Consider the following 56,057-nt stretch of genomic DNA (forward strand, 5'->3'; position numbering starts at 1 on the left):
CACGGGTGGACGTTGGGAATTCCGCTGACGAAGGTGGAACTCGCCTCGATCGCCGGCATGAAGCCCAGAACGGCCGAGAAGGCGTTCTCCGATCTGCGAAAAGCGGGGGTGGTGGTGAGTCACCTGAGGCGTGACGTGCTGGTGCCGGATCTGGCGGGGCTGCGTAAATTCGCGGGCTTCTGACGCGAGACCGCATTTCTGCGGTATTCCCGCCGATGCAGTAGTCCACAGTGACTCTGCGCAGTCGTGCGTCAGCACCTCCGTCGAAAGGCCTGGCCGATGAGCTTCCAGCGCAGCCTGCTGGTGTGTTGTGACCTGAAGAGCTACGGGTCGGCAGACGACCTGCTCCAGCGCGAGCTCCAAGAGCTGCTGGTGCGCACCCTGGACCGGGCGGGCGAGGCCGCCGGCCTGGACCGCTCGGCGTGGCGCCGGCAGGCCAAGGGCGACGAGGAGTGGGCCGTGCTGCCGGCCGCGACGCCGGAGGGCGACGTCGTGGACCGGTACGTGCGGGCGCTCGACGTCGAACTGGGCAAGACCAACCGCTACCGGGTGCCGGAGGCCAGGCTGAGGCTGCGGATGGCGATCCACTTCGGCACCACGGTCGAGGGCGCCAACGGCTACCCCGGCCAGGACGCCGTGCTGGTCAGCAGGCTGCTCAACAGCGAGCCGCCGCACGCCGCGCTGGAGCAGTCACCCGGCTCCGACCTCGTCGTCGTGCTGTCCGACACGCTGTTCACCTCGCTGGTCGCGGCCCGGTACACCACGCTGCGACCGGAGGACTTCCGGCCGGTGGACGTGCGGGTGAAGGACTTCCGCGGCCGGGCGTGGATGTGGCTGCCCAGCGGTGACGTGCACTCGCTCGACCTGGACGCCGCACCGGCGGCCGGACCGGCGGGCGCGGGCGAGGCCCCGGTGTCCCCGGTCGTCACCGCGCCCTCGGTGAACCAGTACGCGGTGGCGAGCGGCGCGTCGACGGTGATCCAGGCGGGTGGCGACGCGCACGTGCCGACCCAGAAGGCCGACGTGATCCAGAACTTCGACCGCAACGACCAGCGGGGCTCGCACTTCGGCCCGGTCTACCGCAAGGACACCGACGAGAGGGCGTGAGGTGCGCGAGGAACCGCTGAGACTCCTCGCCGGCGCGGCGGCCGGCGCGCTGGCCACGGTGGCGGACACCGAGCAGTGGCCCGCCCTGCGGACCAGGGTGGCCGCGGTCCTCGCGCCCGACCTGGCCGACCTGGTCAGCGCCCGGATGGACGACGCGCGCCGCAGGCTCGTCGCCGCGCCGCGGGTGCGGCTGGAACTGGCGCGGGCCGAGTTCACCACCGAATGGCGCGGCTCGATCCACACCATGCTGTGGGAACGCCCGGAGGCCGCCGGCCCGCTGCGCGCCGTGCTGCACGACGTGAGCCCCGCCCTGCCGCGGGTGGTCGGCGACTTCGCCGCCGGGGCCACCGCCCGGCGATGACGGACCGAGGCGCGGGACGTGTTCCGCGGGTTCGGTGATCGGGAGTCCGCGAGCCACGTCGAGCGGTGGCTCGCGGAACTCGACCGTCACAGGTAGCGGAGTTGCTTCGCCTTCCCGGCGGCCACTTCGTCGTGCGCGGCGGTGATCTCCGGGCGGTGCGCCACGTCCGGCACGCCGACCTCCCACCACGCGCCCGCGTCGGTCCAGGCGGACGGGTGCGTGCGGATCACGACCACGGCCGGGCGGTGCTCGGTCTTCGCCACCTCGCGGGCTTGGCGGTAGGCGTCACGCAGGCCGTCCAGGTCGTCCACCGGGAACGTCGCACAGCCCATCGCGGCGGCGTGCGCGGCGAAATCGGTGCGCGGCGGTCGGGCGTGTGCCGAGCGGACGTCGTCGTAGAGGTTGTTGAAGCCCGCGCCACCCTGGCCGGTCTGCAGCCGGTGGATCACGGCGTAGCCGTCGTTGTCGCACACCACGGCGACGAAACCGTGCCCGGCGAACGCCGCCGAGAACAGCTCCGAGTTGAGCATCAGGTACGAGCCGTCACCCAGGAGCGTGGTCACCACGCCGTCAGGCCGCGCGATCGCCGCGCCCCACGCGCCGGCCAGCTCGTAGCCCATGCAGGAGAAGCCGTACTCGACGTCCATGGTCGCCTCGCCGACCGCGCGCCAGCCGCCGATCAGCTCGCCGGGCAGGCCACCGGACGCCGTCATCACGTAGTCCTCCGGGGTGGACTCCTCGTTGACCACGCCCACGACCTGCGCGTACGTCGGTGTGCCGCCCGGGGTGCGCAGGCCGTCGACGTGCGCGTCCCACTTGCCGCGCTCCTCGGCCGCGCGTGCCGCCCAGGTCTCGTCGGCCCGCCAGTCGCCGAGGGCGTCGGTCAGCTCGCGCAGGCCCTCGTCGGCGTCGGCGACCACGGCCAGCGCGCCGTGCTTCACCGCGTCGAACCGGGCGGTGTTGACCGAGACGATCCGGACGTCCGGCGCGAAGACCGTCCACGACGCGGTGGTGAAGTCCTGCAGGCGGGTGCCCACGGCGAGGACGACGTCGGCCTGGGCGGCGAGCGCGTTGGCGGAGGTTGAGCCCGTGATGCCGAGCGGTCCGGCGTGCAGGGGGTGGTCGTGCGGCACCTCGGTACGGCCGGCGGTCGTCTCGGCGATGGGGATGGCGTGCTGCTCGGCGAAGCGGATCGCACGGCCCGCGGCACGGGAGTAGCGGACGCCGCCGCCGACGACCAGCAACGGCCGGCGTGCGGCGCGGAGCGTGGTGACGGCGTCGGCGAGTGCCCTGGTGTCGGGGCGCGGGCGTTGCGGGCGGTGCACGACCGGGGTGAACAGGGCGTCCGGGAAGTCGAACGACTCGGCCTGCACGTCCTGCGGCAGGGCGAGCACGACCGGGCCGCAGTCGGCCGGGTCGGTGAGCACGCGGGCGGCCTGCGGGAGCGTGTTGAGCAGCTGCTCCGGGCGGGTGATGCGGTCGAAGTAGCGGCTGACCGCGCGGAACGCGTCGTTGACCGTGGTCGTCGGGTCGCCGAAGTGCTCCACCTGCTGCAGCACCGGGTCGGGCGCGCGGCTGGTGAACGTGTCGCCGGGCAGGAGGAGGAGCGGCAGGCGGTTGGCGTGGGCGACGCCGGCGGCGGTGACCATGTTCAGCGCGCCCGGGCCGATGGAAGAGGTGGCGACGCCGACCTGGCGGCGGTGGGTGGCCTTGGCGATGCCGACCGCGGCCAGCGCCATGCCCTGCTCGTTGTGGCCGCGCCAGACCGGCAGTGCTTCCTTCACCTCTTCGAGGGCGTTGCCGAGGGCGAGGACGTTGCCGTGGCCGAAGATCGCGAAGACGCCGGGGAACAGCGGGGCTTGCGTGCCGGTGGGCAGTTCGGTGCGTTGCGCTCGGAGCCAGCGGACCAGTGCTTGTGCGGTGGTGAGCCTCATTCGACCCGTCCTTCGGCGGTCGTGACGGGGCAGCGGGGGTCGAGGTCCTGGCTCGCCCAGGTGTCCCGGATCCAGGTGTGCGCGGGGTCGTCGCAGAACGCCATCGAGCGTTCGTCGTTCGGGCCGGCCAGGACGTTCAGGTAGTACATGGGGTAGCCGGGCGCGGCGACGCAGGGGCCGTGGTAGCCGCGGGGGATGAGGAAGACGTCGCCGTCGCGGACGGTCACGTCCTCGTCGATGTCGCCGTCGTCGGTGTAGGTGCGGTGGAAGCCGAACCCTTCACGCGATGGGGTGATCTGGTCGCGGCCGGCGATGCGGAAGTAGTAGATCTCCTCGTTGACGACGTCGCAGGTGTGGTCGTGCTTGTGCGGCGGGTAGGACGACCAGTTGCCGTCCGGGGTGATCAGCTCGCAGGCGATCAGCTTGTCGGCGTGGTCCCAGACGCCCGGGACGCCGAAGTTCGTGACCTGGCGGGTGGCGTTGCCCGCGCCCCTGACCTCGACCGGGACCTCTTCGGCCGGGCCGTACTTCGGTGCCAGCCTGCGGTCGCAGCGGGCCATCGGCAGCGCTACTTCTACTCCGTCCTTCGTGGAGAGTCGGACTTCCGCGTCCCTCGGCACGTAGGCGAAGTCCGTGACGCGGGTGAAGACCGAATCGCGGCCCCGCACCTCGAACCGCTCACCGTCGACCTCGACCACGCACCCGCCGGACAGCGGGAGCACGAACGCCTCGTAGTCGCCGGTCTCGAACGTGACCACCCCACCGGGGTGCAACAACAACACCCGCAACCCCGCGTGATCCCAGCCGGCGACCTCGGGGGTGAGCTCGACGGCGTTCTCCCCGTCCGACAACGTGCCCAACGGCCGGTGCAGGCTCATCCCGGGCTCCCCTTCCCCACGTCCACCCCGGCCCGCGCTCCGCCGTCACCGGATCGGGTGACCTCCCGCGCCAGGCGCAACACCGTCGCCGCCGCCTCGACCGCCGCGGCCACGTCACCGTCCGGCGGGTAGAGCAGGGCACGCCCGATGACCAGTCCCCGCACGTTCGGGTGACGCAACGAGTGGCCCCACGACGCCAGGTCGTCACTCAACCGGGCGGACGGCACACCACCGAGCACGAGCGCGGGCAACGTCGTCGCACCAAGCACCTCATCGGGTGACGGCGGCAGCTTCAACCAGGTGAACGCCGACGTCGCCCCCAACCCGGCCGCGACGCTCCCGGCCCGCGCCAACGCCGCGGCGTCCTTCTGCAACACCAACGCACCGTCCGCGTCCCGCGCGTAGGGCAGCGGCTCGACCATCGCCATCAGGCTGCGGTCGGCCAACGCCGACACCGCCGCGGCGCAGCTCTCCAGCGTCGGCACGGTGCCGGGATCGGAGTCGACCAGGCGCAGCAACATCTTCCCGCCGTCCAACCCGTTGCCCGCGATCGACGTGGGGTCGTACGCGGTGAACCGGTCGTCGATCTCCCAGTCCGCGCCGGCCAGACCGCCGCGGTTCATCGAGCCGATGACGACCTTGTCGTGCAGCCCGTCGAGCAGCAGCAGCTCCTCGATCACGTCCGGCGTGCCGAGCACCCCGTCCACCGCCGGGTTCGCCAGCGCCGTGAGCAGCCGGTCCAGCAGCGAGCGGCGGTCGGCCATGGCGAGCGGATCGCCGCCGACCCCCAGCGCACCGCGCGCCGGGTGGTCCGCCGCGACCAGGAACAGCGTGCCCTGGTCGGACAGCAACTGCGTCCGCCGCCGACGTGCCTGGTAGGCGCGGCGGATGGCGGCCGGATCGGTCGCCCTGGTGTCCAGCAACCCCTTCCACCGCTCGTCGCTGATCACCTCGCACCTCCGACTGCCCGGGTTGCCAGGGCCTCCAGGGGCACCGGGATCGCCGGGGGTGCCAGGGGCGCCGGCGAGGGTGACGGGTCGGCGGGAGGTGGCGGGTCGGTGGAGTCGGGCAGGTTGGGCGAGCGCGGGCGGGTGGTCGAGGGCGGCGAGTGGGGCGGAGTGGTCGGGGGCGGTGAGTGGGGCGGAGTGGTCGGGGGCGGTGAGGTGGGCTCGGTGGGCCTGGTCGTTGCGGACCGGGGCGGGGGTGGGATCGGGGTTGGGGTGGGTGGTGGGTAGGCGGGGTGGTTGTCGGGCGCTCGGTCCTCGTTTAACCGAGGGTCGGTAACGGTGTTTCCGTACATTTTCGGGTCATGTTCATCCGATCGTGTTGGCCGGTGGGTGGGGTTGGGGTGATCTTGGCACGGGTTGGGCACGGGTGCCTGCCGAGGTGTTTTCACAGGTGGGCCTCGATTTCCGGCTCGGTCGGCATGGCGTCGGCGCAGGCCAGGCGGGCGGCGACGAGGGCGCCGGCGACGTTGGCGTAACGCGCGATCCGGTCCGGTGGCCAGCCTGCGAGGAGGCCGTGGGCGAGGGCGCCGCCGAAAGCGTCGCCCGCGCCCAAGCCGCAGACGACGTCCACCGGATGCGGGGGGACGGTCCAGGTGCCGGCCGGCGTGGCGAACAGGACGCCCTCCGCGCCCTTCTTCACGACCGCCAGCTCGACGCCGCGCGCCAGGAGTCGGGCGGCGGCTTCATCGGGGTCGGACGTGCCGACTGCCACCTCCACCTCGGTCCGGTTGCCCACGGCGACCGTCACGTGGTCCAGCATCCAGTCGATCTCGCGGCGGGCGGTGGCCTCGTCGGGCCAGAACATCGGCCGGTAGTCGAGGTCCAGGACGGTGTGGGGGCGGCGGGCTCGATGCTCCAAAACCTGGCGTTGGGTTTCCCGGGCGGGTGAGGCGGAGACACCCGTTCCGGTCACCCAGAGCAGGGGGACCTCCGCCACCAGGTCCCACGGCACGTCGTCCGGGGTGAGGGCGAGGTCGGGGGCGAGAGGTGCGCGGTAGAACAGCAGTGGTGGGTCTTCGGGTGGGTCCAGGGCGCAGAAGACGACCGGGGTCTGCAGGTCGGGGGCGGTTCCGACGTAGGACGACGACACGCCGAAGGACTCCAGCGCCGAACGAACGTAAGGGCCGAAGCCGTCCGGGCCGACCTTGGTCACCACCGCGGCGGAACGGCCGAGCCGCGCCGCCGCCACCGCCACGTTCGTCGCCGTGCCACCGAGCGACTTGGCGAACGTCCGCACCTGCGCCAGCGGCACGCCGCTCTGCTCCGGGTACAGGTCGACGCCGACCCGGCCGATGGTCAGCACCTCGACCGTCATCCGGAGACCCCGCGCAGTTCGTGCGCCAACGCCTCCAGCTCCGCGCCACCGGCCATCTGCCTGGTCAGCTCCTCCAGGCTGATCTGCGACTTCTCGTACGTCCCCAGCGCACGCCCGCGCTTGAGCAGCAGGAACCGGTCACCCACGGGGTAGGCGTGGTGCGGGTTGTGGGTGATCAGCACGACCCCGAGGCCGCGGTCGCGCGCCTGGGCCACGTACTTGAGCACCAGGCCCGCCTGCTTGACGCCGAGCGCGGCGGTGGGCTCGTCCAGGATCAGCACCTTCGCCCCGAAGTGCACGGCACGGGCGATCGCCACGCACTGCCGCTCACCGCCGGACAGCGTGCCCACCGGCTGCTCCACGTCACGCAGGTCGATGCCCAGCTCGGCCAACGCCGTCCGCGTCACCCGCCGTCCTCGCCGCCGGTCCAGGAACCGGAACGGCCCGAAGCCGACCGTGGGCTCGGACCCGAGGAAGAAGTTGCGCCACACGCTCATCAGCGGCACCACGGCCAGGTCCTGGTAGACGGTGGCGATGCCCCGGTCGAGGGCTTCGCGCGGCGAGGAGAACCGGACAGGGGAGCCGTCGACCAGGAACTCGCCGGTGTCGTGCCGGTGCACGCCCGCCAAGACCTTGATCAGCGTGGACTTGCCCGCGCCGTTGTCGCCGAGCACGCACGTCACCTCGCCGGCGTTGACCGCGGTGGAGACGTCGCGCAGCGCGATCACGCTGCCGTAGGTCTTGCCGATACCGCGCACTTCCAGCAGTGGGCTCATCGCCGCACCCTCTCCGCTCGCCGCCGCAGGGCGTTGTTGACCAGCACGGCGGCCAGCAGCATCACGCCGAGGAACAGCTGGAACCAGTCCGAGTTCCAGTTCGCGTAGACGATGCCCTGCCGGGCCATGCCGAAGATCAGCGCGCCGATCGCCGCGCCGATCGCCGAGCCGAACCCGCCGGTCAGCAGGCACCCGCCGATGACCGCGGCGATGATGAACTGGAACTCCAGCCCGATGCCCTGGTTGGCCTGCACGCTGGTGAACCGCAGGATGTTGATCGACCCGACCAGCCACGCCGCGCCGGCCGTGGTCATGAACAGCAGGATCTTGGTCCGCGTCACGGGCACGCCGACCGCCCGCGACGACACGGGCGACCCGCCGACCGCGAAGATCCAGTTGCCGAACCGGGTGCGCAGCAGCACGACCGCGGCGAGGGCTGTGACCAGCACCCACCACACGATCGACACGTAGAACGCCGTGCCGCCGAACGTGAACGTCGAGGCGAACAGGAACCCGGCCGACGAGTAGCCGTCCGCGGACCGCATGCCGGACACCTGCACGGTGCCGGTCACGAGTCGGGTGATGCCGAGGTTGAGGCCTTGCAGCGCCAGGAACGTGCCCAGCGTGACGATGAAGCTGGGCAGGCCGGTGCGCAGCACCAGCCACCCGTTCAGCGCGCCGACCGCCAGCGCGAACACCAGTGACGCGAGCAGGGCGAGCCACACGTTCCAGCCGAGCCGGGTGGCGAGGATCGCGGTGACCAGCGCGGTGGACGCGGTCATCACGCCGGCGGACAGGTCGAACTCGCCGCCGATCATGAGCAGCGCCACCGCGACCGCCATGATGCCGAGCGTGGACGCGTCGTCCAGCCAGGTGGCGACGCCGCCGGTGCTGAGGAACCGCTCGGTCACCACCGAGAAGAACGCGAAGACGGCCAGCGCGCCGAGCAGTGCGCCGATCTCGGGTCGGAGCACGAGCCGGTCGAGCAGCCGGGCCGAGCGGAGCCGCTCGTCCGCCGCGGGAGCCGTGGTCACGGGGGTCATGGTCAGCGGGTGCCGCGCTCGGCGTACTCGGCGACCTTGTCCACGTTGGACTTGTCGACGAAGCCGGGTCCGGTGAGGACCGGTTTGCCGCCGCCCACGGTGTTGGCGTTGTCGCGGTAGAGCTTGAGCATCACGATCGGCAGGTAGCCCTGCTCGTACTGCTGCTGGTCGACGGCGAACAGCACGTCACCGGCTTTGATGGCGGCGGTGACGTCGGCGTTGAGGTCGAACGTGGCGACCGCGGCCTTCGAGGACGCGCCCTTGACCGCGCTCACGGACGACACGGCGACCTGCGGGTTCAGCGCGAGGACGGCGTCGACCGACGGGTCGGTCTGCAGGGCGCCCTTGATCCGGGACTCGACGTCGGTGGGGTTGTTGATGTCGACCTGGAGGTTGGTGACGGTGCCGCCGAACCCGGTGCGGGCGCCGTCGCAGCGCTGGTTGAGGCCGACGTTGCCGGCTTCGTGGATGACGCAGAGCAGCTTGGTCTTGCCGGCATCCTTGAGCTTCTGCCCGGCTTGTTCGCCGGCGACGTTCTCCTCTTGGCCGACGTGCGCCAGCGCGCCGAACGAGGCGCTCTTGTCCGAGCCGGAGTTGATGGTGATGACCGGGATGCCCGCCTTCACGGCGTTCTCGATCGAGGTTTTCAGGGCGTCCGGGTTGGCCATCGAGACGACGATGCCGCCGACCTCCTGCGACACCGCGTTGTCGATCAGGGTGGACTGCCTGCCGGGGTCGCCGTCCGAGTGGTAGTCGACCGTGACGCCGAGCTGCTTGCCCGCGTCGGTGGCGCCGTTCTTGACCACGTTCCAGAACGCGTCACCGGCCGTGCCGTGGGTGACGACGGCGACGCGCAGGTCACCGGTCGGTGCTTGGGCGGAGCCGGTGTTCGTCGTGGTGCTGTCGGTGTCGGCGACGGGGCCGCTGCACGCGGCCAGCAGCGCGAGCCCGGTCAGGGCGAGACCCGCACGCAGGACTTTTCGAGTGGACGTCATCGTCTCTCCTCGCTGAGGGGGAAATCAGGCGGTGATCCGGGTGAGGTGCGCGAGGCTGCCCGCGGTGTCGCGCACGGGGGTGTCGAGCGGGCTGTCGTCACCGAGCGCGGTGTCCTGCTCCAGGACGTACCAGCCGGCGTATCCGGCGTCGCGCAGGGACGCCACCAGGGCTGCCACATCCACGTCGCCTTCGCCCAGCGGCACGTACATCCGCTGCTGGACGGCGGCCGTGTAGCCGATGTCGCCGGCGCGGACGGTGGCGGCGATGTCGGCGCGCACGTCCTTGAGGTGCACGTGCCCGATCCGCTCGGGGTGGCGGCGGGCGAGGTCGACCGGGTCCGTGCCGCCGATGAGGAGGTGGCCGGTGTCCAGGCAGAGGTCGAGGTCGGAGTCGGCGAGGAACCGCTCGACCTCGGTGGCGCGTTCGACGTGCGTGCCGACGTGCGGGTGCAGGGCGGTGCGCAGGCCGTGGCGGGCGGCGTGGTCGCGGACGAGCGCGGCGGTGTCGACCAGGGTGCGCCACTCGTGGTCGGTGAGGGCGGGGCGTTCGTCGTAGCCGTCGAGGCCGGTCGCGGCGGCCAGCACGAGGACTTCGGCACCTGCGGCGGCGAGCAGGGCCGCCACCCGGTCGACTTCGTCCACTGTGGACTGTTCGCCGGTGTGCAGTGGCACGGCCAGGAAACCGCCGACCAACGTGAGTCCGTGTTCGTCCAACAACGCCTTGAGCGCACGGGGTTCGGCGGGCAGGTAGTCCGGCGGACCGAGTTCGGTGGCCCGCAAGCCCAACGACGCCATCTGGCCGAGCACGGTGTCGGCGTCGAGGACCTTGCCCCACCCGGGAACCTCGCACACGCCCCACGAGATGGGCGCACCGGCGATCTTCACGCCCGAACCTCCGTCTCGACGCGGACCGGGGCGCCCGTTCGCCGCGACCGCTCGCACGCCTCGGCGAGTCGGAGGCTGATCAGACTCTCCCGCGCGGGTGAGGGGTTCGCCACCGTGCCCGCCACGACCTGCGTGAACACCGCCACCTCGGCCAGGTAGGCACGGTGGAAGCGGGCCGCGAAGCCGGGGTAGGCGTCGGCGGCGGCCTTCGGGCCTTCCGGTTCCAACGACGTCAGCGGCGTGCGCGGGTCGAGGCCGACTACCAGCGAGTCCCGGCTGCCCAGCACCTCGATGCGGTGGTCGTAGCCGAGCGGGTCGTGCCTGCCGCCGGCCAGCACGGCGTGCGCGCCGCCCGCGAACTTCAGCATCACCACGGCGTTGTCGACGTCGTCGGCGTCCGCGAACGCCTGGTCCACCAGCACCGATCCCGACGCGTACACCTCCACCACCGGCTCGCCGACCAGCCACGGCACCGCGTCGAGGTCGTGGATCAGCAGGTCGCGGAAGATGCCGCCGGACTGGGGCAGGTAGCCGAAATCGGGCGGCTGGGCGTCGTTGCCCAGGGCCCGGACCAGGTAGATGTCGCCGACCTCGCCCGCGCGGACGCGGCGGTGCAGTTCGGACACCGCCGGGTCGAACCGGCGCTGGAACCCGACCAGCACCTCCACCCCGGACGCCTCCACGTCGTCCACCAACGCGCGCATCTCGTCCAGGTGGCTCGCGATCGGCTTCTCGCACAGCGTCGGCACGCCCGCCGCGAGGGCCGCGCGCAGCAGCGCGGGGTGCGTGGTCGTGGGCGTGGCGAGCAGGACGCCGTCACTGGCGGTGAGCAGCGCGTCGAGGTCGTCCACGCTCCGGGTGCCGGGCAGCAGGGCCGACGCGTGCGCCGCGCGGCCGGGCACGGGGTCGAACAGCAGCACCTCGTCGACCTCGTCGAGGGTGGCCAGGTTGGTGGCGTGCATGGTGCCGATCCGGCCCACTCCGGCAACTCCGATGCGCATCCCGCTCGTCTCCGTCCTGGTAGAGGCGGTCTGAAGTTAGAGCGCTCTATTGTTGGAGCGCTCTAAGGCTGTAGCGTCCGTCACACGGGTGTCAAGGGCGCGTTGCCCGGCCGTGACCGCGCGGGAGGGGGACACCGGTGGCCAGACCGACCATGGAGGACGTCGCGGCCCGCGCCGGGGTGTCCCGCGCCCTGGTGTCGCTGGTCATGCGGGGGTCACCGAAAGTGAGCGACCAGCGGCGGGCGGCCGTGCTGAAGGCGGCCGAGGAGCTGGGGTACTCGCCGCACGCGATGGCGCGCTCGCTGGCCAGCCGCACGTCGCACGTGCTCGGCGTGATGGTGTCGGACCTGCACAACGCGTTCTTCGCGGAGGTCGTGGACGGGCTCGACGCGGTGGCGGCCGAGCACGGTTTCGAGCTGATCCTCAACACCGGCGGGCGCAGTCCGGCGCGGGAGCGGCGGGCGCTGCGCAGCCTGCTGTCGTTCCGGCCGGCGGGGCTGGCGCTGCTGTCGCCGGTGGTGCCGACTGCGGACATCGGCCGTGCGGCGGAGCAGACGCCGGTGGTGCTGGTGGCGCGGTCGTCCCGACTGGCCACTGTGGACACCGTGAACGACGACGGCGAGCGCGGCATCGCGTTGGCCGTGGACCACCTGGTGTCGTTGGGGCACAGGCGGATCGCGCACCTGGACGGCGGTGCGGGCTCGCAGGCCGCGCCGCGGCGCCGGGGTTACCTGGCCGCGATGGCGTCCCACGGGCTCACGCCCAGGGTGGTGGCCAGCGAGTACACCGACGCGGGCGGCGCGCGTGCCGTGCGGGGGTTGTCGGGCGACCTGCCCACCGCGATCGTCTCGTGCAACGACTTCAACGCGGTCGGCGCGATCTCGGCGCTGGAGGAGGCCGGGTTCCGCGTGCCGCGGGACGTGTCGGTGGTCGGGTACGACAACACCTCGCTGGCCGCCCTGCGGCACGTCTCGCTGACCACGGTCGACCAGCCGCGCAACGAGCTCGGCCGGCTCGCCGCCACCGCGCTGCTGCAACGGGTGCGCGGTGACCGGGTCGAGCCCGTGCGCCACCTGCTGCACCCGTCGCTGGTCGTCCGCTCGACCACGGCACCGCCGGTCAGGCCAGCTTGAGCCCCACCACGCCGAGCACGATCAACGCCAGGCACGCGAGCCGCAGCGGTGACGCGCTCTCACCCGCGGTGATGCCCACCAGCACCACGCCGACCGCGCCGAGGCCGACCCACACCGCGTAGGCCGTGCCCACCGGCAGGTCGCGCATGGCGATCGCGAGCATCACGAAGCTCGTCACCGCCGCCGCGATCCCGATCGCGGTCGGCCACGGACGGGTGAAACCGTCCGACCGGCCCAACGCCGTGGCCCACACGACCTCCAGCGCCGCCGCGCCGAGCAGCAGCAACCAGGCCACGGCTACGCCACCGCCCCGGCGTCCACGACGAACGCCGCACCGGTGGTGTTGCGCCCGCCGTCACCGACGAGGTGCGCGACCGTCGCGGCCACGTCCTCCGGGTCGCAGTACCGGCCGAGGGCGGTGAAGCCGCGTTCCTCGTCGGCGCCGGGGCCGTCCGCCGGGTTCATCTCGGTGTCGGTCGAGCCGGGGTGCACCAGGTTGACCGTGATGCCGCGCGGGCCGAGGTCGCGGGCCAGGCCCTTGGTCAGCCCGACCAGCGCCGACTTGCTCATCGCGTAGAGCGCCCAGCCCGGGTACGGCACCCGTTCGACCAGGCTGCTGCCGATGCCGACGATCCGGCCACCCGCCGTCATGTGCGGCACGGCGGCCTGGACCAGCACGAACGCCGCCCGGGCGTGGATCGCGAGGGTGCGGTCGACGTCGTCCACCGTGACGTCCTCGAACGGCCCGTACGGTGCGATGCCCGCGTTGTTGACCAGGATGTCCAACCCGCCGAACGCGGACGCGACCCGTGCGGTGGCGGCACGCAGGGCGTCGACGTCGGTCGCCTCGGCCCGCAGCGCGAGCGCCCGCACGCCGAGCGCCGTCATCTCCTCCACCACGGCTTCGGCGCGGTCGGCCGAGCGCGCGTACGTGATCGCCACGTTCGCGCCCTCGCCCGCGAGCCGCTTGGCGATGGCCGCCCCGATCCCGCGGCTGCCGCCGGTGACGAGGGCTGATCTACCGGTGAGCATGTGGTCCCCCAATAACCGGAACTGGTTCCGCTTGAGCATAAGCGGAATCAGTTCCGGTTGTCGAGGTGCGGGTTAAGCTGCGGTGGTGACGCGGGAGCGGGCCGACGCCGCCAAGAACAGGGCGAAGATCCTGGCCGCCGCCGCCGACATCGTCGCCGAACGCGGTATCGAAGGCCTCGCCATGGCCGAGGTCGCCGCCGCGTCCGGTGTCGGCGTGGGCACCCTCTACCGCCGCTTCGGCGACCGCTCCGGCCTGGCCCACGCGTTGATCGACGCCTCGGAACGCGAGTTCCAGGCCGCGTTCCTCACCGGACCGCCCCCCGTCGGCCCCGGCGCACCACCCGCCGACCGCCTCCGGGCGTTCCTGCACGCCCTGGTCGACCGCACGCTCGCCCAGCTGGACCTGCTGCTGATGGCCGAGACCACCGGCCCGTTCGCCCGCTTCGGCGGCGCCTACGACGCCCACCACCGCCACCTGACCGTGCTGATCGCCCAGGCCAGACCCGACCTGGACGCCGCGTTCACCGCCGACGCCCTCCTGGCACCGCTGTCCGCGAACCTGATCACCCACCGCGGCGCCGAGGCGGCCAGGATCAAGGCCGGCCTCGACGCCCTGCTGGACGGCCTGCTCCCCCGCTAGGCGTCCACCTTCGGCCGTTCCGGTTGCGGGGAGGGCTTGCGGAACAGGCGGCGGATCAGCGGCCAGAGCAGCAGGACCACCACGATGCCGTAGACGACCAGCGAGAACGGGGTGTTGACCAGGCCCGTCAGCGAGCCGTCCGACAGCTGCAGGGCACGGCGCATCTGCTGTTCCGCGGCCGGGCCGAGGATCACGCCGATGATCGCCGGCAGCACGGGCAGGCCGTACCGCCGCATCACGAAGCCCAGCACGCCGATCACGAACATCACCAGCAGGTCGAACACGTCGGCGTTCACCGCGTAAGCACCCACGCTGGCGAAGAACAGGATTCCCGCGTACAGGTACGGCCGGGGGATGCGCAGCAGCTTCGCCCACACCGGCGCCAACGGCAGGTTCAGCACCAGCAGCAGGCACAAGCCGATGAACAGCGACGCGATCAGCCCCCAGACCAGCGCCGACTCCCGCTCGAACAGCAGCGGCCCCGGTTGGATGCCGTACTGCTGGAACGCCGCCAGCATCACCGCGGCCACCGCCGTGGTCGGCAGGCCCAGCGTCAGCATCGACACCAGCGTGCCCGCGGCCGACGCGCTGGCCGTCGCCTCCGGACCGGCCACGCCCTCGATCGCGCCCTTGCCGAACTCGTCGCGGTGCTGGGACAGCCGCTTCTCGGTCACGTACGACAGGAACGTCGGGATCTCCGCGCCACCGGCCGGGATCGCGCCGAACGGGAACCCGATCACCGGGCCGCGCAGCCACGGCTTCCACGACCGCCGGAAGTCCTCGCGGCCCAGGAACGCCCGACCGACCGGGATCGCCGAAGCGGGCTTGCGCCGCAGGTGCGCGGCCACCCACAGCGACTCGCCGACCGCGAACAGGGCCACCGCCACCACGACCACGTCGATTCCGTCGGCCAGGTGCAGCGAGCCGAACGTCAACCTCTGCTGGCCGGTCATCTCGTCCAACCCGACCAGGCCGATGGTGAGGCCGATGAGCAGGGACGCGAACCCGCGCACCCGGGACGCGCCGAGCACGGACGTCACCGCGATGAACGCCAGCACCATGATCGCGAAGAAGTCCGGCGCGCCGATGTCCACGGCGAACTCCGCCACCGTGGGCGCGAGCAGGACCAGCAGCACCGTGCCGATGACACCGCCGACGAAGTGCCCGATGGCGGCCGCGGCAAGCGCTTGCGACCCCCGCCCCTTGCGCGCCATCGGGTTGCCGTCGATCGCCGCCACCACCGCCGCGCTCTCACCGGGCGTGTTGAGCAGGATCGACGTGGTCGAGCCGCCGAACATGCCGCCGTAGTAGATGCCAGCGAACATGATGAACGCCCCGGTCGGCTCCAGGCCGTAGGTGACGGGCAGCAGCAGCGCCACCGCCATCGCGGGTCCGATGCCCGGCAGCACGCCGATCGCCGTGCCCAGCAGCACGCCCAACGCAGCCAACGCCAGGTGCGTCGGCGTCAACGCGGTCGCGAATCCCTCGAGCAGGTTGGTGAACGAGTCCACGTCAGAACATCCCCACCAGCGGCCCACCGGGCAGCGGCACGCCCAGCAGGTTGTCGAACAGCACGAACGTCAGCACCGACAGCCCGGCGGCGAGCAGCGGGTCGCGCACGAAGTCCCGGCTGCCCAGCGCGTACGCCGCGCCCCAGAACAGGATCGCGCCGGAGATCGGGAAGCCGACCACCCCGATCAGCGCCGCGTTGGCCAGGAACGCACCGCACAGCAGCAGCACGGTCCGCCAGTCGGCCGGCGCGGACAGGTCGACGTCCTCGCCGCCTTCCGCCTCACCACGCCCACCGCGCAGCACGTCCCGCGCGAGCAGCGCGGCGACCACGAGCAACCCGACGCCGACCACCACCGGCACCGCCTTCGGCCCCACCGGGCCGCGCTGCGCGAAGTCGGTGTGGATCCGGATCGCGTCGACCAGGACCAGCACGCCCAACCCGACCAGCACCGCCGACACGCCCAGCTCGGAGCGCTCCCGCAGCCACGCCCGGCTCCAGGGCTTGTTCACCGCGTTCACCGCTTTCACGGTGTTCACCGCCTCGTGCACGCCCAACCCTCCACTCATGCCAGCCCCAGGTCCTTGAGCACGGTCGCCACCCGGTCGTTCTCCGCGCGCAGGAACGCGCCGAACTCGTCGCCGGGCGCGAACGCGTCCGTCCAGCCGTTGCGCGCCAACGCCTCCCGCCACTGCGGCGTGCCGTGCAGGTCGGTGAACAGGTCCACCAGCCGGGCCCGGTCGGCGTCGGAGATCCCCGGCGGCGCGACCACGCCGCGCCAGTTGTTGAACTCGACGTCCACCCCGGACTCGCGCAGCGTCGGCGCGTCCACACCGGACAGCCGCGATCCGCTGGTCACCGCCAGCACCCGGATCTGCCCGGCCTCGATCTGGTCGCGGTACTCGCCGACGCCGGACACGCCGAACGCGACCTTGCCGCCCAGCACCGACGCCAGCAGCTCGCCGCCGCCGTCGAACGGGATGTAGTTGACCGCCCGCGGGTCGAGGCCGACCGCCTTGGCGATCAGCATCGGCGCCAGGTGGTCCGGCCCGCCGGGCGACGAACCGCCGCCGACCGTGACCGCGCCCGGGTCCGCCTTCCAGGCCCGGACCAGCTCGTCCAGCGTCCGGTACGGCGAGTCCTCGCCGACCACGACGATGTCCGGCTCCTCGATGAGCTTCGCGATCGGGGTGGTGTCCAGCAGCGACGACGGCGCCTTGTTCGTGTAGACGCTGCCGACCACGCCCAGGCCCATCGACATCACGAGCTTGCCGTTGCCGCGTTCGCTGACCGTCCGGCCGAGCCCGACCGTGCCGCCCGCGCCGGGCAGGTTGAACACCTCGGTGTTGCGGATCAGCTCCGCGTCCTCCATCGCCTTCGCGGCGGTGCGCGCCGTGACGTCGTAGCCGCCGCCCGGCGCGTTCGGCACCAGCACGCGCAGGCTGCGCAACGACGCCGTGGTGTCCGCGCCGGACGTCAGCAGCGGAGGCACGAGGACGACGACCGCCAACGCGCCGACGACCGCGAGCCAGTTCCTGATCCGCACTGTGATCCCCGCCTCTCTTCCGCGTGGTTGGACATGTTGCACTCGTGTAAACAGGGAAGTCCCGCTTGCGCGCCTAAGGGTTCTTTTGTTCTTTGTGGTCACCGGGAGGTGCTGATGGGTACGCGCGGATCGCTGGCCCGTCAGCTGCTCGTGTGGCAACTGGTAGTGGTCGTGGCGCTGCTGTGCGCGGTGGGCGTGCTGTCGGTCGTCCAAGCGGGGAACAACTTCCGCACGACCGAGGGACGCCGGATGCTGTCCGTGGCCGAGGACGTGGCCGCGACGGCGGGCGTGCGGGCGTCGCTGGCCGACCCGCTGAGGCACTACGCGCTGGCCCCGTTCGCGGAGAGCGCCCGCAGCCTGTCCGGCGCCAGCTACGTGATCATCACCGACCCCGACCGCGAGGTCCTGACCTCGCCGGACCCGAGCCAGGTCGGTGAGCCGCTCGACCTCGGCGCCAGTACCGCGTTGCGGGGCCGGTCGTGGGTGGGCGAGCTGGGCGGCGCGACCGTGGCGCACGTGCCGGTGATCGGCGACGGCGGCGCGGTCATCGGGCTGGTCGCGGCCGGGCGGCAGGCGCCGGGGTTCTGGGACGGTGTGCTGGACTCGCCGGACAACGCGCTGCGGTTGCTCGGCGTGGCGCTGGTCATCGGCGTCACCGGGTCGCTGCTGCTCGCCCGGCGGGTGAAGAACCAGACGCTGGGCCTGGAACCGCACGAGATCACCGCGCTGGTCGAGTACCGGGAGGCACTGCTGCACGGCATCAAGGAGGGCGTCGTCGCCCTCGACCCGCGGCACCGCATCACACTGGTCAACGACCACGCCCGCGACCTGCTGGCCCTGCCGCGGGACGCCGTGGGCCGCTCGGTGGCCGAGCTGGACCTGGACGAGCGGCTGCGCGACGTGCTGACCGGCCGGGCCACCGGCGTGGACCAGCTGGCGCTGACCGGCGGCCGGGTGCTCACCCTCAACCACATGCCGCTCGACGTGCACGGCGCCGTCGTCACCCTGCGCGACCGCACCGAGCTGACCACGCTGCGCGACGAGCTGGACGCGAACCGGCACGCCACCGACACACTGCGGGCGCAGGCGCACGAGTTCAGCAACCGCCTGCACACCATCGCGGGCCTGGTCGAGCTGGGCGAGTACGACGAGGTGCGCGGGTTCATCAGCCGCATCAACACCGCGCAGGGCGCGTGGCGGGCGGAGGTCGGCTCGAAGGTCGCCGACCCGGCGGTGGCCGCGCTGCTGATCGCCAAGTCCAGCCTCGCCGCCGAACGCGGCATCGCGCTGCGGATGGCGCCGGACAGCTCGCTCGGCCTGGTGGACGAGGCCCTGTCGACCGACCTGGTCACGGTGATCGGGAACCTGGTGGACAACGCGCTGGACGCGCTGGCCGAACACGGGTGGATCGAGGTGTCGGTGCGGTCGGAGCCCGGCGAGGTGGTCGTGGTGGTGCGGGACTCCGGGCCCGGGGTGGCGGCGGAGCTGGCCGAGGAGGTGTTCCGGCACGGGTTCACCACCAAGGCCGCGGAACAGGGCCGGCGCGGGCTCGGGCTGGCGTTGACCCGGCAGGCGTGCCTGCGGCGCGGCGGGTCCGTGCGGGTCCGCAACGAGGACGGCGCGGTGTTCACCGCCCGGCTGCCCGTGGAGGTGCCGGTGTGATCAGGGTCCTGGTGGTGGACGACGACTTCATGGTCGCGAAGGTCCACAGCGGATACGTGGCGCGGACGCCAGGGTTCGAGGTCGTCGGCGTCGCCCACAACGGCGCGGACGCGGTGCGGCTGGTGCGGGAGCTGCGGCCGGACCTGGTGCTGCTGGACGTGTACCTGCCGGACGTGGACGGGCTGGCCGTGCTGCGGGAGCTGCGCGGCCCGGCCGACGACGTGGACGTCATCGTGATCACGGCGGCGACCGACGTGGAGACGGTGCGCAGCGCCATGCGCGGCGGGGTGCTGCACTACCTGATCAAGCCGTTCGAGTACGCGGCGCTGCGCGACCAGCTCGCCCACTTCGCCGCGCTGGACCGGCGGCTCGACCAGCTCGCGTCGGCCGGTCAGGCGGACGTGGACCAGGTGTTCGGCGCCCGGCCGCGCAGCTCTCCCGTGCTGCCGAAGGGGTTGACCGCGCAGACCGCCGCGCTGGTCGAGCGCGTGCTGCGGGAACGCCCGGTGACGGCCAGCGAGTGCGCGGACGCCACCGAGCTGGCCCGGGTGTCCGCCCGCCGGTACCTGGAGCACTTCGTCAGCACCGGCAAGGCCGAGGTTCGGCTGAAGTACGGCGGCACCGGGCGGCCGGAACGCCTCTACGTCTGGCTGGGCTGACCCGGTTCGCCGCTCTTGCGCACGATCAGGTAGGCCTGCGGGGTCTTCTCCCACTTCGGGTCGGCAGGCTGCCGTTCCAGCCGGGTGTGCGGCTCGAACCCGGCCTCGGCGAGCTGCCCGAGCACCCGGTCGGGGTTCAGCCGGTAGACGTCCAGCAGGATGTCGTGCCCGTAGCCCTGCTCGTACCGGCGGACCTCGTCGCCCACCTGGAACGCCATCAGCAGCAGGCCGCCGGGCGCGAGGACGCGGTGGAACTCGGCGAACACCGCCGGGTGCTCCTCCCACGGCACGTGGATCACCGAGTACCAGGCCAGCGCGCCGCCCAGCGCACCGTCCGGCAGGTCGAGGTCGAGCATCGAGCCCACCTCGAACCGCACGTCCGGGTGCTCGCGGCGGGCCACGGCGACCATCTCCGGCGACAGGTCGACGCCGGACACGTCGACACCCAGCCGCTTGAGGTAGCCGGAGATCCGACCGGGACCGCACCCGATGTCCACGACCGGTCCGCTCACCAGCTCGGCGAACAGGCCGAGCACCGCCCGGTCCGCCGGGATCTCCGCGAGGAGGTCACGCGCCAGGTCGGCGTAGCTGTGGGCGACGGTGTCGTAGGCGGTGCGCGCCATGGTGAGGAAGTCAGGCTCGGTCACGCCACGGGACCCTAGTCCCAGCCACTACCGCGGCGGCCCTGCTTGGTCTGGGCGCGGCGCTTCTTCTCCGAGATGCGGCGTTCCTTCGAGCCCTTGGTCGGCTTGGTCGGACGGCGCACCGGCGGCGGCGCGGCGGCGGCGTCACGCAGGAGCCGGGCCAGCCGTTCACGCGCCGCCAGGCGGTTCTGCAACTGGGCCCGGTGCTCGCTCGCGGCGACCGTGAGCACACCGTCCACCAGGCGCTTCTCCAGCCGGCCGAGCATCCGCGCGCGCAACCACCCCGGCACGGACGGCGAAGCAGCCAGGTCGAAGCTCAGCTCGACCCGGCTGTCCGCCGTGTTCACGCCCTGGCCGCCGGGACCGGACGACCGGGAGAACCGCTCGCTCAACTCGGCCGCCGGCACCACCAGCGTCCGCGTCACGGTCAAGTCCTCAGGCACCCCTACAGGTTAGAACGTCAGCCAGGGCTGGGTCGCGATGTTTGCCACCTGCTTGTGGGTGAGCGGCGGGAGACCGACCGGCTCTCCGTCCCGGTACATCGTCTGCGCCGACACGCTCGCCACGGTCCCGTCTGGTGACACGGCGCTCACGTGGATCAAGCCGGCCGAGCGGTGGGCGACGAAGTGCTGAGGTCAGTTCGGGAGTAGCCGACGCCGCCGGGGCCGATCCCTCGCGGTACGACATCGGCGCCCCCACGGATCGGCGACCGCCGGAGGTTGCTGCCCGAGCTGGAACCGCGGCTAGAACCGCGGGTGGTCCCCCACCAGGGCGACACCCGGCTCGTCGGAGCGGACCACGTCGCCCAGCACCCACGCGGGCACGTGGCGGGCCGTGAGCACGGCCAGGGCGCGGTCGACGTCCTCGGGCGCGACCACGGCCACCATGCCGACGCCCATGTTGAACGTCTTCTCCATCTCCTCGCGCTCCACCCGGCCGCGCTGCGCGATCAGGGCGAACACGGGCGCGGGCGTCCAGGTGCCGCGGTTGAGGTCGGCGCGCAGACCCTCGGGCAGCACGCGGGCCAGGTTCGCGGCCAGGCCACCGCCGGTGACGTGCGCGAACGTGCGCACCTCCGCCTCGGCGGCCAGCGCCAGGCAGTCCTTGGCGTAGATGCGGGTCGGCTCCAGCATCTCCTCGCCGAGGGTGCGGCCGAACTCCTCGACGTGACCCTCCAGCGGCATCCGGGCGATGTCCAGCAGCACGTGCCGCGCCAGGGAGTACCCGTTCGAGTGCAGGCCGGACGAGCCCATGGCGATCACCACGTCACCCTCGCGCACCCGGTCCGGGCCGAGCATGGCGGACGCCTCGACCACGCCGACGCCCGTGCCGGAGATGTCGTAGTCGTTCTCGCCCATCAGGCCGGGGTGCTCGGCGGTCTCACCGCCCAGCAGCGCGCAGCCCGCCAGCACGCAGCCCTCGGAGATGCCCTTGACCAGCGCCGCGACCTTGTCCGGCACGACCCGGCCGATCGCGATGTAGTCCTGCATGAACAGCGGCTCGGCACCGCAGACGACCAGGTCGTCCACGACCATCGCGACCAGGTCGATGCCGACCGTGTCGTGCTTGTCCAACGCCTGCGCGACCGCGATCTTGGTGCCGACGCCGTCCGTCGACGACGCGAGCACCGGCTCCTTCCAGCGGTCCAGCTTCAGCTGGAACAGCCCCGCGAACCCGCCGATGCCGCCGAGCACCTCGGGACGCTGCGCCTTCGCCGCCCACGGCTTGAGCTTCTCCACCGCCTCGTCGCCGGCTTCGATGCTTACTCCAGCTGCGGCGTAGGTCGCCTTGGCGCTGTCCGTCACGTCTCTGTGCTCCACATTTCAGGGCATCTCTGTCATCCGGGCACGCGCCCGGTTCGGCCGGCAACTCAGGGGCGTCGCAGGGCGTCTTCGGCACCGTACCCGTTCGTCAGGACGGGGGTCGCCGAGCCCGAGACGCCCCGGATGCCTTCGAGCAGGTGCTTGCCGATCAACGCGTCGTCGGGCAGCGGGATCGGGTAGTCGCCGTCGAAGCACGCGCAGCACAGCCGCGTCTTCGGCTGCTCGCTGGCCGCGATCAGCTCCTCCAACGACACGTAGCCCAGCGAGTCCGCGCCCACCGACCGGCGGATGCCGTCGGTGTCCAGGCCGTTGGCGATCAGCTCCGCCCGGGACGCGAAGTCGATGCCGTAGAAGCACGGCCACTTGACCGGCGGCGACGCGATCCGCACGTGCACCTCGACCGCGCCCGCCTCGCGCAGCATCCGGACCAGGGCGCGCTGCGTGTTGCCGCGCACGATCGAGTCGTCCACCACGACCAGGCGCTTGCCCCGGATCACGTCGCGCAGCGGGTTCAGCTTCAGCCGGATGCCCAACTGGCGGATCGTCTGCGACGGCTGGATGAACGTGCGGCCCACGTAGGCGTTCTTGACCAGGCCCGAGCCGTACGGGATGCCGCTGGCCTGCGCGTACCCGATGGCGGCGGGCGTGCCGGACTCGGGCACCGGGATGACCAGGTCGGCCTCCACCGGGTGCTCCACGGCCAGCCGGCGGCCGATCTCGACGCGGGTGGCGTGCACCGAGCGGCCGGCGATCGTGGTGTCCGGACGGGCCAGGTAGACGTACTCGAAGATGCAGCCCTTGGGCTCCGGGTTGGCGAACCGGCTCGACCGCAGGCCGTTCTCGTCGATCGCGATCAGCTCACCCGGCTCGACCTCGCGGACGAACGACGCGCCGACGATGTCCAGCGCCGCCGTCTCGCTCGCCACGACCCAGCCGCGCTCCAACCGGCCCAGCACCAGCGGCCGCACGCCCTGCGGGTCGCGTGCCGCGTACAGGGTGGACTCGTCGGAGAACGTGAGGCAGAACGCGCCGCGCAGGGTCGGCAGCAGCTGCATGGCCGCCTGCTCGATGCCGATGTCGGCGGCCTGGGCGGCGAGCAGGCCGCACACCAGGTCGGAGTCGGTGGTGGCGCCGTGGCTGGTGTCCACGCCCACCTCGCGGGCCTTGGCCAGCAGCTCGGCGGTGTTGACCAGGTTGCCGTTGTGGCCGAGCGACAGGCCCGAGCCGGTGGCCGTGGTGCGGAACGTCGGCTGCGCGTTCTCCCACGTGGTGGAACCCGTGGTGGAGTAGCGGCAGTGGCCGACCGCGACGTGGCCGCGCAGCGACTGCAGCACCTGCTCGTCGAACACCTGGCTGACCAGGCCGAGGTCCTTGAAGACCACCACCTGGCTGCCGTCGCCGACCGAGATGCCGGCGGCTTCCTGGCCGCGGTGCTGCAGGGCGTACAGGCCGTAGTAGGTGAGCTTGGCGACTTCTTCGCCGGGCGCCCACACGCCGAACACGCCGCATTCCTCGCGGGGTTCGCGTTCTTCCTGGGTCTCGGGGTCAGTGCGGCCGGTTGCTGAATGGTCGGTGACCACCGGGTTGCTCCCTAGCGACGAGGGTCGGGCTGCACCACCGAGTGTAAGGCTGATGGGGGCGGTAGGACCCCCATCAGACCCCCTCCTACGTGACCAAACGCACCCTCGCCCGGCGGTCAGTCCAGCTTGAGCGCGTACCAGACCTGCTCGTCACCGGTGTGCTTGAGCGGCAGGCGGCCCCACAGCCCGTAGTGCACGAGCTGGGCCTCACCGGTGACCTGGAGGTCCGTCTCCTCACCCGGCCAGGCCGCCCGCACCTCCGGCACGACGCCCGGTGCGAACGTCACCACCCACGCCTCGGGCACGTCCGTGAGCTGCACCAACGCCGTGCCCTTGGTGGTCGGCGGCACGTCGGTGGCGTACTTGGCGGCGAGCAGGGTGGTCAGCGCCTCGTCGATGCCGTCGACGGCGAAGTCCGCGTCGCCCACCACCAGCTCGCGCAGTGCCGCCTGGGCGTCCCAGCGGCGCAGGTCCAGCTCGTGCGCGATGCGCCGGTGCCAGACCCACGCCAGGTCGGGCGCCGAGGGCGAGAACGTCCAGGCCGCCCGGTTGCCCGGGGTGGACGGCAGCAGCTCGGCGGCCTTGGCGAGCTGCGCGTCCAGGTACTCCAGCGGCACCACGTCGGCCGGTGGGCTGGGCAGGCGGAGCTGGACCCGGCTGCCGGTGCGGAGGTACTCCAGCGACGTCTCCAGGAACCTGCCGACGTGCAGCGTCAGGTCGGTGAACGTCCAGCCGGGGCAGCTGGGCACCTTGGCGGCGGGGTCGGCCTTCCCGACCGCCGCCCGGAACATCCCCGCCTGCGCGGTGAAGACCTCGGTCCACCGCTGGGTGGTCCAACCTCCAGGCACGTCCAGCCTCCCGCTTGAAGTCGATCGGTGCGCGGCCATCGTGCCGCACCGGCGCTCGTCCCGGTGGCCGAAGGCCGACCTTCCTCCCAACCGACGCAGGCGCGCGGCCGGCGGTGCCCTCGGATGGCCGGCGAGTGCGGGCTGTCCGGTCACCACGGCCTGTCGCGCCCCTCGTCCCGGGCCGCCGCGTCGAGCCGTTCGGCGGCCTCGTCCCACCAGCGGGTCAGGTCGCCGGGCTCGAACTCCCAGAGCTGGGCGGTGTCCTCGTCGTCGGCGGTGACGGCGGCGTGCCGGGCGCCGCCACTCGGCGCGTCGGTCGTGGAGTGCGCGAACACGGCCTCGCCCACGCCGGGCCGGTCGTCGACGTAGCGGGCGAGCGCGGGCTCGCGCAACGCGTGCCTGCCTCCGCCCGAGCAGGCGGCGGCGAGCGGGGTGGCGGGGAGTTCCTCGAGGTGGCCGGTGAAGCTGTCGGCCGGCTCGGCCCACGGCTCGACCCACTCCTCGGCCCAGGGCTCGTGTGACGCCACGGGCCACGCGTCGGTCCACACCTCGGGTTCCGCCGCGATCCCGTGCGCCACGGCGTTCGGCAAGGCGTACGCGATTTCCCGGGTCGGCCGGTCGGCCCGCTCGCGGTCGGCGGGCCGCACCAGAGCCTTGGATTGGGCCATTCGTGGTGGTGGGTGCAGCGCGCTCCACTCACGCGCGCTGCGCGCTTCGCGGCGGGGCAACGCGGTTGGTCGCGGATAGCCCGTGAAGTCGCCGAGCAGGCCGCTCGCGAGGTAGTAGTAGAGACCGGTTTTCCAACGGTGCCAACGGATCTGCCGCGCGGTGATCGCCCGGTGGCGCGGGCCGGACAGCGGCCGTGCGAGCAGGCGCATGAGGAAGCCGCGCAGCAGATCCGTCATCACGCGGAAGTCGTGGTAGCTCAGGATTCTGGGCGCCGGCAGGAAAAATGTCATGTGTCAATGGTCGAACTGGCGTTCGACGCCGGCAAGATCACCTTCGAGTGATCACCAACGGGCGGCTTTTTCGACCTTCTGGACCCGTGGGGCGAGGGAACCGGGAAGGATGAACGCGCGTCGCATTGCCAGCGGCTAGCGGCACGAAGGGCGGGCAATCGTGTTCGGTGTGCAACCAGAGACGTTGCGCGCGGCGTCCAAGCAGTTCCACGAGGGCGCCGACGCGACCGGCGACGGCGCTGAGATGATCTCCATGCTCCGGCTGGACGCGGACGCACTGGGGCAGGTGCCCGCGGCGGCGGAGTTCGTCGACGCGCTGGCCAGGTGGTCCGGCGAGCAGTCCGACGACCTGCGCCGGGGCAGCGCCTGGTACCGCGACGCCGGTGACGGCCTCAACGAGAACGCCGACTCCTACCAGCACGCGGACGACGACTCGCACTCCTCGTTCCGCAGCATCGAAGGGGGCATGGCGTGAGCTACACCGACCCCGAGGTCCTGTACGGGCAGCTGGCCGCCGGTGACGCGGGCCGCGTCGCCGCCGCCACCGACCCGATCACCGGTGCGATGAGCGCCGTCAGCCGCGCGGGCCAGGCCGTCTCCGCGGGCGGCAGCACGGCGACCTCGACCTGGAAGGGCGACGCCGCGACCGGTTTCGGCGCCCGCGCCGAGCTGTCCACCAAGTCCGCGACCGTGGCCGGTGAGCGGCTGGGCGCCGGCGCCGACATCGTCCAGGCCGCCTCCCGCGCCTACACGCAGATGCGCGGCAGCGCCGACCAGCTGATCGACTTCTGGCGCGGTCGCTCGCCCGCCCTGGACGAGACCCAGACCCGCGAGCTGGCCAACCGCGTCAACGAGCAGCTCAACAACGTCAAGTCCGGCTACGAACGCGTCCTGCGCTCGTACGCCGCCGCCCTCGCCAAGGTCCGCCCCGGCTTCGAGGAGACGGCGGCCAAGGACCCGGGCTGGAACACCGCCGTCACGGCCATGCGCACCACCGCCACCGTGCCCGGTCCGGGCACCGACCCCAAGCAGGTCGCCGCCTGGTGGAAGTCGCTGACCAAGGAGCAGCAGGACGAGCTGCTGCGCACCAAGTTCCAGGAACTGGGCCAACTGCGCGGCCTCCCGTCCGGCGTCCTGGACCAGGCCAACCGGATGCGCATCGAGGATGACGCTCAGCGCTTCGGCGCCCAGCGCGATCAGTTGGACGCGCAGATGGCCGCACGGGCGCAGGAGTTGGGTCTCGACCCGAACAACTCCGAAGACATGACCAAGCTCATGAACGACGAGCAGTACGCGTCGCTCAGCGAGCAGCGCCAGGAAGCCGCCACCAAGGCCGAGAACGCCGAGAAGGTCCAGAAGAGCATCGAGCAGGCGGAAAAGCTCGCCAGGGACAACGGTTGGCTCAACGCCCAGGGTGAGCCGGACGTCCGGATCCTGGCCTGGGACCCCTACGGCCCGCGGGGCGACGGCGGGACCGCGATCGCCTACGGGAACCCCGACACCGCCAAGAACCTCGCGATCAGCGTGCCGGGCACCGGTTCCACGCTGGACGGCTTCTCCGTGAGCCAGGCGGGCAACCTGCGCGAGGCCATGGGCGCGGAAGGCAACGCCACCATCCAGTGGCTCGGCTACGACGCTCCGGGCTGGGCGATCGGCGAGGTCGACAACCCCGCGCAAGCCCGCGAGGGCGGCGCGAACCTCGTCGCCGACGTCAACGGCTACCGCGCCGCCGCCGAGGCCGCCGGCCACAACCCGCACGTGACCGTGATCGGCCACTCCTACGGCTCCACCACGGTCGGCTACGCGGGCATGAACGGCCTGGCCGCGGACGACATCGCGTTCGTCGGCTCGCCCGGTGTGGGCGCGTCGAACGTCAACCAGCTCTCGGCCGGTCCCGGACACGTCTACGTCGGCGCGACCGAGCACGACCCGGTCGTGCAGGGCACGAGTTCGAACTGGTTCACCGAGGACGGCTCCTCCATCGGCCCGTACGACGACCGGTTCGGCGCGAAGACCTTCGGCACCACAGACGGCTCGTCCGCGCTCGACGCGCACTCGCAGTACTACGCCCGCGGCTCGGAGTCGGTCCAGAACCTGGCCCGGATCGCGACCGGCGACGGCGGTTCGGTGACCTCGCAGGACTGGGACGAGAACCCGCTCGGCCCGTCGTTGCCCGGCTCGCACATCCCGGGCGTCGGCCCGGTGGTGGACTTCGTCGGCGGCACGGCAGTCGGTGCGGCGGACCTGGCCGTCGACGCGGGGACCGGGCTGTGGAACGCCGGCCGTGACGCGGTGAACGGCAACTGGTCCGACGCGGGCACCGGCTTGCTCAACACGGGCAAGGAGGTCGTCAACGACGCCGTGGACGTCGTGGCCGGCGGTGTCGGTGACGTGGTCGAACTGGGCCGCGACGCGGTCGAGGGTGTCGGCAAGGCTTGGGACAGGACCGTCGGGTCCTGGTTCTAGTCAGCGCAGGCGGCAAGGCCCGACGACGGTCTGGACGCCTTCCTGGTCGAAGCCGCTCTGGTCGGACTGCCGCACCGAGCACACCACGAGGTCGCCGACCTTGATCCCCTCCGGGAACTGGTCGAGGTCGGCGGAGTTCTTGCTGAGCTGCTCGATCCCGCCAGGCTGCTCCTGGTCGATCTCCAGGTTCACGTACGACGGCTTGGTCTCACCCATCGACTCGTACGCCGGATTGATCTTCAGGACTTTGAAGTCCACCTCGCCCGACCACTCGCTGCTGCAACCGACGAGGAGGGTTCCGACCGCGAGGGTGGCGAGACACGCCTTGAGCGCCTTCACGCGATCGAGCTTAGCTAGAAGCGGAGCACCGGGAGGAGGGTTGAGAGATCGGCCCGGCTGCCGGAGGCGGTGACCTTGGCGGCTTCGAGCGCGTCCGCCCACCCGAGCCTCCCCACGGCCAGTTCCAGCCACGTGCGCGGGTCGGTCTCGATCACGTTCGGCGGAGTGCCGCGGGTGTGCCGGGGGCCCGCCACGCACTGCACGGCGGCGAACGGTGGGACGCGCACCTCGACGCTGCGGCCCGGTGCGACCTGTTCCAGGGTCCGCAGGCTCAGCCGCACGGCCGCCGCCAGCACGGGGCGTGCCGGCTGCTCCGCCTCCCCGGCGAGCCAGGGCAGCACGGCCTCGACCGCGGCACGAACCTCGTGGGGGTCAACGGGCTTGGACGGCATCGGACCAGGTTATCGCCGCCGGCGACGGCGACGGTCCGGTGATCGGCGCACCGGCGTCAGATCCTGGCGGCGCGCACCGCTTCGGCGAGCAGTTCCTCGACCTGGTGGGCGAGCCGGCGCGAGTCGGTCGGGCTGAACGTGCTCCACGGCACCGACCCGCTCGACGCCCGCCGCTGCTGCAGGTAGCGGCCGTCCTCGGTGTCGAAGAACGCGACCACCCGGTCCGGTCGGCACCGCTTGCCGTACTTGTCGCGGGCCGCCGCGCCGAAGTTGCCGGTGTGCACGAGCCCGGTGAACATCTTCACGAGCGCGGTGGCGTCCTCCTGGCGCACGCCGTGCGAGCGCAGCGAGTTCTCCAGGCTCTTGGGCGAACCATCGGACTTCTTGACCGCGGCCTCCAGGTCGGCGCTGGGCATGGTGACCGAGTGACCGGTGCCCGCCGGGTGGGCGGGCAGCGCGGCCAGCACCGCCGAAGGCAGGCCGCTGCCCGCCGCGCGCCGGAACGTGAGCCGGTTGTCGGTCAGCGTGGCGACCGCGCCCTCGTCGCCGTTGGCCACGGCCAGCACCCGCACGCTCTTGCCGATCCACACCCGGCCGTCGACCTCGCGCTCGGGCCTGTTGAACAGCCGCAGCAGGTAGTCCAGCTCCGGGTGCAGCCCGGTCGGACCGCCGAGACCGCGTGCGCCGATGCCGTGCCAGACGCGTCGTTCCAGGTCGGCGCGCTCGGCGTGGGTCTTGCCCGGCGACGGCACCTTGATCACCAACGGCATCTGGCCGAGGTCGAGGCGCTCCCAGAGCACGTCGAACTCCTCGGCGGAAAGCTCGATCGGCTCCCGCTCCGCGGGCCCCCCGAAATACGTCACCGACATCCCCGTCCCCTGAACACCGGACACGGGCCCGCGCCGTGTCGACGCGAGCCCGTGCACCGGTGGATCCCTTACTGCGGCATTTCCCCGATCACGGGCGGCGCGACGAGCCGGTCGTCGCCGAACACGTCGTTCGTCTCGACCAGGTAGTCGGCTGCCTTGTGCTCGATGTCGTCTTCGCCGTTGCCGCCCTGCGCGCCGGCCATCCCACCGGCCATGCCCGGACCGCCCGCACCGGGACGACCCGCGGCGCCGGGGCCACCCGCGCCGGGACCGAAGCCGCCGGCACCGGGCACGCCACCACGACCGGGCACGCCGGCCGGGTTGCTACCGCCGGGCACACCCGCGCCGGGCACGCCGGCACCGGGCCCACCGCCCATGCCGGGCACACCCGGCACACCGGGACGCATGCCGTTGGGGCCGTGCGGGCCGTTGGGTCCGCCGGGCACACCCGGCATGCCGGGCAGCCGGTTGTTCGGCAGACCCGGGCGCGGCGGCCCACCGGGGCCGGTCGGACCGGTCGGCACCCGCGGCGGAACCTGGTTGGTCGGCGGCTTCGGCGGCGTCCACGTGGGAGGCGGCACCGGGCCGACGGGCGGCTTGACCGGGGTGTTCACCGGCGGCGTGTACGGAGGCGTCGGCGGCGGCGTGCTGGTCGGCGGCGGGGCCCAGGACGGGTTCGTGGTGCCACCGGTGCCGCCGGGAGGCGGGAGGACGCCGGGGACCGGCGTGCCGGTCGGCGGCGGCGCCCACGACGTCTTCGTGGTGCCGCTGTCGCTCGGCGCCGTCCACGTCGGGGTCGAGTTGTAGTTCGCGCTCGAGTTGTTGAACTCGCCGGCACCCGCCGGGGGCGGGGTGTCGATCACGACCTTCGGCGGCGGGACGAACTTGCCCAGCGTGTCGGCGTTCCACTCGCTGCTGGACTGGTAGTTGTTCATCACCTCGACGGCCTTGGCCTCGGCGTTGTCCTGCGCCGCTTCCTGCCGCTCGTGGTCCTGCTGCTGCTGGATGACGTGCATCATCCCGATAGGACCGGTCAGCCCGCCGACGATCTTGTCGCCCAGGGACGGCGCCTCGGTGGTCACCGGCACCGGCTCGGGCATCTCCTTGCGGGCGTCCGCGATGTAGTCCGCCTGCAACTGGGCCGAGGTCAACATCGTGCTCGAACCCTGCTGGGCGTCCTCCGCCCAGGCCGCGAGGGGCGACAACGAGGCCGTGGTCGTGTCCGCGGTCTCGCCCTCCCAGCTCGCGCCGAGCTTGGCGAGCCCGTCCTTGATCGAGGTGTCGATCTCGCCCAGGGCCTCGGACAACGACTTCCAGGAGTCCTCGAGCGGCCGGGACGCGGCAACGCCCGGACCCTCGTTGATCATCCGGTAGAGATCGGGGTGGGCATACCCGCGCCAGCGGTGGTCACCCATCGTGCTCGCCCCCCTCGGGTGCGTAGGTCAGCAGGTCAGCCGTTGTTGATGCGTCCCCAGGACGCGGTGTTGTCGCCTTCGACGCGCCGGTAGTCGGCCTCGATCGCGGTGAGCTGGTCGACCACGCCCTTGAGCTGATCGCGGTACGCCTTGAGCGCCACCACGCCGGCGGTGTCACCGGACTGGAAGGTGTCCTGGTTGAACCGCTCGGCGGTCTCGTTGCTCACCGGGTCGCCCGCCCAGGGCCTCGCCTCGAGCTGCGTCATCGCGTCGGTGAGCTTCGTCTCGAGCTGGTCCAACGCCCTGGCGAACACCTCGCGCGCGGCCGGGATCGCCGAGGGCTCGATGCTGAGCTTCCGCTGCGCACCGGCGTAGTCGGGCAGCGTCGTCGGCGTCGTTCCCCCGCCACCACCATCCGCGATGAACACGGCACACCCCTCCTCAGTGCTGCACATACCCCAGCGTGTGCATGTGTGACGACTTTAGCTCTGATGCATGACGCGGGTGAGCGGTTCCCTCTGCAAAGGGGAAGTTTCTACTTGTTCAGGTTGGTCACGACGGCCGCCGCCACCGGCTGGACGACCTGGCACAGCGTCGGCAGGTCGGTCTCGCCCACGCTGCTCGCCCGCACCTCGACCACCTGGCCGTCGGAGACGTCCACCGGGACGGAGCAGGAGACGCCGAGCTCGGTGGTCGACTCGATCAGCAGCGCGGGGAAGCCGCCGACCTCGAGCTTCGTCACCTTGCCCGTCGACTTGGCGTAGTCGTCGACGCCCGCGGTGGAATCGGTGACGAGGCCGACGAAGTACTTCCGGTCCTCGCGGCTGATCGTGCAGCTCTCCTTGTCCGGCACGCCACCCTGCTGCGGCGGCCGGTTCAGACCGAACTCCGAGCGCTGCGGTTCGGTCAGCAGCGTGCACGGGTCGACGGCCTCGATGTTGATCGTCTTCGGGCGCTTGGTCGGCTCTTTCGAGGTCGCGGACGGCTTTCCCGACTCGGACGTCCGGCCGGCGGCGGTGGTCGTGGGCGTCGAACCACCGGGGTTGGCGTTCCCGTCCGTGGGTTGCGAGCAGCCCGCGAGCAGGGCCAGGGCGGCGATGAGCGGCACGACACGGCGCATGAGCACCAACGTATCGGATCGACGTCACCGGCAAGACGACTTGCGGGCAACGCGCGCGACGGCGCGCGCCGGCAAACGCGGGTCCGTAGGGTCGGCGGGGTGGGAGACACGGGACCTGGACGGATCGAGGACTACGCGCTGCTGTCCGACCTGAGGACGGCGGCCCTGGTGGGACGGGACGGGTCGATCGACTGGCTGTGCATGCCGCGGTTCGACTCGCCGTCGTGCTTCTCCCGGCTGCTCGGCACCGAGGACGACGGGCACTGGCGGATCGCGCCGACCGGCGAGGCGCTGTCGGTGCGCCGGTCCTACCGGGACGGCAGCCTGGTGCTGGAGACCGAGTTCGAGACCGTGGACGGCGTGGTGCGGCTGATCGACACCATGCCGCCCGAGCAGGACGACTGGGACGCCGACACGCGGGTGGTGCGCGTGCTGGAAGGCGTGTCCGGGCAGGTCGAGATGTCGTTGCGGTGGGTGCTGCGGTTCGCCTACGCCGACTCGGTGCCGTGGGTGCGGCGCGGTGAGCGGGACGGGCAGGAGTGCATCGTGGCGCTCGCCGGGCCGTCCGCCGTCGCGCTGTACGGCGACCGGCTGCCGTACCGGGTGCCGGGTCAACGCGCGCACGAGGCCGTGTTCACCGTGTCGGCGGGCGAGCGGCTGTCGTGGGTGATGGAGTTCGCGTACTCGCCCGACGAGCCGCCCGCGCCGGTGGACGCGATGGCGGAGGTGGCGCGGTCCGAGGCGTTCTGGCTGGGCTGGTCGTCCCGGATCGACTACGACGGGCCGCACGCGGAGGCCGTGCGTCGGTCGCTGATCACGTTGAAGGGCCTGTCCTACGCGCCGACCGGCGGGATCGTGGCCGCGCCGACCACGTCGCTGCCGGAGACGTTCGGCGGCGAGCGCAACTGGGACTACCGGTACTGCTGGCTGCGCGACGCCACGTTCACGTTGCTGGCGCTGGACAACTTCGGCTGCACGAGCGAGGCCCTGGCGTGGCGCAAGTGGCTGCTGCGCGCCGTCGCGGGCGACCCGGCCGACCTGCAGATCATGTACGGCATCGGCGGCGAGCGGCACCTGGTGGAGTGGGAGGTCGACTGGCTGCCCGGCTACCGGGGCGCGAAGCCGGTGCGGGTCGGCAACGCGGCCTACCGGCAGTTGCAGCTGGACGTGTACGGCGAGGTGATGGACGCGTTGCACCTGGCGCGGGAACGCGGGCTCGGCGAGACACCGGACTCGTGGGCCATGCAGCGCGGCATGATGCGGCACCTGGAGAAGGTGTGGGAGCGGCCGGACAAGGGCTTGTGGGAGGTGCGCGGCCCGGACCGGCACTTCACCCACTCGCGGGTGATGCTGTGGGTGGCGTTCGACCGGGCCGTGCGGGCGGTGGAGGAGTACGGCCTGCCCGGTCCCGTGGACCGGTGGCGCGAGCTGCGCGACACCGTGCACGCCGAGGTGCTGGCCAAGGGCTGGAACGCGTCGCTGGGCGCGTTCACCCAGTACTACGGCGGCACGGAGCTGGACGCGGCCACGTTGCTGATCCCGGCGGTCGGCTTCCTGCCCGGCGACGACCACCGCGTGGTCGGCACGCTGGACGCGATCGCCCGGGTCCTCAAGCGCGGCGACCTGGTCGACCGGTACGAGACCTGGCACGGCGAGTCCGAAGTGGACGGATTGGCCGGTGTCGAGGGAAGCTTCCTGGCGTGCTCGTTCTGGTACGTCGACGCGCTGGCGTTGGCCGGGCGGCGCGAGGAGGCGCTGGCGATGTACGACCGGCTCGTGGACCTGTGCAACGACGTCGGGCTGCTGGCCGAGGAGTACGACGCGGGCACCGGGCGGATGTGCGGCAACTTCCCGCAGGCGTTCAGCCACCTGGCGCTGGTGAACAGCGCGGCGGTGCTGTTCGGCGGCCACACCCGCGACGAGCGCCACCGCAGCGGTGCGGCGTGAGGGCGGCGGAGGTCGTCCCGGGCAAGCCGGCGGCGTCACGCGTGGTCGACCGCGAGGTCGTGCCGGTCGACGGCGAGCTGCTGGTGGAGGGCCTGCTGGCGGGCCTGTGCGGTACCGACGTGGAGATCATCCGCGACGGTTTCGGGGTGCTGCCGCCCGGCCGGGACCACATCGTGCCGTTCCACGAGTCGCTGGGCCGGGTGCTGTCCGCGCCCGAGGACTCCGGGTTCTACGAGGGCGACCTGGTCGCCGGGGTGGTCCGCCGCCCCGACCCGGAACCGTGCCCGGCGTGCGCGGTGGACGCGTGGGACTTCTGCCGCAACGGCAAGTACACCGAGCGCGGCATCAAGGAGCTCGACGGGTACGGGATGCAGCGCTGGACCGTGCCGCCGAAGTTCGCGGTGAAGCTCGACCCGACGCTGGGCGACGCGGGCGTGCTGACCGAACCCGCGTCGGTGGTGGCCAAGGCGTGGGCGACGGCGTCGGCCGTGGCGGCGCGGTCGCACCTGCCGGTGCGGTCGGCGCTGATCACCGGTGCCGGGCCGATCGGCCTGCTGGCGGCGTTGCTCGGCGTGCAGCGCGGCTTGGCGGTGCACGTGGTCGACCGCGTCACCGACGGCCGCAAACCCGACCTGGTCACCACCCTCGGCGCCACCTACTACCCGGACCTGGCCAAGGTCACCGCCGAGGTCGACGTGGCGATCGAGTGCACCGGTGCCGCGCCCCTGATCTGGGAGTGCGCCCGCCGCGCGTCGGTCACCGTGCTGGCGGGCCTGACCGGCGAGCACGACCCCGTGCCGCTGGACCCGGGTGTATTCGACGGCATGGTGCTGCGCAACAAAGCGATCGTCGGCACCGTCAACGCGGGCCTGCCGGACTACCTCGCCGCCGCCGAGGCGCTCTCCGGAGCCAGCCGCCCGTGGCTGCACGGCCTGATCACCCGCCGCGTGCCCCTCGACCGGTTCACCGACGCGCTGGAACGGCGGCCCGACGACGTGAAGGTGGTCGTGGACCTCGCTTAACGGCGCAGCAGTTCGTCGATGTCCGCCGGTTTCATCGGCTTGGCGAAGAACCAGCCCTGGCCCGTGTCGCAGCCGATGCGGTGCAGGCGCTTGGCCTGGGCCGGTGTCTCCACGCCTTCCGCGGTGACGCCCAGTTGCAGCGCGTGCGCCAGCTGCACGAGCGTGGAGACGATCTGGACGTCCACCGCGTCCTCCTCGTCCGCCGCGCGCAGGCCCTCCATGAACGAGCCCGCGATCTTCAGCTCGTGCACCGGCAGGTGCTTGAGGTAGGCCAGGTTCGAGTAGCCGGTGCCGAAGTCGTCGATCGCGATCCGCACGCCCATCTCCGACAACGCCCGCAGCGCCTCCAGCGGCTCGTCGGCGGTGCCCATGATCGCGCTCTCGGTCAGCTCCAGCTGCAGGTGGTGCGGCGGCAGGGCGCACTCGTCCAGGATCCGCTTCACGTCGCGCACCAGCTCGGGGTCGCGGGACTGGCGCACGGCCAGGTTCACCGACACGAACGGGGCGGAGTCGCCGAACTCCTCCAGCCACCGCCGTGCCTGCTCGCACGCCCGCCGCAGCACCCACCGGCCCAGCGGGACGATCAGCCCGGTCTCCTCGGCCAGCTCGATGAACCGGTCCGGCGCCAGCCGCCCGAACTCGGGGTGCTGCCAGCGCACCAGCGCTTCCACGCCGACCACGGTGCTGTCCTCGAGCCGCACCAGCGGCTGGTAGTCCACGTAGAACTCGTCGCGTTCCAATGCCGCCGGCATCGTCGCCGACAGGGTGAACCGGGCGACCTCCTTGGCGTTGCGCTCCGGGTTGTACAGCGCCCACCGCGACTTGCCGTCCGCCTTCGCCCAGTACAGCGTGATGTCCGCGTCACGCATCAGGTCGGCCGCCGTGGTGCCGGACAGCGCGCGCTCCACGATGCCGATCGACGCCGACACGGTCAGCTCGTGCCCGCCGATGCGGATCGGCGACTCCAGCTCGCGCAGCACCCGGTCGGCGACGTCGACGATGTCCTGGGTGTCCTTCGAGCCCTCCACCAGGATGACGAACTCGTCGCCGCCCATCCGGGCGACCAGCTTGCCCTCGCCGGACACCGAGTGGTCCAGCCGCCGCCCCACCTCGACCAGCAGCTGGTCGCCGATGTCGTGGCCGAGGCTGTCGTTGATCACCTTGAACCCGTCCAGGTCCAGGTAGCACAGGCCGGCGCGGTGACGTGCCCTGTTGTTGAACACGCGGCCGAGGCGTTCCAGGAACAGCGCCCGGTTCGGCAACCCGGTCAGCGGGTCGTGCAGCGCCTGGTAGCGCAGCCGGTTCTGCAGCAGGTGGCGGTCGGTGACGTCCTCGATCATCGCCACCTGGTACTGCGGGTCGCCGTGGTCGTCGCGCACCAGCGACAGCGTCAGGTGCGTCCACACCTGCTCGCCGTCGGCCCGGCGGAACCGCTTCTCGGCCCGGTAGTGGTCGCACTCGCCCGCGGTGAGCTGGTCGTACAGCCGCCAGACGCTGCCGCCGTCCTCGGGGTGCATCAGGTCGCGGATGTTGTACTGCCGCATCTCCTCGACGCTGAAGCCCAGCATGTCCTGCAACGACTGGTTCACGTCGAGGATCCGGCCCTCGATGTCGGCGATGCCGATGCCGATCGCGGCCTCGGTGAACATCGCGCGGAACCGCGCCTCTGACGCCCGCAACGCGGCTTCGGCCTGGTCACGGGCGTCCAGCACGGCCGCGCGGATCGCCTCCTGCTCGGCCAGCGTGCGCTCGCGCAGCGCACGGGCGTACCCGGCGGCCAACGCGCCCTGCAACGCCGCGAGCCGCGACCGCATCAGCTCGTCCGGCTGGATGCCCAGCTCGCCCAGCAGGTCGTCACCGAGCAGCTGGACGGTGCGGCCGAGCGTGTCCGTGCCGGTGAAGTGCGCCTCGACCAGGCGGGCGCCGATCTCGTAGCCGGGCGCGGTGCGGAACGGGCTGGCGTGCAGCGCGTGCACCAGGACCTCGGTCAACGCCTGGAGGTGCTCGGCGACCTCGGCCCGCGTCATGGGCACGTAGCTGCTGCCGATGACGGCGGTCGCCCAGGTGCGGGCGAAGGACTCCGCCCCGGCCAGTACGGCGGGGTCGAGGTTCGATCGGCCCGGTGCTGCCACCCGATGGTCAACCTGTTCCGTCATGTCAGTCGGCCTACCGCCACAACCGAGAGGATACGGCCGGTCGCGGCACGCGGTCGACTGCCGTTCCCGGCACGCGACCGTCGTCCGGGCCGTTCATCAGGCCTTCCGCCCCACGCCACCGAAGCTGATGAAGTGCGCCGCGCCCTCGTCCACGTCGTCCGGTGACTCCGGCCGCCACAGCGGCAGCCGCGCCACGCCCGGCTCGACCAGCTCGAAGCCGTCGAACATGGCCTCCACCTCGCGCTTGGGCCGGAAGCACATCTCGCTGACGCCGCGGTTGTAGACGCCGCGGGCGTCGTCCCACGCCGGGTCCCACTCGCCTTCCTCGAACCCGGCGTGCGAAATCGCCAGGTAGCTGCCGTCCGGAAGGGCCTCGCGGTAGTCGGCGACGATCCCGCGCGGGTCCTCGGCGTCCGGCACGAAGTGCAGCAGCGCGATCATCAGCACGCCGATCGGCTCGTCGAAGTCCAGCAGGTCCTGCACCTCGGGCGAGGCCAGCACCTGCTTGGCGTCCCGCACGTCGGTTTGCAGCACGTTCACCAGCTCGTTCCCGGTGAGGATGGCCCGGCTGTGGGCGACCGCGACGGCGTCCACGTCGACGTACACGACCCGGGCGGACGGGTCGGCGGCCTGCGCGATCTCGTGCACGTTGCCGACCGTGGGGATGCCGGAGCCCAGGTCGAGGAACTGGCGGATGCCCCGCGAGAGCATGAACCGCACCGCCCGCCGCAGGAACGCGCGGTGGTTGAGCACGATGGCCTTGATGATCGGCACGTCGGCCAGCACCTTGTCGGCGACGGCCCGGTCGACGGCGAAGTTGTGCGCGCCGCCCAGCCAGTAGTCGTAGACCCGCGCGATGCTCGGGCGGGCCAGGTCGATGTCGCCCGGCGCCCAGTTGGGCCGCTCCACGCTGTCCACCGGATTCTCCTCTGAACGGGCTCGTGTTCCCACCGTTGCGGTGACACCCACATCATGGGCCAATCCGGTGAGTTAGCACACCGTCGAAGTGCGCGAGTTCTTCAATCACCCACCCCTGAACTGATCACCGGGAAGAATGACGGCCTTGTGAGGTACCTGTGGATCGCGGGCGCGGTCGTCTCAGCGGTGGCGGCCGTGCTGCTGGCCGTCCAGCACCGGCGGGGACGCAGCCTGCTGGCGCCGACGCTGACCGGGTCCATCGGGGCGTTCCTGCTGGTCGCGGGCTGGTTGTTCGTGGTCGACCCCGGTGCGCCGAAGAACGAGGCGATCAAGACCGGCGGCCTGGCGGGCGGCGCGCTGGTGGCCCTCTACGCGCTGTGGCTCAACGACCGGCGGCGCCGCACCGACGAGGAACGGCAGCTGGTCGAGGTCGCCAGGCAGCAGCTGGAGGACGCGCGGGCCGAACACGACCGGTCGCGGGTCGCCGACGAGCGGTTCGCCCGATCGGTTGAACTGCTCGGTCACGACGCGGAGCAGGTGCGGGTGGGCGCGATGCACGCCCTGGCCGGGCTGGCCCGGTCACGCGCCGAGTACACCCAGACCGTGCTCGACGTGCTGTGCGCCTACCTCCGCCGGCCGTTCGTCGAGACGCGCGAGGACGACGATGTGGTGGCCCGGGACGAGCGGGAGCTGGAGGTCCGGCTCACCGCCCAGCGCCTGATCGCCGACCTGCTCCCCCGCGCCGACACCGCCGACGCGCCGCGCTACAACCTGGATCTGACCAGGGCGTTCCTGGAGTACTTCGACCTGTCCCACCGCCAGGTCGGCAACCTGACCCTGCGCGCGGTGCAGCTCCGGGAGTCGAACGCGTTCCACCACACCGTGGTGCACGGCGGCGCCTGGTTCACCGACGCCGTCAGCGACGGGCGGCTGTACGCGCACCACGCGGTCTTCCACGGCAAGGCGTGGTTCAGCCGGTTCAGGTGCCACGACACCGCCGACTTCACCGCCACGAGGTTCCTCGGCCCGAACAAGTTCGCCGGGGTCAGGTTCACCGCGCCGGTGACGTTCGCGGACTGCGAGTTCGCGGAGCCGATCGACTTCGCGGACGCCAACTTCCGCCGCGGTGTGCACCTGACGTTGGCGAAACCCCAGCGAGCGTGCACGCACGCCATGTACGTGTCTCTGGAGCACGAGAACACCCTGCCAGACGGCTGGGTGGTGGAGCGCCGCGAGGACAGCGGCCTCGGACTGGTCAGGAGTTGACGTGCGGGGACGCGGGTTGCTGGTGGCGAGCGTGCTCGGCGCGCTGGTCGTGACGGTCGTGACGACCGCCGTGCTGGTCCTGGTCGACCCGAGGCAGCCGAAGGCGGAGGCGATCAAGACCGGTGGGCTGGCCGGCGGCTCGATCATCGCCCTGTACGCGCTGTGGCTCAACGACCGGCGGCGACGCGTCGAGGAGGCGCGGCACGAGCTGGAGAGCGAGAAGGTCGCCGACGAGCGGTTCGCACGGGCCGTCGAGCTGCTGGGCAACGAGGCCGACCAGGTCAGGGTGGGTGCGATGCACGTGCTCGCGGGCCTGGCGAACACCACGCCCCGGTACAAGCAGACCGTGCTCAGCGTCCTGTGCGCCTACCTGCGGCGGCCGTTCGAGCACGCGGCCCTCGAGAAGAAGCCGGAAGACCCGGAGCAGGCCTACCTCGGCAAGAAGCGCGACGTGACGCCGGAGCAGGACCACGAGATGACCGTCCGGATGACCGCCCAGCGGCTCATCACGGACCTGCTGCCCTGGGGCGACGACCCGGACCCGACGCCGTACCAGGTGGACCTGACCGGCGCGAAGCTCGTGCACCTCCGGCTGGAGGGGCGCCGGTTCGGCAGGCTGGTCGCCCGGCGCGCGCAGTTCTACGGGATCACGCAGTTCAACGAGGCGGTGCTGAGCAAGCCCGCGCTGTTCTCCGGCGCCACGTTCCACGGCCGGGTGACCTTCCGGGACGGGAGGTTCGCCGGCGGCATCTCGTTCCAGGACACCACGTTCGACGGCGAGGTCAACGTCACCGGGGCGAAGGTCGGCACCTTCCTGCACTCGTCGCCCGAACCGCCGCGGCCGCAGGTCGGCGAGCTCGAAGTGCTGGCGGGGACGGCGTTCCGCAACGACCCGGTCGGCTGGCGGCTAACCGGCGACGGGCAGCCCCCGGCCCGCCTCCAGGACCATGTCCAGCAGGACTGACGCGGCGGCGCTCACCGTCGGCGCGGTGACCACGGCGGTCTCCGCGGTCGGCGCGTCGACCAGCTCCACGAACTTCGCCCTGGTCTGCTTCGCCGCGAACGAGGCGGGCACCAGGGCCACGCCGAGCCCGAAGCCGACGAAGTCGAGCAGCGAGTGCACGTCGTTGACCTCGACCGCGACCTTCCGGTCCACGCCGGCGGTGGCCAGCGCGCGGTCCACGTCGTCGCGCGTCCCCCAGTCGGGGTTGAAGTCCACGAACGGCTGACCGGCCAGCTCGGCGAGCCGCACCGACTCGCGTTCAGCGAACGGCAGCTCCGGCGCGCACGCCAGCACCAGCGGCTCGCTGGACAGCGTGGCCGGCTTGAGGTCGTCGGCCGCCCGGCCGGACGTGACGAACGCGAGGTCCAGCCGTCCGGCGCGGACCAGGTCGACCAGTTCGCCCGAGCCCGCCTGGCGCAGCCGCAGGTCCACGCCGGGGTGCAGCTCGTGGAACCGGGCCAGCACGGCGGGCAGGTGCACGGCGTGCAGGCACTGGATGCTGCCCACGGCCAGCGTGCCGCGCAGCAGCCCCTGCACGGCGGCCACCGCGTCACGCGCCGCGTCGATCGTGCCGAGCACGCGCCTCGCCTCGACCAGCAGCGCCCGGCCGGCCTGGGTCAGCTCGACCTGGCGGGTGCTGCGCACGAACAGCGGCGCGCCCAGTTCGACCTCGAGCGCCCGGATCGACGCGGAAAGACCCGATTGGGCGACGTGCATGCGCCGGGCGGCGCGGGTGAAGTGGCACTCCTCGGCCACGGCCACGAAGTACTCGAGCTGCCGGAGTTCCACGATTCATCACCCGAACTGCTGAATTGCATCAGCTTCTTCTGTTGGACAGCTTAATGCCTACCCCCCAAGCTGGTGATGCACAACTGCGACACACGGAGGTCGAACAATGCTGACTCGCCGAATCGGGGGAGTCGAGGTCAGCGCCATCGGCTTGGGCGCGATGCCGATGTCGCTGGAAGGCCGGCCCGATCGCACCCAGGCGATCGAGACCATCCGCACCGCGCTCGACAAGGGCGTGACGCTGATCGACACCGCGGACGCCTACTCGGCCGACGACCGCGACTTCGGGCACAACGAGGAGCTGATCGCCGAGGCGCTGAAGGGCGTGGACGGCGTCATGGTCGCCACGAAGGGCGGCCACACCCGCACGTCCGGCGGCGGCTGGGAGGTCGACGGGCGGCCCGAGTACCTGAAGGCCGCGTGCGAGGCGTCGTTGCGCAGGCTCGGCGTGGACGCCATCGACCTCTACCAGTTCCACCGGCCCGACCCGGAGGTGCCGACCTCCGAGTCGGTCGGCGCGCTGGCCGAGCTGCTGGACGCGGGCAAGATCAAGCTCGCGGGCGTGTCCAACTTCGACCCGGCGCAGATCCGGGAGGCCAACGAGATCCTGGGTGGCCGGCTGGCGAGCGTGCAGAACCAGTTCTCGCCGGCGTTCCGCTCCAGCGAGCCGGAGCTGGAGCTGTGCGCCGAGCTGGACATCGCGTTCCTGCCGTGGAGCCCGTTGGGCGGCATGAGCGCGGCGGGCGAGCTGGGCGAGCGGTTCACCGCGTTCGCCGAGATCGGCCGCGAGCACGGCGTCAGCCCGCAGCAGGTGTGCCTGGCGTGGATGCTCGCCAAGGCGCCGCAGGTCGTGCCGATCCCGGGTTCGTCGCGGCCGGCGAGCATCTCGGATTCGGCCGACGCGGTGCACCTGCGGCTGTCGGAAGAGGAGCTGAAGCGCCTGGACGGGTGACGTCCTGCGGATGCGGCGGGGGACGTCCGGCCTGACGATCTAGGCCGGACGTACCAGCACTGCCGACCGAATGGGGGCGTTGATGGCGCCACACACCCGCCTGCGCACCTTGATCACCCGACTGGGTGCCGTCACGATCACGTTGGCGATCGCCCAGGTGCCCGTCGCCGAAGCGCTGCCCGAAGGGTCCGCGGACCACTACGCGGGCTCGCAGATCGCGAAGCACGAGGGCCGGGACCGCACCGCGCGGCAACGGCCGCGGACCGCGGGTTCCGTGCCGGGCATGGACGTCAGCAGCCATCAGGGTGACGTCGACTGGGCGAAGGCCTGGGCGGACGGTGCGCGGTTCGCCTACGTCAAGGCGACCGAGGGCACCGGCTACCGCAACCCGAACTTCACCCAGCAGTACAACGGGTCCTACCACGTCGGCATGATCCGCGGCGCGTACCACTTCGCGCTACCGGACCGGTCCGCCGGCGCCACCCAGGCCGACTTCTTCGCCTCCAACGGCGGCGGCTGGTCCCGCGACGGCAAGACCCTGCCCGGCGCGGTCGACCTGGAGTACAACCCGTACGGCGACACGTGCTACGGCTTGGACCAGGCCGCGATGGGCGCGTGGGTGCGGGCGTTCAGCGACCGCCTGGTCCAGCGCACCGGCAGGCACCCCACCATCTACACGTCCACGAGCTGGTGGAACCGGTGCGTCGGCGAGGCGGACCGGTTCGGCGACACGAGCCCGCTGTGGGTGGCGCACTACGCCGACGTGCTCGGACCCCTGCCGCACGGGTGGGACTACGAGACGATCTGGCAGTGGCGGGCGGCCGGGCTGTTCCCCGGCGACCAGAACCTCTTCAACGGCAACGACGACCAGTTGCACCGGGTCGCCCTGGGATGACCGGGCGTTGCTCCGTTTTCGTGACTAATTCACATGAACCCTGGTGAACAGGTTAGAGGTGCAGCACACTGCCCATCGAGTCAACTCCCTGCACTGGCTCAAGGAGTCCCCGATGAAGAACATCGCACGCTCTGCCACCGCCCTCCTGACCAGCATCGGACTGGCGGTGCTCGGGTTAGCGGGCACCGCGCAGGCCGCACCCGTCGTCGAAGACCACGCCATGGGCTCGCAGATCGCCAAGCACGAAGGCGGCGGCGGCCGGCGCATCGCCATCCCGACCGACCCGAGCGCCCAGGCCGTCGTGTACGGCATCGACGTCAGCGGGCACCAGGGCAACGTCGACTGGAACTACTGGTGGGGCCAGGGCAAGCGGTTCGCCTACGTCAAGGCCACCGAGAGCACCACCTACCGCAACCCGTACTTCGCCCAGCAGTACAACGGGTCCTACAACGTCGGCATGATCCGCGGCGCGTACCACTTCGCGCTACCGGACCGGTCCGCCGGCGCCACCCAGGCCGACTTCTTCGTCAACAACGGCGGCGGCTGGTCCCGGGACGGCAAGACCCTGCCCGGCGCGCTGGACATGGAGTACAACCCCTACGGCTCCACCTGCTACGGGCTGTCCAAGGCGAGCATGACCGCGTGGATCAAGTCGTTCAGCGACCGCTACCACGCCCGCACCGGCCGCTGGCCCGTCATCTACACGTCCACCAGCTGGTGGAACCAGTGCGTGAGCGGCGACTTCAGCTCCACCAACCCGCTGTGGGTCGCGCGCTACTCGTCCACCGTCGGCACCCTGCCGTACGCGTGGCCGTTCTACACGTTCTGGCAGTACTCGTCCTCACCGATCGACCAGAACCAGTTCAACGGCGCCTACGACCGGCTCCAGGCCCTGGCCAACGGCTGATCACGAGGTGGCCGGCCGGGTCCTCCCCGGCCGGCCACCCCCCGCTCAGTCGAACAGCGCCGGGAGGGTGCCCTCCCAGGCTTCGCGCAGCTCGGCCAGCGGCAGCGAGCCCAGCTCCTGGATCTCCAGGGCGTCGGACTCCGGGTCCACCACGCCGACCTTGCGCCACGGCAGGCCGCGCGCGGTGCACATGTCGGTGAACCGCAGCTCCTCCGTGCGCGGCACGGCCACCAGCACGCGGGCCGTCGACTCGCTGAACAGCTCGGTGAACAGGTCGCCCTCGAGGAACACGCGGGCACCGACCTCGCCGATCAGGCACGTCTCCACCAGCGCCTGCGCCAGGCCGCCATCGGACAGGTCGTGCGCGGCGGACAGCATGCCGTCCCGCGAACCCGCCACCAGCACCTCGCCCAGCAGCTTCTCCCGCGCCAGGTCCACCTCCGGCGGCAGGCCGCCCAGGTGCCCGTGCACGACGTGCGCCCACTCCGAGCCGCCGAACTCCGCGCGCGTCTCGCCGAGCAGCAGCAGCGTCTCGCCCGCCTCCGCGCCGATCCCGGTCGGGATGCGGCGGCGGACGTCGTCGATCACGCCCAGCACGCCCACGACCGGCGTCGGCAGGATCGCCGTCGAACCGGTCTGGTTGTAGAAGCTGACGTTGCCGCCGGTCACCGGGATGCCCAGCGCGACGCACCCGTCCGCGAGGCCCTTCACGGCCCGCTCGAACTGCCACATCACCGCCGGGTCCTCCGGCGAGCCGAAGTTCAGGCAGTTCGTGACCGCGACCGGGGTCGCGCCCGTGGTCGCCACGTTCCGGTACGCCTCGGCCAGCGCCAGCTGCGCGCCCGCGTACGGGTCGAGCTTGGTGTAGCGGCCGTTGCAGTCCGTGGACAGCGCCACGCCCCGGTGGGTCGACTCGTCGATCCGGATCATCCCCGAGTCGGCGGGCTGCGCGAGCACCGTGCCGCCGCGCACGTACCGGTCGTACTGCTGGGTGACCCACCGCTTCGACGCCAGGTTGGGCGACGCGGCCATCGTCTTGACCAGGTCGAGCAGCTCGTCCCGCGCCGGCTTCGGCAGCCGGTCCGGGGTGTCGGCCTGCAGCGCGTCCTGGTCGGCCGGGCGCTCGATCGGCCGGTTGTACACCGGGCCCTCGTGCGCCACCGTGCGCGGCGGCACGTCCAGCACGACCTCGTCGTGCCACGTGATCACCAGCCGGTCGCCCTCGGTGACCTCGCCGATCTCGGTCGCGATGACGTCCCACTTGCGGCAGACCGCCATGAACGCGTCCAGGTCCTCCGGCCGCACGACCGCGCACATGCGCTCCTGCGACTCGCTGGACAGGATCTCCGCCGGCGTCATGCCCGTGGCGCGCAGCGGCACCCGGTCCAGGTAGACGTGCATGCCGCCGTCACCGGCACTGGCCAGCTCCGACGTCGCGCACGCCAGGCCCGCGCCGCCCAGGTCCTGGATGCCGACCACGATGCGCTGCGCGAACAGCTCCAGGCAGCACTCGATCAGCACCTTCTCGGTGAACGGGTCGCCGACCTGCACGCTGGGCAGCTTCTTGCGCTTGCCCGCACCCGCCGAGTCGTCGAACGTCTCGCTGGCCAGCACCGACACGCCGCCGATGCCGTCCAGGCCCGTGCGGGCGCCGAACAGGATGACCTTGTTGCCGGTGCCCGAGGCGTGCGCCAGGTGCAGGTCCTCGACCCGCATCGCACCCACGCACAGGGCGTTGACCAGCGGGTTGCCCGCGTAGGTCGCGTCGAACACGACCTCGCCGCCGATGTTGGGCAGGCCGAGGCAGTTGCCGTAGCCGCCGACGCCGGCCACGATGCCCGGCAGCACGCGGCGGGTGTCCGGCGCGTCGGCCGGGCCGAACCGCAGCGGGTCCATCACGGCCAGCGGACGCGCGCCCATCGCCAGGATGTCGCGCACGATGCCACCCACACCCGTCGCCGCGCCCTGGTACGGCTCGACGTAGGACGGGTGGTTGTGGCTCTCGGCCTTGAACGTGATCGCCCAGCCGTCGCCGATGTCGACCACGCCCGCGTTCTCGCCGATGCCCGCGAGCATCTTCGCGCGCATCTCGTCGGTGGTCGTGTCGGAGAAGTACTTCAGGTGCACCTTGGACGACTTGTAGGAGCAGTGCTCGCTCCACATCACCGAGTACATGGCCAGCTCGGCGTCCGTGGGGCGGCGGCCCAGGATCTCCTTGATGCGGGCGTACTCGTCGTCCTTCAGGCCCAGCTCCTTGTAGGGCTGCTCCTGGTCGGGCGTGTTCTCCGCGTTCTTGACGGTGTCGACGGTCATCAGGCCTTCACCACCGAGTCGACGAGGGACAGGAACATGCCGAGGCCGTCGTCGGTCGGCCCGGTGAGCGCGTCGATCGCGTGCTCCGGGTGCGGCATCAGGCCGACGACCCGGCCGTTGGCGCTGGTGATGCCCGCGATGTTGTTGCGCGAGCCGTTCGGGTTCTCGCCGACGTAGCGGAACACCACGCGGCCCTCGCCCTCCAGCTCGTCCAAAGTGGACTGGTCGGCCTGGTAGCCGCCCTCACCGGACTTCAGCGGGACGAGGATCTCCGCGCCCTGGTCGTACCGGGTGGTCCAGGCGGTGGCGTTGTTCTCCACCTTCAGCCACTGGTCGCGGCACACGAAGTGCAGCTTGTGGTTGCGGATCAGCGCGCCGGGCAGCAGGTGCGCCTCGCAGAGGATCTGGAAGCCGTTGCAGATGCCGAGGACCGGCATGCCCTTCTTCGCCGCGTCGACCACTTCCTGCATGACCGGGGCGAACCGGGCGATCGCGCCGCAGCGCAGGTAGTCGCCGTAGGAGAACCCACCGGGCACGATGACCGCGTCCACGTCCTTCAGGTCGTGGTCGGCGTGCCAGAGCTTGACCGCTTCCCCACCCGCGTACCGGACCGCGCGCTCGGCGTCGACGTCGTCCAGCGTGCCGGGGAACGTGATGACCCCGACCCTCATGCCTCGACCCGCCTCACGACCCAGTCCTCGATCACGGGGTTGGCGAGGAAGGTCTCGGCGATCTTGGCGAGCGTGGCGTCGTCGACGTCGTCGGCGACCTCCAGCTCGAAGTGCTTGCCCTGGCGGACAGAGGTGATTCCGTCGAACCCGAGACGGGGCAGCGCGTTGGCCACCGCCTGTCCTTGCGGGTCGAGGATTTCGGGCTTCGGCATGACGTCGACGACGACTCGGGCCACGACAGGCTGCTCCAAGCTAGGAGGGCTGGCGGTACTCGCAGAGCCTACCTGACCAGGGTGTTCATCAACTTCGCACGTGGTGGGCAGCACACGTTCACCTGGGATCACCCGATCGTGACAAGGTCGTTTCGACGGTTTCTTGCTAATCTGATCTCGCCAAGGCCCCGTAGGCCGAGGAAGTGGGCCCAGCCAACGTCCGGACGGTCGGCGGCTGGGTTTCGCGCTTTCTAGGGTTCGTGGTCGAGCTTGACGACCCGCACAACGGTCCCCATCGCCCGACGCGCCCAGTCACCTCCTGCACCGTGCGACCACGCGACCGCGTCGGGGATCCAGAGCAGCGGCTCCGAGGTGCTGAGCAAGTGCTCGTAGGCAAGTTGCGACGCCCGCGGGTACTTGCCCAGGGACGTCCGCATCGTGCGGTCGTCGAGAATGTCCCGATCTTCGCGAGTGTCGAGGACGAGGCGGTTGACATCCAAGTCGAGCATGTCGGCGGTCAACCGGGCGAGGCAATCCTGGCGCGCCGCTTCCGCATCGCGCGAGAAGGCCCGTTGGTAGATGCGCACCCGAGCTCCACCCTCCGCCAGCCGCGCGAGAATCAACCGGCGCCGTTGCTGTGTCTCCTTCTTGAAGTGCAGTTCCCGCTGCCCGGGCAGGAGGAGTCCGCGCAACAGGGTGCGCAGCGGACGCAGCTCCGCCGGTGCCACCACGGCGGCAGCGAGGAAGTACTGGTGGTTGCGCTGAGATTCGTCGACAAAAGCATGCACGCTCACGGCCGAATATCGACACTTGACCGTTGCCGCTGGAACAATTCCCTCCGAACGTGTGTCGACTCGCCCCAGTGGTCCAATTTCGAGGCGGATTCACCCGTCGAGAATTGGGTTCCCGGTGCGGCACTTCGCCAAGATTGGAACAGCCGAGGCCCCGTAGGCCGAGGAAGCGGGCCCAGCCGACGTCCGGACGGTCGGCGGACGTGCTCGCGCCTTTTTCAGCCCGGTAGGGCGTTCGCTATGGGCGGACGTGGTGGCGGGGGACGGGTCGGCACCGCAGGGTGGGGATCATGCGCATCCTGGTGCTCGGTGGGACGGTGTTCCTCAGCAAGGCGACAGCGGCCGAAGCGGTGCGGCGGGGGCACGAGGTGGTCTGCGCGGCACGGGGGGAGTCCGGGCGGGTGCCGGACGGGGCCGTGCTGGTGCCGGTGGACCGGGATGTCGACCTGGGGCCGTTGGAGGGTGCGCACTTCGACGCGGTGGTGGACGTGGCGAAGATGTCGGTCACGTGGGTCCGCCGGGCGTTGAGAGCGGTGACCGCGGACCACTGGACGTTCGTCTCCAGCTGCTCGGTCTACGCCGACCACTCCGTCCCCGGCACGACGGCCACGCTGGACCCGCTGGAGGACGACCCCGACGCGCCGATGTCCTCCGAGCGCTACGGCGCGGTCAAAGTCGCCGGTGAGCACGCCGTCCTCGACGCCATCGGCGACCGCGCCTTCATCGTCCGCGCCGGCCTCATCACCGGCCCCGGCGACCCGAGCGACCGGTTCGGCTACTGGCCCAACCGGCTGTCCCGGGGTGGCCGGGTGGCCGTCCCCGACGCGCCCGACCAGCCCGCGCAGCACGTCGACGTGCGCGACCTCGCCGCCTGGATCGTGGACGCGGCCGAGCGGCGCACCACCGGCACCTACGACGCGATCGGCCCCGCTAACCCGTTGTCGCTGGTCCTGGGCGAGATCGCGGGCGCGGTGGCGCCGCCGGGCACGGTACTGGTCCGCATCCCCGAGCCCGCCCTCCAGCGGCACGGCGTCGAGCCGTGGATGGGTGCGAAGTCCCTGCCGCTGTGGCTGCCGCCGTCGCACCGGGCGATGATGTTCCGCGACGCGGGTCCCGCGCTGGCGGCGGGACTGCGGGTCCGACCCACGGCCGAGACGGCGGTGGACGCGTTGGCGTACGAGCAGGCCCTCGGCCTGGACCGCACCCGACGTGCGGGACTGCCGCCGGGCGTGGAGGACGCGCTGCTGCACGACGTGGGGTGAGCGGCGCCGCAGAGAGGAGCACCCGCATGCTGATCTCCCACTTCGGGCACTCGTGCCTGCTGGTCGACACGGGCGCGGCCCGGCTGCTGTTCGACCCCGGCGTGTACTCGTCGGGCTTCGAGGTGCTCGAAGGGCTCGACGCGATCCTGGTCACCCACGAGCACCGCGACCACGTCGACCCGGGCGCGCTGGCCGCCGTCCGCGCGGCCAACCCCGGCGCACGCCTGATCGCGCCGTTCGACCTGGAGGGCGCCGAGATCGTCAATCCAGGTGACGCGCTGGAGTTCGGCGGCACGGCCGTCACGGTCGTCGACGCGCCCCACGAGGTCATCCACGACCGGATCGAACTGCCGGTCAACGTCGGCTACCTGGTCGACCACGGCGCGTTCTACCACCCCGGCGACTCGCTGACCGTGCCCGGGCAGCGCGTCGACGTCCTCGGCCTGCCCACCGCCGCGCCGTGGATGAAGGTCTCCGACGCGGCGGACTTCCTGGCGAAGGTCGGCCCGCGCAAGGCGGTGCCGATCCACGAGGCGATCCTGGCCCGGACGGAGGTCTTCTACCGCGTCCTGGTCGGCACCGCGCCCGAAGGCGTCGAGGTCGTCGTGCTGCCGCGCGGCGAAGCGGTCGAGCTGTAGGTCGCGGGCGACGCGCCGTGGTGCAGGGCCAGGTCGACGGCCTCCAGCACGGCCTCGCGCGGCCCGAGCCGGTCCAGGTCGGCCGCGTCCACGCCGATCCGCACGAGCCCGCCGCGCCGTGCCGCCCGGCCGACGCTGAGCAGGTAGCTCCAGTGCTCGGTGACCATCCGCACCCGGCCGGCCCGCGTGGCGCCGGTGCGCAGGTCGCGCACGCCCACCATGTCGGCGCACACCGCGAACCGGTGCCGGCGCAGCGCGACCAGCGTGCCGGGTGACGCGAGCCACGACGGCGGCGCGAACACCTCCGTGGCCAGGCCCAGCCGCTCCAGGCCGGCCCGGGCGGCGACCAGCCGCAGGCCGGCTTCGTGCGCGGGCAGCGCGGCGAACTCGGCCCGGCGGCGCAGCGACACGGCCCTGCGGGTCGGGTCCGGCTGGTGGTCGAAACCGTGCAGGACCAGCGCGTCACCGGCAGCCACGCGGCGGCGCACCCAGCTCAACGCCTCACCGGGCACGGCCTTGCGCGGCGCGAGGAGCAGCGACAACGGCACCCGCCGCCGGTCCAGTTCGTCGGCGAGGTCGGCGCACCGGGCGAGCGTGCTCGGCCCGATGCCGGACAGCGAAACCACGAGTTCGGCGACCATGACACCCAGTGCGCCTCACCGGCGTGTCGCCCGCTCTAAGACGAGGTGACGCCCGGGTGCGGAGCCGGCGAACTATTCCGCGCCCGTCTCGTCGGGGCTGGGCCAGTCCGCGAACGAACGGCCGGTGATCAGCTCGTACGCCTCGACGTATCGGGACCGGGTGGCGGCGACGACGTCGTCGGGCAGAGGTGGCGGCGGGGTGTCGGACGCCCGGTCCCAGCCGGAGGCGGGCGAGGTCAACCAGTCGCGCACGTACTGCTTGTCGAACGACGGCTGCACGCGCCCCGGCGCGTACCCCTCCAGCGGCCAGTACCGCGACGAGTCCGGCGTCAGCACCTCGTCGCCGAGCACCAGCGTCCCCGACCGGTCCAGCCCGAACTCGAACTTCGTGTCCGCCAGGACCACGCCGCGCGACCGGGCGAACTCCCGTGCCGCGCCGTAGACCTCCAGCGTGGCGTCACGCAGCCGGGCCGCCAACGGGGCACCGACCTCCGCCTCGACGTGCGCGAACGACACGTTCTCGTCGTGCGCGCCGAGCTCGGCCTTGGTCGCCGGGGTGAAGATCGGCGGCACCAGCTCCGAGGCCTCCACCAGCCCGGACGGCAGCTCCACCCCGCACACCGACCCGGTCTGCCGGTACTCGGCCATCCCCGACCCGGTCAGGTAGCCGCGCGCCACGCACTCCACCTGGACCATCTCCAGCCGCCGCACCAGCAGCGCCCGGCCGCGCACCTCGGCGGGGATGCGCGGGTCGTCCCACGCCACCAGGTGGTTGGGCACCAGGTCCGCGAACTTCTCGAACCAGAACACGCTCATCGCGGTGAGCACCCGCCCCTTGTCCGGGATCTGGGTGGTCAGCACGTGGTCGAAGGCGGAGATCCGGTCGGACGCCACGAACAGCAGCAGGTCGTCGTCCACCTCGTGGACCTGACGGACCTTGCCTTCGGCGACCTGCCGGTAGTCGGCGAGCTTGGGCACGGCCGAAGCCTACTTGCCCGGAGCTCTCGGGCTGCTCTTCCCACCTGCGGCAAGATTCAGCGCATGCGTGCACCCGGACTGATACTCACCGTGACCGCCCTGCTCGCGGTCGCCTGCGCCCCCGCGGACGAGGCACCGCCACCGACCAACCAGGTCGACGGCGTGGCCTGCACGAAGGACAAGCTGCCCACGCTCACCCCGGGCAAGATCACCTTCGGCACGGACCAACCGGTGTACGAGCCCTGGTTCGTGGACGACGACCCGACCAACGGCAAGGGCTTCGAGTCCGCGATCGCCTACGCGCTGGCCGAGGAGCTGGGCTACGCGAAGACCGACGTGGTGTGGACCCGGGTGCCGTTCAACGCGGCCATCCAGCCGGGCAAGAAGACCTACGACATGGACCTGAACGAGTTCTCCATCACCGAGGAGCGCAAGCAGGCCGTCGACTTCTCCGCGCCGTACTACGACGTGGACCAGGCCGTGATCACGCTGAACACGTCCAAGGCCGCGTCGGTGAAGACGCTGGCCGAGCTCAAGAAGGTCAAGATCGGCGCGCAGGTCGGCACGACCAGCTTCGACGCCGCCGAGCGGCTGCAGCCGGAGCAGGACGTCGCGGTCTACAACACCAACGACGACGGCAAGGCCGCGCTGCGCGCCGGGCAGATCGACGCGCTGGTGGTCGACCTGCCGACCGCGTTCTACATCACGAGCGCGGAGCTGGAGGAAGGCCTGATCATCGGGCAGATCCCGGCGGGCGACGGCAAGCCCGAGCAGTTCGGCATCGTGCTGGACAAGGGCAGCCCGCTCACCCCGTGCGTGTCCACGGCGGTGGAGAACCTGCGCGCCGACGGCTCGCTGGCCAGGATCGAGCAGGAGTGGCTGTCCTCCGCGGGCAGCGCACCCGAACTGAAGTGACGAGCGAGCTGCAACGGGAGCGCCTGGCCTACAAGCGCTCCCGTTCGCGGCGGTCCACGCTGGTGGCGCTGCTGTCGACCGCCGTGTTCGCCGCGGCGGTCGGCGTCACCGTCGCCCGCGCGCCGGGCTGGCCACGCGTGCGGCAGTCGTTCTTCAACGTGGAGATCGCCTGGCGGTCGCTGCCCGCGATCCTGGAGGGCCTCTGGCTGAACCTGCGCGTGCTGGCCGTGTGCGGTGTGCTGATCGTGGTGTTCGCGCTGGTCGTGGCCGTGTTGCGGACGTTGCGCGGCCCGGTGTGGTTCCCGCTGCGCGTGCTGGCGACGGTGTACGTGGACCTGTTCCGCGGCATGCCGTTGATCATCCTGCTGTACCTGGTCGGGTTTGGCCTGCCCGCGTTGCGGCTCACCGGCGTGCCGAACGACTTCGTGGTGCTGGGCGGGGCGGCGCTCGTGCTCGCGTACACCGCGTTCGTGGCCGAGGTCTTCCGCGCCGGGATCGAATCGGTGCACCCGTCGCAGGTGGCGGCGGCCCGGTCGCTCGGTCTCGGCCGGCGCGAGACCATGCGGCTGGTGGTGCTGCCGCAGGCCGTGCGGCGGGTCATGCCCGCGCTGCTGAACGACTTCGTCTCGCTGCAGAAGGACTGCGGGCTGATCTCGGTGCTCGGCGCGGTGGACGCGGTGCGCGCGGCGCAGATCGAGCAGGCGCGGGCGTTCAACTTCACCCCGTACGTGGTGGCGGGGCTGCTGTTCGTGCTGCTCGCGGTGCCCACGGCGCGGTTCGCCGACGCGCTGGGCCGCCGGGTGGAGCGCCGTCAGGGGGGACGATGACCGAACCGGTGCTCAGCGTGCGCGGTGTGGTGAAGCGCTACGGCGACCACACCGTGCTGGACGGGATCAGCCTCGACGTGCGCGAGCACGAGGTGGTCACCGTGATCGGGTCGTCGGGTTCGGGCAAGTCGACGCTGCTGCGCTGCGTGAACCTGCTCGAGGAGCTGGACGACGGGCAGGTGCTGCTCGACGGCGTCGACGTGTCCGACCCGCGGGTGGACGCCGACGTGGCGCGGCGCGGCATGGGCATCGTGTTCCAGGCGTTCAACCTGTTCCCGCACATGACCGTGCTGGACAACGTCACGCTGGCGCCGCGCGTGGTGCACCGCGTGCCGCGGGAGGAGGCCGAGCGCAACGCCCTCGACCTGCTCGACCGGGTCGGCCTCGCGGACCGGGCGGGCGGCTACCCCGAGCAGCTGTCCGGCGGGCAGCAGCAGCGGGTGGCGATCGCGCGGGCGTTGGCCTACTCGCCGCGGTTGCTGCTGCTGGACGAGATCACCAGCGCGTTGGACCCGGAGTTGGTGGGGGAGGTGCTGGCGCTGGTCAGGGAGCTGGCGGAGGCGGGCCGGACGATCCTGATGGCCACCCACGAGATGGGCTTCGCCCGGCAGGTCGCCGACCGGGTGGTGTTCCTCGACGGCGGCAGGCTGGTCGAGTCGGGGCCGCCCGAACAGGTGCTCGGCGAGCCCGTGCACCCGCGCACCCGGCAGTTCCTGCGGCGGATCATCGACGCGGGCCGCCTTTAGGCCGCTCGGGAGACGCCACTTGGGGTATCGGACGGGTGACCCCTACTCTGCTTGGCGTGGTCCATCGGAAGGCATTTGTGGCACCTGTCGCGGCGAGCGGTGGGCTGCTCCTGCTGCTGCTCACGGGTGCCTGCGCGAAGCCGTCGGCGAGCCCGGAGCCGGTGGTGCTCCCGACGATCTCCAGTTCGGCGCCGGTGACCTCGATCCCGGCGGTGGCCAACATCTCGGTGCAGCCGGGGACGACCACCACCACCCCGCCGCCACCAACCACGGTCGCCGCCACCACCGAGCCGCCGCCACCACCTCCGCCCGTGCAGGTCCAGCCCCAGCCGGAGCCGCCGGCCGAGCCGACGACGACACCGCCCCGGTTCGACCAGGTGGCCCTGGAGGGCTTCCCGTGCGACGAGGAGGGCGCCACGGCGGTCGACCCGACCGGCCGCGACCTGGTGTGCGAGCGCACCCGCCGCGGCCGCCTGGTCTGGGATAAGGCCTAAAGGATGGGCTCGGGGACGTAGCCGGCGGCGGCCGGGTACTTCGCCAACACGTCCTCCACCTGCGCCACCACGTCCGCGACCTGCTGCTCGGCCACGCCGGTGAACGACAGGCGGTCGGCCAGCAGGGCGTCCAGGGCGGCGCGGTCCAGCGGCAGGCGGTCGTCGGCGGCCAGCCGGTCCAGCAGGTCGTTCTCGGCCAGGCCCTGCTCGCGCATGGCCAGCGCCACCGCGACCGCGTGCTCCTTGATCGCCTCGTGCGCGGTCTCCCGGCCGACACCCGCGCGCACCGCCGCCATCAGCACCTTCGTGGTGGCCAGGAACGGCAGGTAGCGGTCCAGCTCGCGGGCGACGACGGCCGGGTACGCGCCGAACTCGTCCAGCACCGTGATGAACGTCTCCAGCAGCCCGTCGAAGGCGAAGAACGCGTCCGGCAGCGCCACCCGGCGCACCACCGAGCACGACACGTCACCCTCGTTCCACTGGTCGCCGGACAGCTCACCGACCATGGACAGGTAGCCGCGCAGGATGACCGCGAAGCCGTTGACCCGTTCGCACGACCGGGTGTTCATCTTGTGCGGCATCGCGCTGGAGCCGACCTGGCCCGCCTTGAAGCCCTCGGTGACCAGCTCGTGGCCCGCCATCAGCCGAATCGTCTTGGCCAGCGAGGACGGCCCCGCCGCCAGCTGCACGAGGGTGGACACGACGTCGAAGTCCAGCGACCGCGGGTAGACCTGGCCGACGCTGGTCAGCACGGTGGTGAAGCCCAGGTGGCCCGCCACGCCGCGCTCCAGCTCCACCAGCTTGTCCCGGTCGCCGCCGAGCAGGTCGAGCATGTCCTGGGCGGTGCCGACCGGGCCCTTGACGCCGCGCAGCGGGTAGCGGGCGATCAGCTCGTCCAGCCGGCGGAACGCCACCAGCAGCTCGTCCGCGGCCGTGGCGAAGCGCTTGCCGAGCGTGGTGGCCTGGGCCGCGACGTTGTGCGAACGGCCCGCGAGCACCAGGTCGGTGTGCTCGGCGGCACGGCGGGCGAGGCGGGCCAGGACGGCGGCCGTCTTGCCGCGCACGTGCTCCAGCGAGCGCAGCACCTGCAGCTGCTCGACGTTCTCGGTGAGGTCGCGCGAGGTCATGCCCTTGTGCACGTGCTCGTGCCCGGCCAGGGCGTTGAACTCCTCGATGCGCGCCTTCACGTCGTGCCGGGTGACGCGCTCGCGCTCGGCGATCGAGGCCAGGTCGACCTGCTCGACCACCCGCTCGTAGTCCTCGACGGCCTCGGCCGGCACGTCGAGGCCCAGCTCTGCCTGCGCCTTCAGCACAGCGAGCCACAGCCGCCGTTCGAGCACGATCTTGTGCTCGGCGGACCACAGCGTGGCCAGCTCGGTGGAGGCGTAGCGACCGGCGAGGACATTGGCGATGCGGGGCTTGACCGTCACGTGACCAGCTTATTTCGGCGTGGCGGACGACCGGACGCCGGGGAGCGTCAGGGCACGGCCAGGTTCGGGTCGGTGGCCAGCGCCACCAGCTGGTCGACCGTCAGCGCGACGTCCGGCAGCTCCGAGCCCCGCCCCGGGTCGTACCCGTAGGCGGTGACCTGCACCACCGAACCGTCCACGCGCAAGTGCGCCACCGCGCGCGACACGACCACCTTCGAGGCCGGATCACCGGTCACGCCGGTCGCGAGCAGGGTGCCGTCCTTGCGCGACTGCGGGTCGTCGCACTCGACCTCGGCGCAGAACCGGGCGAGGTGTTCCCGCCCCGAAGGCGCGATCAACCTCACC

The 56,057-nt window shown here is 71.8% G+C and carries 59 protein-coding genes and 1 pseudogene (1 of these 60 running past the window's edge); 22 read left to right on the plus strand and 38 right to left on the minus strand.

All coding sequences use genetic code 11. From position 1 onward, the window contains the following. From B0I31_RS14760 to B0I31_RS14770, 3 genes are all read left to right on the plus strand, one after another. Window positions 1-183: helix-turn-helix domain-containing protein (locus B0I31_RS14760; protein ID WP_146173848.1), on the plus strand; the 183-nt coding region annotated here is incomplete at its 5' end. A gap of 96 nt (window positions 184-279) precedes the next feature. Beyond that, the gene (locus B0I31_RS14765; RefSeq protein WP_106615980.1) at window positions 280-1,107 is read left to right on the plus strand and encodes a hypothetical protein; all 828 of its coding nucleotides are present in this window, start codon (window positions 280-282) and stop codon (window positions 1,105-1,107) included. A gap of 1 nt (window position 1,108) precedes the next feature. Beyond that, a complete protein-coding gene (locus tag B0I31_RS14770; protein ID WP_106615981.1) occupies window positions 1,109-1,468 on the plus strand; it encodes a hypothetical protein in 360 nt (119 codons plus the stop codon). Between the two features lie 86 nt (window positions 1,469-1,554). Here B0I31_RS14770 and iolD read toward each other — a convergent pair whose 3' ends face one another. From iolD to B0I31_RS42575, 10 genes and pseudogenes are all read right to left on the minus strand, one after another. Beyond that, on the minus strand, window positions 1,555-3,402 hold the full coding sequence (gene iolD / locus B0I31_RS14775) for a 3D-(3,5/4)-trihydroxycyclohexane-1,2-dione acylhydrolase (decyclizing) (protein ID WP_106615982.1): 1,848 nt from the start codon (window positions 3,400-3,402) through the stop codon (window positions 1,555-1,557). After that, a complete protein-coding gene (iolB, locus tag B0I31_RS14780; RefSeq protein WP_106615983.1) occupies window positions 3,399-4,280 on the minus strand; it encodes a 5-deoxy-glucuronate isomerase in 882 nt (293 codons plus the stop codon). The genes iolD and iolB overlap by 4 nt, the downstream gene beginning before the upstream one ends. Then, complete coding sequence (locus B0I31_RS14785; protein ID WP_245949925.1) at window positions 4,277-5,230, minus strand: Cgl0159 family (beta/alpha)8-fold protein; 954 nt, start codon at window positions 5,228-5,230, stop codon at window positions 4,277-4,279. The genes iolB and B0I31_RS14785 overlap by 4 nt, the downstream gene beginning before the upstream one ends. Window positions 5,231-5,672: 442 nt before the next feature. Beyond that, on the minus strand, window positions 5,673-6,602 hold the full coding sequence (iolC, locus tag B0I31_RS14790) for a 5-dehydro-2-deoxygluconokinase (protein ID WP_106615984.1): 930 nt from the start codon (window positions 6,600-6,602) through the stop codon (window positions 5,673-5,675). Then, on the minus strand, window positions 6,599-7,378 hold the full coding sequence (locus B0I31_RS14795) for an ATP-binding cassette domain-containing protein (RefSeq protein ID WP_106615985.1): 780 nt from the start codon (window positions 7,376-7,378) through the stop codon (window positions 6,599-6,601). Before B0I31_RS14795 ends, iolC begins: the two co-directional genes overlap by 4 nt. After that, window positions 7,375-8,421 (minus strand): ABC transporter permease, encoded by a 1,047-nt coding sequence (locus tag B0I31_RS14800; protein WP_106615986.1) that lies wholly within the window; start codon window positions 8,419-8,421, stop codon window positions 7,375-7,377. The genes B0I31_RS14795 and B0I31_RS14800 overlap by 4 nt, the downstream gene beginning before the upstream one ends. Window positions 8,422-8,423: 2 nt before the next feature. Further along, on the minus strand, window positions 8,424-9,416 hold the full coding sequence (locus B0I31_RS14805; protein WP_106615987.1) for a sugar ABC transporter substrate-binding protein: 993 nt from the start codon (window positions 9,414-9,416) through the stop codon (window positions 8,424-8,426). Between the two features lie 24 nt (window positions 9,417-9,440). Continuing rightward, on the minus strand, window positions 9,441-10,301 hold the full coding sequence (locus B0I31_RS14810) for a TIM barrel protein (protein ID WP_245949928.1): 861 nt from the start codon (window positions 10,299-10,301) through the stop codon (window positions 9,441-9,443). Then, the gene (locus tag B0I31_RS14815; protein ID WP_281262304.1) at window positions 10,298-10,984 is read right to left on the minus strand and encodes a Gfo/Idh/MocA family protein; all 687 of its coding nucleotides are present in this window, start codon (window positions 10,982-10,984) and stop codon (window positions 10,298-10,300) included. The genes B0I31_RS14810 and B0I31_RS14815 overlap by 4 nt, the downstream gene beginning before the upstream one ends. Beyond that, window positions 10,961-11,311: pseudogene (locus B0I31_RS42575) on the minus strand (Gfo/Idh/MocA family protein); the annotation flags it as partial. The gene B0I31_RS14815 and the pseudogene B0I31_RS42575, both read right to left, overlap by 24 nt. A 128-nt stretch (window positions 11,312-11,439) precedes the next feature. Here B0I31_RS42575 and B0I31_RS14820 point away from each other — a divergent pair. Next, the gene (locus B0I31_RS14820; RefSeq protein WP_106615989.1) at window positions 11,440-12,435 is read left to right on the plus strand and encodes a LacI family DNA-binding transcriptional regulator; all 996 of its coding nucleotides are present in this window, start codon (window positions 11,440-11,442) and stop codon (window positions 12,433-12,435) included. On the opposite strand, the gene B0I31_RS14825 is transcribed toward B0I31_RS14820, so the two are convergent. Further along, entirely contained in the window at window positions 12,422-12,730 is a 309-nt protein-coding gene (locus B0I31_RS14825; protein WP_106615990.1) for a DMT family transporter, read from the minus strand. The genes B0I31_RS14820 and B0I31_RS14825 overlap by 14 nt on opposite strands. Before the next feature lie 2 nt (window positions 12,731-12,732). Further along, a complete protein-coding gene (locus B0I31_RS14830) occupies window positions 12,733-13,467 on the minus strand; it encodes an SDR family NAD(P)-dependent oxidoreductase (protein WP_106615991.1) in 735 nt (244 codons plus the stop codon). An 85-nt stretch (window positions 13,468-13,552) separates the two neighbouring features. Between B0I31_RS14830 and B0I31_RS14835 the strand changes: the two genes are divergently transcribed. Next, window positions 13,553-14,107 carry a TetR/AcrR family transcriptional regulator gene (locus B0I31_RS14835; RefSeq protein ID WP_245949930.1) on the plus strand — a complete coding sequence of 185 codons (555 nt, stop codon included), beginning with the start codon at window positions 13,553-13,555 and terminating at the stop codon, window positions 14,105-14,107. On the opposite strand, the gene B0I31_RS14840 is transcribed toward B0I31_RS14835, so the two are convergent. Genes B0I31_RS14840 through B0I31_RS14850 form a run of 3 tightly spaced genes read right to left on the minus strand, consistent with a single transcriptional unit; the run spans window position 14,104 to window position 17,163 of the window. Next, the gene (locus B0I31_RS14840) at window positions 14,104-15,618 is read right to left on the minus strand and encodes a tripartite tricarboxylate transporter permease (protein WP_106615993.1); all 1,515 of its coding nucleotides are present in this window, start codon (window positions 15,616-15,618) and stop codon (window positions 14,104-14,106) included. The genes B0I31_RS14835 and B0I31_RS14840 overlap by 4 nt on opposite strands. 1 nt (window position 15,619) lies before the next feature. Continuing rightward, on the minus strand, window positions 15,620-16,186 hold the full coding sequence (locus B0I31_RS14845) for a tripartite tricarboxylate transporter TctB family protein (RefSeq protein WP_106615994.1): 567 nt from the start codon (window positions 16,184-16,186) through the stop codon (window positions 15,620-15,622). Continuing rightward, window positions 16,183-17,163: a Bug family tripartite tricarboxylate transporter substrate binding protein gene (locus tag B0I31_RS14850; RefSeq protein ID WP_106615995.1), complete on the minus strand. Its 981-nt coding sequence runs from the start codon at window positions 17,161-17,163 to the stop codon at window positions 16,183-16,185. Before B0I31_RS14850 ends, B0I31_RS14845 begins: the two co-directional genes overlap by 4 nt. Window positions 17,164-17,277: 114 nt before the next feature. Here B0I31_RS14850 and B0I31_RS14855 point away from each other — a divergent pair, with 114 nt between their 5' ends. Both B0I31_RS14855 and B0I31_RS14860 read left to right on the plus strand, forming a co-directional pair. Beyond that, a complete protein-coding gene (locus B0I31_RS14855) occupies window positions 17,278-18,825 on the plus strand; it encodes a sensor histidine kinase (protein WP_106615996.1) in 1,548 nt (515 codons plus the stop codon). After that, window positions 18,822-19,484, plus strand: a complete 663-nt coding sequence (locus tag B0I31_RS14860) for a response regulator (protein WP_106615997.1) — start codon at window positions 18,822-18,824, stop codon at window positions 19,482-19,484. The genes B0I31_RS14855 and B0I31_RS14860 overlap by 4 nt, the downstream gene beginning before the upstream one ends. On the opposite strand, the gene B0I31_RS14865 is transcribed toward B0I31_RS14860, so the two are convergent. The 6 genes from B0I31_RS14865 to B0I31_RS14890 form a co-directional block, all read right to left on the minus strand. Continuing rightward, window positions 19,466-20,131: a class I SAM-dependent DNA methyltransferase gene (locus tag B0I31_RS14865; protein ID WP_245949932.1), complete on the minus strand. Its 666-nt coding sequence runs from the start codon at window positions 20,129-20,131 to the stop codon at window positions 19,466-19,468. The two genes, B0I31_RS14860 and B0I31_RS14865, sit on opposite strands and share 19 nt — an antisense overlap. Before the next feature lie 11 nt (window positions 20,132-20,142). Beyond that, window positions 20,143-20,571, minus strand: coding sequence for an alternative ribosome rescue aminoacyl-tRNA hydrolase ArfB (gene arfB, locus B0I31_RS14870; RefSeq protein ID WP_106615998.1), 429 nt, complete (start codon window positions 20,569-20,571; stop codon window positions 20,143-20,145). 300 nt (window positions 20,572-20,871) lie between these two features. Further along, a complete protein-coding gene (purM, locus tag B0I31_RS14875) occupies window positions 20,872-21,933 on the minus strand; it encodes a phosphoribosylformylglycinamidine cyclo-ligase (RefSeq protein ID WP_073886144.1) in 1,062 nt (353 codons plus the stop codon). 65 nt (window positions 21,934-21,998) lie between these two features. After that, complete coding sequence (gene purF / locus B0I31_RS14880) at window positions 21,999-23,531, minus strand: amidophosphoribosyltransferase (RefSeq protein ID WP_106615999.1); 1,533 nt, start codon at window positions 23,529-23,531, stop codon at window positions 21,999-22,001. A 116-nt stretch (window positions 23,532-23,647) separates the two neighbouring features. Beyond that, the gene (locus B0I31_RS14885; protein ID WP_106616000.1) at window positions 23,648-24,379 is read right to left on the minus strand and encodes a maleylpyruvate isomerase N-terminal domain-containing protein; all 732 of its coding nucleotides are present in this window, start codon (window positions 24,377-24,379) and stop codon (window positions 23,648-23,650) included. 149 nt (window positions 24,380-24,528) lie between these two features. Beyond that, on the minus strand, window positions 24,529-25,338 hold the full coding sequence (locus B0I31_RS14890) for a hypothetical protein (protein WP_146173849.1): 810 nt from the start codon (window positions 25,336-25,338) through the stop codon (window positions 24,529-24,531). Window positions 25,339-25,507: 169 nt separating this feature from the next. On the opposite strand from B0I31_RS14890, the gene B0I31_RS14895 reads away from it, so the two are divergent. Together B0I31_RS14895 and B0I31_RS14900 are read left to right on the plus strand one after the other, a co-directional pair. Then, window positions 25,508-25,813 carry a hypothetical protein gene (locus B0I31_RS14895; protein ID WP_245949934.1) on the plus strand — a complete coding sequence of 102 codons (306 nt, stop codon included), beginning with the start codon at window positions 25,508-25,510 and terminating at the stop codon, window positions 25,811-25,813. Continuing rightward, window positions 25,810-27,804, plus strand: coding sequence for an alpha/beta hydrolase (locus tag B0I31_RS14900; protein ID WP_106616003.1), 1,995 nt, complete (start codon window positions 25,810-25,812; stop codon window positions 27,802-27,804). Before B0I31_RS14895 ends, B0I31_RS14900 begins: the two co-directional genes overlap by 4 nt. Here the strand turns inward: B0I31_RS14900 and B0I31_RS14905 are convergent, their stop codons facing one another. The 6 genes from B0I31_RS14905 to B0I31_RS14930 all read right to left on the minus strand — a co-directional run bounded on the left by B0I31_RS14905 (window position 27,805) and on the right by B0I31_RS14930 (window position 31,939). Beyond that, entirely contained in the window at window positions 27,805-28,143 is a 339-nt protein-coding gene (locus tag B0I31_RS14905) for a hypothetical protein (protein WP_106616004.1), read from the minus strand. Between the two features lie 14 nt (window positions 28,144-28,157). Next, window positions 28,158-28,535, minus strand: coding sequence for a sterol carrier family protein (locus tag B0I31_RS14910; RefSeq protein WP_106616005.1), 378 nt, complete (start codon window positions 28,533-28,535; stop codon window positions 28,158-28,160). Window positions 28,536-28,591: 56 nt separating this feature from the next. Next, window positions 28,592-29,398 (minus strand): ESX secretion-associated protein EspG, encoded by an 807-nt coding sequence (locus B0I31_RS14915; RefSeq protein WP_106616533.1) that lies wholly within the window; start codon window positions 29,396-29,398, stop codon window positions 28,592-28,594. Between the two features lie 74 nt (window positions 29,399-29,472). Further along, the gene (locus B0I31_RS14920; RefSeq protein WP_106616006.1) at window positions 29,473-30,819 is read right to left on the minus strand and encodes a PPE domain-containing protein; all 1,347 of its coding nucleotides are present in this window, start codon (window positions 30,817-30,819) and stop codon (window positions 29,473-29,475) included. 35 nt (window positions 30,820-30,854) lie between these two features. Then, a complete protein-coding gene (locus tag B0I31_RS14925) occupies window positions 30,855-31,247 on the minus strand; it encodes a transcriptional regulator (protein WP_106616007.1) in 393 nt (130 codons plus the stop codon). Window positions 31,248-31,354: 107 nt separating this feature from the next. Further along, window positions 31,355-31,939: a DUF3558 domain-containing protein gene (locus tag B0I31_RS14930; protein ID WP_146173850.1), complete on the minus strand. Its 585-nt coding sequence runs from the start codon at window positions 31,937-31,939 to the stop codon at window positions 31,355-31,357. A gap of 99 nt (window positions 31,940-32,038) precedes the next feature. Here B0I31_RS14930 and B0I31_RS14935 point away from each other — a divergent pair, with 99 nt between their 5' ends. Continuing rightward, window positions 32,039-33,886 (plus strand): glycoside hydrolase family 15 protein, encoded by a 1,848-nt coding sequence (locus B0I31_RS14935; RefSeq protein WP_219910729.1) that lies wholly within the window; start codon window positions 32,039-32,041, stop codon window positions 33,884-33,886. Continuing rightward, a complete protein-coding gene (locus B0I31_RS14940) occupies window positions 33,883-34,908 on the plus strand; it encodes a glucose 1-dehydrogenase (RefSeq protein WP_106616009.1) in 1,026 nt (341 codons plus the stop codon). Before B0I31_RS14935 ends, B0I31_RS14940 begins: the two co-directional genes overlap by 4 nt. Here the strand turns inward: B0I31_RS14940 and B0I31_RS14945 are convergent. Next, window positions 34,905-37,064, minus strand: a complete 2,160-nt coding sequence (locus B0I31_RS14945; protein WP_181320178.1) for a putative bifunctional diguanylate cyclase/phosphodiesterase — start codon at window positions 37,062-37,064, stop codon at window positions 34,905-34,907. The genes B0I31_RS14940 and B0I31_RS14945 overlap by 4 nt on opposite strands. Before the next feature lie 96 nt (window positions 37,065-37,160). Then, window positions 37,161-37,982, minus strand: coding sequence for an SAM-dependent methyltransferase (locus tag B0I31_RS14950; RefSeq protein WP_106616010.1), 822 nt, complete (start codon window positions 37,980-37,982; stop codon window positions 37,161-37,163). Window positions 37,983-38,129: 147 nt separating this feature from the next. Here B0I31_RS14950 and B0I31_RS14955 point away from each other — a divergent pair, with 147 nt between their 5' ends. Both B0I31_RS14955 and B0I31_RS14960 read left to right on the plus strand, forming a co-directional pair. After that, the gene (locus tag B0I31_RS14955) at window positions 38,130-39,248 is read left to right on the plus strand and encodes a pentapeptide repeat-containing protein (RefSeq protein ID WP_245949936.1); all 1,119 of its coding nucleotides are present in this window, start codon (window positions 38,130-38,132) and stop codon (window positions 39,246-39,248) included. Between the two features lies 1 nt (window position 39,249). Next, a complete protein-coding gene (locus tag B0I31_RS14960; protein ID WP_106616012.1) occupies window positions 39,250-40,212 on the plus strand; it encodes a pentapeptide repeat-containing protein in 963 nt (320 codons plus the stop codon). On the opposite strand, the gene B0I31_RS14965 is transcribed toward B0I31_RS14960, so the two are convergent. Beyond that, entirely contained in the window at window positions 40,156-41,040 is an 885-nt protein-coding gene (locus tag B0I31_RS14965) for a LysR family transcriptional regulator (RefSeq protein WP_106616013.1), read from the minus strand. The genes B0I31_RS14960 and B0I31_RS14965 overlap by 57 nt on opposite strands. Before the next feature lie 106 nt (window positions 41,041-41,146). Here B0I31_RS14965 and B0I31_RS14970 point away from each other — a divergent pair, with 106 nt between their 5' ends. The 3 genes from B0I31_RS14970 to B0I31_RS14980 all read left to right on the plus strand — a co-directional run bounded on the left by B0I31_RS14970 (window position 41,147) and on the right by B0I31_RS14980 (window position 43,794). Beyond that, window positions 41,147-41,992 carry an aldo/keto reductase gene (locus B0I31_RS14970; protein ID WP_106616014.1) on the plus strand — a complete coding sequence of 282 codons (846 nt, stop codon included), beginning with the start codon at window positions 41,147-41,149 and terminating at the stop codon, window positions 41,990-41,992. A gap of 82 nt (window positions 41,993-42,074) precedes the next feature. Then, window positions 42,075-42,887, plus strand: a complete 813-nt coding sequence (locus B0I31_RS14975; protein WP_245949938.1) for a lysozyme — start codon at window positions 42,075-42,077, stop codon at window positions 42,885-42,887. A 112-nt stretch (window positions 42,888-42,999) separates the two neighbouring features. After that, the gene (locus B0I31_RS14980) at window positions 43,000-43,794 is read left to right on the plus strand and encodes a lysozyme (protein ID WP_106616016.1); all 795 of its coding nucleotides are present in this window, start codon (window positions 43,000-43,002) and stop codon (window positions 43,792-43,794) included. 45 nt (window positions 43,795-43,839) lie between these two features. Here the strand turns inward: B0I31_RS14980 and purL are convergent, their stop codons facing one another. The 4 genes from purL to B0I31_RS15000 form a co-directional block, all read right to left on the minus strand. Further along, window positions 43,840-46,107 carry a phosphoribosylformylglycinamidine synthase subunit PurL gene (gene purL / locus B0I31_RS14985; protein ID WP_106616017.1) on the minus strand — a complete coding sequence of 756 codons (2,268 nt, stop codon included), beginning with the start codon at window positions 46,105-46,107 and terminating at the stop codon, window positions 43,840-43,842. After that, window positions 46,107-46,778 (minus strand): phosphoribosylformylglycinamidine synthase subunit PurQ, encoded by a 672-nt coding sequence (purQ, locus tag B0I31_RS14990; RefSeq protein ID WP_106616018.1) that lies wholly within the window; start codon window positions 46,776-46,778, stop codon window positions 46,107-46,109. The genes purL and purQ overlap by 1 nt, the downstream gene beginning before the upstream one ends. Next, window positions 46,775-47,014: a phosphoribosylformylglycinamidine synthase subunit PurS gene (gene purS, locus B0I31_RS14995; protein ID WP_033428368.1), complete on the minus strand. Its 240-nt coding sequence runs from the start codon at window positions 47,012-47,014 to the stop codon at window positions 46,775-46,777. Before purS ends, purQ begins: the two co-directional genes overlap by 4 nt. A 227-nt stretch (window positions 47,015-47,241) precedes the next feature. Next, a complete protein-coding gene (locus tag B0I31_RS15000; RefSeq protein WP_106616019.1) occupies window positions 47,242-47,784 on the minus strand; it encodes a hypothetical protein in 543 nt (180 codons plus the stop codon). Window positions 47,785-48,071: 287 nt separating this feature from the next. Between B0I31_RS15000 and B0I31_RS15005 the strand changes: the two genes are divergently transcribed. Together B0I31_RS15005 and B0I31_RS15010 are read left to right on the plus strand one after the other, a co-directional pair. Beyond that, the gene (locus B0I31_RS15005; RefSeq protein WP_106616536.1) at window positions 48,072-49,043 is read left to right on the plus strand and encodes an NAD-dependent epimerase/dehydratase family protein; all 972 of its coding nucleotides are present in this window, start codon (window positions 48,072-48,074) and stop codon (window positions 49,041-49,043) included. Between the two features lie 26 nt (window positions 49,044-49,069). Beyond that, a complete protein-coding gene (locus B0I31_RS15010) occupies window positions 49,070-49,681 on the plus strand; it encodes an MBL fold metallo-hydrolase (RefSeq protein WP_106616020.1) in 612 nt (203 codons plus the stop codon). Here the strand turns inward: B0I31_RS15010 and B0I31_RS15015 are convergent. Next, complete coding sequence (locus tag B0I31_RS15015; RefSeq protein ID WP_106616021.1) at window positions 49,603-50,322, minus strand: DUF2334 domain-containing protein; 720 nt, start codon at window positions 50,320-50,322, stop codon at window positions 49,603-49,605. The genes B0I31_RS15010 and B0I31_RS15015 overlap by 79 nt on opposite strands. A gap of 72 nt (window positions 50,323-50,394) precedes the next feature. Continuing rightward, window positions 50,395-51,300, minus strand: coding sequence for a phosphoribosylaminoimidazolesuccinocarboxamide synthase (locus B0I31_RS15020; protein ID WP_106616022.1), 906 nt, complete (start codon window positions 51,298-51,300; stop codon window positions 50,395-50,397). A 63-nt stretch (window positions 51,301-51,363) separates the two neighbouring features. On the opposite strand from B0I31_RS15020, the gene B0I31_RS15025 reads away from it, so the two are divergent. From B0I31_RS15025 to B0I31_RS15040, 4 genes are read left to right on the plus strand one after another with little or no spacing between them, the layout of a single operon-like run. Next, window positions 51,364-52,215, plus strand: coding sequence for an ABC transporter substrate-binding protein (locus B0I31_RS15025; RefSeq protein ID WP_106616023.1), 852 nt, complete (start codon window positions 51,364-51,366; stop codon window positions 52,213-52,215). Further along, window positions 52,212-53,042: an amino acid ABC transporter permease gene (locus tag B0I31_RS15030; protein ID WP_219910730.1), complete on the plus strand. Its 831-nt coding sequence runs from the start codon at window positions 52,212-52,214 to the stop codon at window positions 53,040-53,042. The genes B0I31_RS15025 and B0I31_RS15030 overlap by 4 nt, the downstream gene beginning before the upstream one ends. After that, window positions 53,039-53,788, plus strand: coding sequence for an amino acid ABC transporter ATP-binding protein (locus tag B0I31_RS15035; RefSeq protein ID WP_106616025.1), 750 nt, complete (start codon window positions 53,039-53,041; stop codon window positions 53,786-53,788). The genes B0I31_RS15030 and B0I31_RS15035 overlap by 4 nt, the downstream gene beginning before the upstream one ends. Window positions 53,789-53,844: 56 nt before the next feature. After that, window positions 53,845-54,282, plus strand: coding sequence for a hypothetical protein (locus tag B0I31_RS15040; RefSeq protein ID WP_146173851.1), 438 nt, complete (start codon window positions 53,845-53,847; stop codon window positions 54,280-54,282). On the opposite strand, the gene purB is transcribed toward B0I31_RS15040, so the two are convergent. After that, window positions 54,279-55,712, minus strand: a complete 1,434-nt coding sequence (gene purB, locus B0I31_RS15045) for an adenylosuccinate lyase (protein ID WP_106616027.1) — start codon at window positions 55,710-55,712, stop codon at window positions 54,279-54,281. The genes B0I31_RS15040 and purB overlap by 4 nt on opposite strands. A gap of 47 nt (window positions 55,713-55,759) precedes the next feature. After that, window positions 55,760-56,057, minus strand: partial view of a hypothetical protein gene (locus B0I31_RS15050; RefSeq protein ID WP_106616028.1) — the final stretch only. Its footprint extends 488 nt past the window's final position; only the last 298 of its 786 coding nucleotides appear in the window; its start codon lies off the right edge, out of view; its stop codon occupies window positions 55,760-55,762.

The organism is Saccharothrix carnea (assembly GCF_003014735.1).
GTDB classification, from domain to species: Bacteria; Actinomycetota; Actinomycetes; order Mycobacteriales; family Pseudonocardiaceae; genus Actinosynnema; species Actinosynnema carneum.

Excerpts from the sequence above, each read along its gene's own strand:
- B0I31_RS14765 (WP_106615980.1), top strand. The coding sequence starts at position 280 with ATGAGCTTCCAGCGCAGCCTGCTGGTGTGTTGTGACCTGAAGAGCTAC.
- iolD (WP_106615982.1), bottom strand. The coding sequence starts at position 3,402 with ATGAGGCTCACCACCGCACAAGCACTGGTCCGCTGGCTCCGAGCGCAA.
- iolB (WP_106615983.1), bottom strand. The coding sequence starts at position 4,280 with ATGAGCCTGCACCGGCCGTTGGGCACGTTGTCGGACGGGGAGAACGCC.
- iolC (WP_106615984.1), bottom strand. The coding sequence starts at position 6,602 with ATGACGGTCGAGGTGCTGACCATCGGCCGGGTCGGCGTCGACCTGTAC.
- B0I31_RS14795 (WP_106615985.1), bottom strand. The coding sequence starts at position 7,378 with ATGAGCCCACTGCTGGAAGTGCGCGGTATCGGCAAGACCTACGGCAGC.
- B0I31_RS14800 (WP_106615986.1), bottom strand. The coding sequence starts at position 8,421 with ATGACCCCCGTGACCACGGCTCCCGCGGCGGACGAGCGGCTCCGCTCG.
- B0I31_RS14805 (WP_106615987.1), bottom strand. The coding sequence starts at position 9,416 with ATGACGTCCACTCGAAAAGTCCTGCGTGCGGGTCTCGCCCTGACCGGG.
- B0I31_RS14830 (WP_106615991.1), bottom strand. The coding sequence starts at position 13,467 with ATGCTCACCGGTAGATCAGCCCTCGTCACCGGCGGCAGCCGCGGGATC.
- B0I31_RS14845 (WP_106615994.1), bottom strand. The coding sequence starts at position 16,186 with ATGAGTGGAGGGTTGGGCGTGCACGAGGCGGTGAACACCGTGAAAGCG.
- B0I31_RS14855 (WP_106615996.1), top strand. The coding sequence starts at position 17,278 with ATGGGTACGCGCGGATCGCTGGCCCGTCAGCTGCTCGTGTGGCAACTG.
- B0I31_RS14890 (WP_146173849.1), bottom strand. The coding sequence starts at position 25,338 with ATGACATTTTTCCTGCCGGCGCCCAGAATCCTGAGCTACCACGACTTC.
- B0I31_RS14910 (WP_106616005.1), bottom strand. The coding sequence starts at position 28,535 with ATGCCGTCCAAGCCCGTTGACCCCCACGAGGTTCGTGCCGCGGTCGAG.
- B0I31_RS14920 (WP_106616006.1), bottom strand. The coding sequence starts at position 30,819 with ATGGGTGACCACCGCTGGCGCGGGTATGCCCACCCCGATCTCTACCGG.
- B0I31_RS14930 (WP_146173850.1), bottom strand. The coding sequence starts at position 31,939 with ATGCGCCGTGTCGTGCCGCTCATCGCCGCCCTGGCCCTGCTCGCGGGC.
- B0I31_RS14945 (WP_181320178.1), bottom strand. The coding sequence starts at position 37,064 with ATGACGGAACAGGTTGACCATCGGGTGGCAGCACCGGGCCGATCGAAC.
- B0I31_RS14970 (WP_106616014.1), top strand. The coding sequence starts at position 41,147 with ATGCTGACTCGCCGAATCGGGGGAGTCGAGGTCAGCGCCATCGGCTTG.
- B0I31_RS14975 (WP_245949938.1), top strand. The coding sequence starts at position 42,075 with ATGGCGCCACACACCCGCCTGCGCACCTTGATCACCCGACTGGGTGCC.
- B0I31_RS14980 (WP_106616016.1), top strand. The coding sequence starts at position 43,000 with ATGAAGAACATCGCACGCTCTGCCACCGCCCTCCTGACCAGCATCGGA.
- purL (WP_106616017.1), bottom strand. The coding sequence starts at position 46,107 with ATGACCGTCGACACCGTCAAGAACGCGGAGAACACGCCCGACCAGGAG.
- purQ (WP_106616018.1), bottom strand. The coding sequence starts at position 46,778 with ATGAGGGTCGGGGTCATCACGTTCCCCGGCACGCTGGACGACGTCGAC.
- B0I31_RS15005 (WP_106616536.1), top strand. The coding sequence starts at position 48,072 with ATGCGCATCCTGGTGCTCGGTGGGACGGTGTTCCTCAGCAAGGCGACA.
- B0I31_RS15010 (WP_106616020.1), top strand. The coding sequence starts at position 49,070 with ATGCTGATCTCCCACTTCGGGCACTCGTGCCTGCTGGTCGACACGGGC.
- B0I31_RS15015 (WP_106616021.1), bottom strand. The coding sequence starts at position 50,322 with ATGGTCGCCGAACTCGTGGTTTCGCTGTCCGGCATCGGGCCGAGCACG.
- B0I31_RS15025 (WP_106616023.1), top strand. The coding sequence starts at position 51,364 with ATGCGTGCACCCGGACTGATACTCACCGTGACCGCCCTGCTCGCGGTC.
- B0I31_RS15035 (WP_106616025.1), top strand. The coding sequence starts at position 53,039 with ATGACCGAACCGGTGCTCAGCGTGCGCGGTGTGGTGAAGCGCTACGGC.